Raw genomic sequence first — 57,671 nt, 5'->3', positions numbered from 1 at the left:
ATCATTGCCAATAAAAACTCTATTCATTTAATTGATATAAAAGAATATTTTGAGATATTTTATGAAATAATACGTTTACGAAAAATTTATGACAGTAATTATTCTTTTAATAATTATTCGGGCAATTTACTGGCATTAATGATCTATTTACGTCCAGCTATTACCAAACAGCTGAAAAATGAATTATTCCAATTTTCAAATGAATTATTTTTTAAACTGATACTGGCTGTAACAGTAAAAAATGAAAAACCTGTAAAGGCAAGCTTAGCGTTAGACTGGTTAGATTACACTCCTGAATATTATTTCAGAACAGCTGCACGACGCTGTAAAGAGGAGTTTCGACAGCTTTTTTTTCTGAAATTTAATAAACATTTTCCTGCGGGTATCCTGATTAAACCTAATAAGACAAGATTAAAAATCGACTATCAGGCTGCAAATCGCTCCATTGGTTTTTGCCAATGGGATAATCCCAATTTACCAGACCCAAGCATATTAACAAAACCTTTAAAAAGCTTGATTGCAATAGCGGAACTATGTACAAATTTACTGGGTGAATACAGCCGTTACTTAGCAAGAGAAAATTCTTCCCGTAACGATATTACTGCCCTAACTTTGTTGCCGGCAGAACTGTTTAATAAAAATGATTCTGCTGTAATTAAACAGTTCAGAGCATGGGTCAATCATGTCTTGCTGGAGCAGAGCGGTTTGGCTTCGGTAAAGGATTTTTGGAAAAATATCAATACCGAATTACCAAAAGCAATTAATAAAAAAGAAAATGAGCTGATGCAGCGGATGGCAAACAAATTTGGTTTAACTATAATACCTGACAGCCGCATTCAAACAATTAAAATCAATCCTGAAGATAAAATTGTACTACATGATTCTCCGGATTTAGTGAATTTTCAGCCCAGTGCAGAGTTTCGATATACTGAGCTATTAATAAGACTAGGCGTAATCGTAGCAAATATTGATGGTTTCATTCATGAGAAAGAAAAAGAATTACTAAAACGTTTTATAGATTCTAATCAAAATTTACAAGATACAGAAAAACAGTATTTACAACTTTTTTTATTATCGTGTTTGAATAATACTCATGGCATGCAAGGTTTAAGAGATAAAATAGCAAAACTTGATTCCAACCAAAGAAAAATTATTAGTCATCTGCTCATTTCCATTGCTCTGGCAGACGGTGATGCAGCACCTGCTGAAATCAAACAGATTGAAAAATTATACACTGCTTTAGGGTTAGACAAATTTACCGTAGTCAATGACATTCACACACTATCAGCATCCTCCAACAAAGCTCTGCAAAAACAACCATTAGCAGCATCAGAAAATAATAAAACTGATACAGATAAAAAAAGCAATATTATCCTTGACTCGGCTATTCTTAAACTGCATGAAAGCGAAACCAGTGATGTGCAATCGTTACTAAGCTCTATATTTACTGATATTGAAGAAGAACCGACAGTACCTCAGCCTGAATTGCCGGATAACCAGAATCTTGATAGCACTCATCAACAGTTCTTAAACATTTTGATTACAAGAGAACATTGGAAGCGTGATGAATATATTGAATTATGCAAAAAATTTAATTTATTGCCCGACGGTGCAATTGAAACCATAAACGAATGGGCCTATGAATGTGTAGATGCACCACTTATAGAAGAAAATAATGATATTTATATAGATTTTGAAATATTAACTGAATTACAAGGATAAAATGATGACAGAAAAAAAAATCAGAGCAAAAGAAAGAGATGCAATTATTCAATCCCTGAAAGCAGGTGTTACCCCGAAAATCGGTATTCAGTATATACAGGTGGGAAGAGTTAATGAATTAAAAGCCATGATACAAGATATCCAGCGTATAGAAGATGGAGGAGCTGCTTTCAGGCTGATTATTGGTGACTATGGTTCAGGCAAAACTTTTTTTATGAGTGTAGTAAGAGCAATTGCACTGGAACGGAAATTTGTAACATTACATGCAGATTTATCTCCAGACAGACGCCTGCATGCTACTGGTGGTCAGGCCAAAAATCTCTACTCAGAATTAATGAAAAATATGTCTACACGTAATAAACCTGATGGAAACGCCCTGACCAGTGTTGTAGAAAAATTCATTACCCAAGTTCAGAAAGAAGCAGAAAGCAACGACTACAGTGTAGAGAAAGTTATTCATAAAAGACTCACAGCCATATCTGAAATGGTTGGAGGTTATGATTTTGCCAAAGTTATTGAAATATATTGGAAAGCAAGCGAAGAGGATAATGAACATTTAAAAGCTTGTGCGATTAAATGGTTAAGAGCAGAATACAGCACCAAAACCGATGCCCGCAATGATTTAGGGGTGAGGACCATTATTTCCGACGCTTTTTTTTACGATGCTTTAAAAATAATGAGTCTATTTGTACGACAGGCTGGTTATAGCGGATTATTGGTTAATCTGGACGAAATGGTAAATTTATATAAGCTAAGCAATACACAGGCCAGAAAATCTAATTATGAGCAAATACTACGCATATTAAATGATTGCTTACAGGGAAATGCTGAATATATTGGCTTCTTATTAGGTGGAACACCTGAATTTCTGCTTGATCCTTACAAAGGCTTATATAGTTATGAAGCATTGCAAACAAGACTTGCAGAAAATAATTTTGCTAAACAAGCAGACGTAATCGATTACTCATCCCCAGCATTACATTTAGCCTGTCTTTCCCCTGAAGAATTATATATTTTACTAAAAAATCTTCGGCATATTTATGCCTCAGGAGACAGTACTAAATACCTTGTCCCAGATGATTCTTTAACGGCATTTCTGATTCATTGTAACCAAACCATCGGAGAAGCCTATTTCAAAACGCCACGTAACACTATTAAGGCATTTTTGGATATGCTTACCGTTATAGAACAACATCCAGAGATTTCATGGCAGCAACTACTTGAATCACTCAAAATAGAAGAAGAAAAAAACTCTGATATGGAAATAGAAATTGAAAATGATGATAATCTGACAGATTTCAGACTGTAATGCAAAGCTATCATTTACTAAACCAAAAAGTAAAGAAGTGGATTTACCAGCAAGGTTGGAATAGCCTGCGAGAAATTCAGCAACTTGCTATTGCTCCGATACTTGCTGGAAAAACCGATGTACTAATTAGTGCCTCAACAGCTGCAGGCAAAACAGAAGCTGCATTTTTGCCTGCCTGTAGTAAATGCATGGAAATACAAAATGGAGTAAGTATCTTATATATCAGTCCATTAAAGGCATTGATTAATGACCAGTATCGTCGCCTTTATAGTCTGACGAAAGTGCTGTCGATGCAACTTACCCCATGGCACGGAGATATTCCTGCAAACCAGAAAACTAAATTTAAAAAATCTCCCTCTGGTATTCTGCTAATTACACCAGAATCGTTAGAATCAATGCTTCTCAATGATTCTGGCTGGTTCCGAAAAGCTTTTCAGTCATTGCAATATATCATTATTGATGAATTTCATGCTTTTATCGGTCAAGAAAGAGGCATACAATTATTATCATTGCTAACTCGTACTGAACACCTTATAGGCAAGCTAAAAACACCAGTTCCACGCATTGCCTTAAGTGCTACATTAGGCGATTTAAACAGTGTTCCTCTGTCGCTACGACCAAATCAAAGACTCCATTGCCAGATAATTCGCGAAACCCATGCTCATTCTTCACTTAAATTACAAGTACGTGGCTATATTGATCAATCTAAACAGGATGAGATAGAAAATCGTTTTTCTAAAACTACTAATACTGTTACAGATCAAATTTGTCAGGACATATTTCGCTTTTGCCGCGGTAGTAACAATCTTGTTTTTGTTAATAGCCGACCAAAGTGTGAAAAAATTGCTGTTTGCCTGAGTGATATGTGTGAGCAAAAAAATCTGCCGAATGAATTTTTCCCGCATCATGGCTCTTTAGCAAAATCATTTCGGGAATCCTTAGAACAACGTTTACAGAAAAGTTCACTTCCTACTACTGCAATTTGCACCATGACTCTTGAATTAGGAATTGATATTGGTAAAGTTAATTCGGTTATACAAATAGGTAGCCCGCATTCAGTTTCTAGTTTGCGACAGCGGGTAGGACGAAGTGGCAGACGTGGCAATTCATCAATATTACGGATGTTAATAGCTGGAACAAAAAAAACAGAAACATCTAATTTTATCGATTTATTACATCTGGAATTAATTCAAGCTTTAGCGATGGTACGTCTGTTAATCAGCAGTAACTGGTTTGAACCAGTCGATAACGGCTTGCTTCATTTCTCAACACTTTTGCATCAAATTTTGTCTGTACTTGCTCAATGGGGTGGTATCCGGATAGAACAGCTTTACCAATTATTATGCAAGGAAGGACCTTTTCAAAACGTTACCACATCTCAGTTTAAAAGTTTACTCAGACATATGGGTTCAGAGCAATTAATTGGCCAGGCACACAACGATATTCTGATTTTAGGCGTAAATGGTGAAAAACTTGTTAACCATTATACTTTTTATAGTGTCTTCCAAACTCCGCTTGAGTATCGGGTAATAACCAAAAACAAAACGCTAGGATCTATACCTGTCACGAATATACTCATAAAAGGACAAAATATCATTTTTGCTGGCCAGCGCTGGCAAATAATCAGCATTGATATTTCAGATAAAATCATTTTAGTTGATAAAACAAAAGGAGGAGTTCCTCCGACATTTCAAAATAATAGTTTAAATATTCATGAAACTATCCGTAAGGAAATGTATCAAATATTATGTGATGAAGATTTCAGGATATCAGCTGCAAACGGGAAAGCAGATTTTACCGATAATAATGCTAAAAACCTGTTTATTGAAAGCTGTCGTTTTTTTAAATATTTTAAACTTTCTACAGAAAGATTAATCCAGTACGATAACACAGTGTATATATTAACGTGGGAAGGAGACAAACTTATTAATACTCTCTTTGCCCTTTTACATCGGAAAGATCTGACCCTAGCGATAAATAATGGAATAATTTTAGTATATGATAAATCAATTGAAGATGTAGAAAAAATATTAAAACAACTTGCTGAAGAAGATTTTGGTGAAGATTGGGCACTTGCACAACTTGTTCCAGAACAAAAACAGGAAAAATTTGACTCTTATCTTCCTAAACATTTGTTATTAATGAAATATGCCCGTCAGGCTTTTGATCTACAAGCAACAAAAAAATGGTTACAGCAATTTGCTCATACAAAACCAGAAATTACTAAAACATAATATTCATATAATAATTATTTTCAAATCAATAATTAAAGTTATTTTTCCGGCACGATGCGAATAAATCCAGCTGAGTTTGGTATTCACTGGTTTTCACATCCATTAGTCCCAATACTGAATGAAAAATATTATCATGTGAAAATTCTTGCTGATGCGCATGCCGGCGTAAGCAGTTCATATCCAGATTACTGATTTCGGCAAAATCATGGTTTGCCCAGAACAGCATAGGTACACGGGTTTGCTCTTCCGGTGCAATGGCATAGGGTGTTGCATGCAGATATATACCGTTTTCACCCAAAGATTCTCCATGATCAGAAAAATACCACATCGCACTGGCCAGACCGGATTCATTTTGTAATAACTTAATTATTTCTGCCAGTATATGGTCTGTATACAGCACCGTATTATCATATGTATTACGCAATTGCTCCCTTGTACATTGCTGAATCTGATTCGTATCACACGTCGGTGTAAAGCGCCGGAATGCCTCAGGATAACGCTGATAATAAGCGGGACCATGACTACCCATTGTATGCAATACCAGTACAGCATCATTAGGCATATTAGTAATCATACCGTGTAAATTAATTAACAGGCTTTCATCCAGACAACCATCACTATTACATTTCAAATTCGGAGCCCAGTCCCGCACATCCAGATGACGGATACGGTCACATACACCTTTACACCCGCCATCATTATCACGCCAGCTTACTGCAACTCCTGAACGTTGCAAAACATCCAGCAGCCCTTCCTGATGTTTTGCCAGATTAGCCTGATAATGCTGGCGTGGCATATTCGAGAAAAGGCAGGGTAAAGACACAGCAGTTGCTGTACCACACGAACTAACATGAGGGAAATTGACAACCTGATTAGCCATAGCAGCAAGCTCTGGCGTAGTCTGACGCTGATAACCATTCAATCCCCAATTCTGAGCGCGCGTGGTTTCACCTATCACCAGTATCAATAACCGTTTATTCCCATGACGCTGATGACTGGCATCCATTCCTATGCGTTGCAAAGGCTGATGAGCATCATATGTGTTATAAGCTGTTTTTACTGCTGCTCCGACAAAATTAGTGGGCACTATTAAATGATTCACAGTTTTATTATTTCGGAAAAAAGAAATATAACTGCCATACGCAAGCAGAATAACTGTAAAAACCGTAATCAAAGAAGCAATTATGACAACAATTCGTTTGCCGAATTCACGATACCATGGTTTTGTATAGTGAATATTAACACCCCAGCAATACCACTGCGCCGGCAATAAGCCGGTAATGCCCAGCCACATCCAGAATTGAGGTGTCAGCCAGGCACCGGCTTCACCTATATTAGTTTGCATAATGTTTTGCAGCATATTGGCATCAAAATAAATATGCTGCATCATCACTGCATAGCTTACAGCTGAACCCAGCAACAGAAGCAATGGCACCATCAACCAGTGTAAATATGGCCAGAATAACAACTGCATACAAAAATTCATTGCTGCCAGCATCAGAACAGGCACGGTAAACCAGAAAATAACATTATTTTTCAGGGTTACATGCTGAAACAGATAGCTCCAGAAACCTATATTAAAGATCAATAAGATATAAATACTGAGCAATAATATGGCCCGATTGCTGCTTAATACCCATTTCGACTGCATCATCAGCCTCTGTTAACTAAACAGCGGCAAGTGTAAAAAAACAGCCTTAAGTGAAGCTTAAGGTAAACCATGCCAATAAGCGGCGTCATTGTGGTACGGTAATTAATATGTCTGCAAAGTACTAATTTGTACTTATCAGGAGCCCGAAATGAGCCAGTCATGGCATGATGAACAACATTTTTCTAATCGTAACAATTGGTTACGCGCAAGCGTTCTTGGCGCTAACGATGGACTGATTTCCACTGCCAGCCTGCTAATGGGGATGGCAGCAGCCGATCCGGATCAGCATACCTTGCTTATATCCGGTATTGCAGCGCTTGTTTCAGGTGCCGCCTCTATGGCTGCGGGAGAATATGTTTCCGTTTCCAGCCAGCGCGATACAGAAGCAGCTGATTTACGCAAAGAACTGGACTCACTTATCCGATATCCGGAAATAGAACTGGAAGAACTGGCTAATATTTATCGTCAGCGTGGTTTAAACAAAACACTTGCACAACAGGTTGCCGAAGCGCTAACCAAACATAATGCCCTTGAAGCCCACGCCCGTGAGGAAATCGGTATCACCGAAGTCAGTAAAGCCAATCCGCTTCAGGCAGCTTTGGCTTCCGCACTGTCTTTTGCTTGCGGTGCTTTGTTACCAGTATTACTATCTCTGTTAAGTTCTACCGTATGGCTGATGAGCATACTGTCTGTTACCACTATAGCCGGTCTTGGTATTCTGGGCTGCATATCAGCACATCTGGGCGGAGCTCCCAAACGTCCGGCTGTAATCCGAATAGTCATATTAGGTGCACTTGCACTGGCCTTTACCAGCATGATAGGTCGGATTATTGGTATCATTATATGAAAAAATATGCGTATACTGATTCTTGAAGATGACAGAGACATTGCTGACGGCCTCACTGCCGGTCTGAGCCAGCATGGTATGGCTTGTGATATTTTTGCATCCGGCCGCCTTGGAGAACAGGCATTAAGTGTAGCACCATACGATGCTGTAATACTTGATTTAAGTCTGGCGGAAAGAGATGGTATGGACGTTTTAAGCCATTGGCGCAGCAAGAATCTCAGCACACCAGTTTTGATTCTCACCGCCCGCGATGCCCTGCCCGACAGACTTGCCGGTCTGAATGCCGGTGCTGATGATTATTTATGTAAACCTTTTGCGCTTGATGAAGTGATTGCACGTTTGCATGCGCTTATTCGTCGCAGTCAGGGCATCAGTCAGACCGAAATTAACTTCGGGCAGCTGAGTCTGAAACTTAACTCCTGTCATGCCTGCCTGTATGGCAAACCACTTAATCTTACCCAGCGTGAATGGCTGTTATTACAGCTACTCGTCACTCATCCGCAACATGTTTTCAGCCGTGCTCAAATCGAAGATAAACTGTATAGCTGGGAACAGGAAGTCGAGAGCAATGCCATAGAAGTACACGTGCATCATTTACGTAAAAAAATCAGCACAACCATTATTCGTACCCGGCGCGGACTGGGCTATCAGCTCGGAGAGGCACCTTGAAGCCAACCACTGCTATCAGCCGGCGCTTAATTATCTATCTTGGTATCACCCTGCCACTTCTGTGGATTCTGACAGCCATCATTAGCGCAGTGGCGGTAATGCATGAAATCAATGAAGCCGGTGATACACAGATGAGTCAGCTGGCACAGCGATTATTACACACACCGATCAACCTCAATTCCAGCCAATATTCCGCTTTGCCATCTATCCCAAAACCACAGCGCGGACTTATTGATGCCAAAGAATCCGGATACGCCATCTGGTATAAAGGTAAACTGATTAATGCCGATGAAACAGGCCAGTCTATTCCCTATCAACCGGATTATCAGGGATTTATTAATCAGGGATACTGGTGGCAAAGCCATGCATGGCGTATTTTTTATTTGAACAGTCCTCAGCAGCAACTCAAAGTAGCCGTATCATTCAGTATGCACGAACGTTTGCAAACTGTATTGCGTGCAGTATGGTCTCAACTGGCAGTATCTATACTTGCTCTGCCGCTTTTACTATGGCTGATTGCATGGAGCGTACGCCGTGGTACACAGCCACTTCAGACACTGGCACAAACTCTGTACCATAGAGAACCGCACAGTATTACACCTCTTTCTAATATTGCACCTACCGAAATTCTTCCTATTATCAATGCATTGAATGATTTATTTCAGCGTATAGAACAATCTCGTGCACGTGAACTGCGCTTCACAGCTGATGCAGCACATGAACTGCGCAGCCCGTTAGCCGCACTTAAAGTACAAACAGAAGTGCTGGCACTTACTAGTCTGAACGATGCTCAGCAACAGCGTGTACGCAGCATTGAACACAGCATCGACCGCACTACCCGTCTGGTCGATCAGCTTCTTACTCTTTCCCGTCTTGATCCACTTACCGAGTTACCCCATACCGAAGCAGTTAACTGGACAGATATTACCAATGACGCTATAGAGAGTGTCTGCTTGCTGGCACGTGAACGCCACTGTCGTATCCTGCGGCAATTTAATACTGATGCGGCGACAGTATTACCTATTTGCGGTGACCATACCCTGCTGACTATTCTTATCCGTAATCTGCTTGATAATGCCATTCGCTATAGCCCTGAACACAGTATTATTAATTTAACCCTAAACACAAACTCTATCAGCATTACTAATCCCTGTAATGATATTGCCTCGGAAAACCTGAAACGTCTGCGTGAACGCTTTTTCCGGCCGGCTGGGCAAGAAAGCAGTGGCAGTGGCTTGGGACTGTCTATTGTTGATGGTATTGCCCAGCTGCACTGGCTGCAAATGGAATTAGATATAGTAAAGATTAAAAAATATAAAAATGAAACTATTAATTTCCAGGTTAAACTGCAACAAAAAGCATCATAATACAATAATAATATTAACTGAGATTTGTTTGTGAGATGGTGGGGCTTTTAGCTAATGTTCGCACTATTCTCTCAGCAACAGGCTTGTTAATCGGCGCCCAAAATTTATATAAACGAACCAAATTTTATGTTAGGCGATTTTATTCACTCGACCAAAGAAAATATAGGCAATAACAGCAATAACACCAAATACAAGAGATACAAAAAACATTACATGGTAAGCATTGTTTACTGAAATTAATTGAGCTTGCGTCAGGTAGATAAGTATTCCTGATAATACTCCCCCAAATGCACCGCCAATCTGCTGTACAACACGCGTGACAGCACTCGTGTCCTTGATTTGATTTTTATCACAAAACTCGAATGGAGAAGAGAGAACAGCAATCGTGGCGATGCCTAATCCGGAGCCTCGGACAGTAAAACCGATGATTTCAGAGGCGTTCCCACCAACTTGAATAATTAATATACTGATTGCTGATATTATTAATCCTACACCAATAATTAGAAATGAATTTATCTCACTTAGAGATTTATAAATAAATTTTCTAGCCAACCAGGCACCTACACCTTGCAGGGCAAGCAGCATACCAATATATGTAATAGATACATTATCCTTTATTGCTTGTATTAAAGGAAAAAAAATCATAAAACCAAAAAAGATAAGCGATGTCAGAAACCCCATCATTATTGACATTGAGTATTTAGAGCTATTAAATGCACTTAAATCGATCAGTTTACTGTCTGACTTGTTATTAATAATAAGCGAAACCATCATCAAACCAATACCTAAAACCAGCATAATAATATTAGAAATATCAAAAAAATGCCCAGATGCGATATTTTTAATAGAGATAAAAAATAGAATTAAAGAAATTAAAAATGTCAAAAATACATAAATATTCATATTGTATTTAGACGTTTTAATATCAGGTATTTTCGTCCAGCCAAAGAAAAAAGCCAAAAGCACTAAAGGTATATTGATAAAAAAAGCTATTCTCCAATTTAACTGTTCTGATATGATTGCTCCAAAAACTGGTCCTAGTGCAGGGGCAAAGACTGACGGAATAGCAATCAATGCCATAACCGGCTTTAGTCCTTCCTTACCAAAATAAGTCGCTATTGTGGATTGAGTAATTGGAATTAATATTCCTGCACCAAAACCTTGCAGACATCTAAACAGAATCAAAGACACCAGATTATATGAAAATCCAACTAATATAGAACCTACAAGAAAAACAAAAATTGAGCATATCCATGCTTTCTTGAGTCCAAAATTTTCATGTATATAAGGAGATAGTAATATACCCGTAGAACAGGCCAGCATATATACAGTAACAGCCCATTGTATATAAGCATAAGAGGCATTAATGTCATTCGAAATTGAGGATAAAATAACATTAACAACGCTGCTATCCAGTAATGGCAATATACTAGATAGCGTCATAGCAAACACTAACTTTCTTTCTGCGACCGTCAGCTCAACTGAATGTGCCATGTCAAACTCTCTCTAGAGATTAATAAATTTGAAAATAACCAATAAATTTGTATAAAAAACTATTATTTTGCATATCTACAACTTATCTATTTATTGCTAACTTGTTATCTTCAATACAATTAAGAGGCTTCAGGATAGACAGTAGAATAGAGTTTTACTAACCAATTTAAGCCACAAAATATCCCATCGGGGCCATATAAATGAATACTCCGCTCATTTCTCCACAGATCGCTTCTTCTGATAGCGAACCAATGATCATATCGACAGTCAGCCACTCTTCACAAAGAGTGACACAACGCCATGGTCATGCGAGAGGACAATTACTCGGCACATTACAAGGTTTAATTTCAATTGAAGCAGAAAATTGTCAATGGGTAGTGCCCGCAACTCATGGTGTCTGGATACCTCCGAATGTACAGCATAGTCTTCTTGGATCACATGGACCATTCGAAGGATGGAGCATCTATATACAAAAAAACGCCTGTACTAAACTACCTGTCAAACCATGCGTTTTAGAATTATCTGACTTACTGCGTGAAGCAATTACACGAACCATGTCATGGCATAATTCAGAACTGGAACCGGAACAGAAGCGATTAATTGCCGTAATCCTTGATGAGATTAGAACAATGCCTCAAGTTGAGCTAGCACTTCCAATGCCAAAAGATATGCGTCTGTTAAAAATCGCTTTAGCTTTGTGTGATAATCCTGGTGATGATAGAAAAATTAACGACTGGGGCATATGGGCTGGCATTTCCCGACGCTCATTAACACGTCGGTTTACAAATGAAACCGGATTTAATTTCACAGAATGGCGTCAGAAACTGCGCATGTTAAAAGCATTAGAATTGCTTGCTGCCGGAAAACCTGTCACAGAAATATCTTTATATTTAGGTTATGACAATATTAGCGGGTTTATTTCTATTTTCCGACGAAATTTCGGGATCACACCGGGAAACTACCAAAAAGCCATGAGAAACCGTCTTTCATATCAAGACTTCACTCACACTACATTGCCTGGTTAAATACAACACAACATAAACCTTATTTTTTAACCATGTAGCGAGTTTTTCGCTAATATACTCGGGCTTATTATCACAGCGTAACAATTTAAGTTGCCCTCTCCATTCAACGACCTGATTTATCGACTATATGACCTGCTCTGTGGGCAAAGATAAGTTCGCTTCTATAGTTAAACCTTCTGGATTAAAATCATCAATCACATTAAATAATGGGCAGCGCCGGCCATCAGCTAACTCTTCTTGCATAAAATTCATTGACAAGATTCATAGATGTTTTGGAGAACAGCCAATAAATTGGGTTTCAATGGTCTAAGGCGTTTTTTTGTGGGACTTTATTCGTAAATTCAAAGTGTAAACTTGCTGGCACGTGAACGCCAGTGTCGTATCCCGCAGCAATTTAATACTGATGCGGCGGCAGTATTACCTATTTGCGGTGATCATACTTTGCAGACTATTTTTATTTGTAATCTGCCGGATAATGCCGTTCTCTATAGTCCTGAACGCAGTATTATTGATTTAACCCTAGACACAAACTCTATTAGCATTACTAATCCCTTTAATAATATTGTTTTAGAAAACCTGAAACGTCTGTGTGAACACTTTTCCGGCCGGCAGGGCAAAAAAGCTGTGACAGTAGCTTGGGACTGTCTATTGTTGATGGCATTGTCAAATTAACATATATTTACTATATGTAGTAAAATTATAAAATATGAAAATAATAAACTATCTATATTACGGATTAAACTAAAATATAAGGAAAAAAATTTTAATAACTATATTTATAATTTAAAAATATTTTAAAATTTATATATTTATTTTAATATTTTAGATCAATTTTAAACAAGCATATGTCCTTTTAATAATCATCAATGATGTCAACAATAAATTACTTATTAAAAAAATACATATTGGCATCACCACCCATTCTGAATACCATTTTGCATTATTTAAACATTGGTAAATTAAAGAAAACGTTAAAAGAAAAATAGAAATAATGATAATATATGTTATGTTAATAAATAATTCTTTCATAAATTCACGCCGCTCATCCAAAAGTTCTCGATATGTTTCGTCGTGTTCAGCTGGTAACGCTTTTAATTTATCAGTTAACTTCTGACATTGATCGGAAATCATTACCAGTACACTAATGAATAAAGCTGTAAAAATAGATCCTATATTAACAAATATATTTAGCATATCTCCTGATAATTTCCAACCTTTAAAAGACCATAAGAATGCACATAAGAAAGGAATTACTAAAAAGGAAAGGATATCCCATAGACTTTGTTTATTTTTACAGTCCACTAACGTTTTAACATGATCCTTTATAATACATCTCACATCCAATTTATTAGCCATAGTTATTTATAAATCCGCATTTTTATATCTTCAACAATATCTTCACAAAATTTTACTAGTTCATGATGATCAGGAACTCCATCCAGAAAGGATACATCATCTTCATCAATTAATAATTGACACCTAGTACTTTTTAAATTGCCCAAACGAAATATTTTCTTTTTTCCATTTAAGCTAAATTCTCCTGTTACCTTTGACCCAGATTCTTCCCATAATGCTACCATGTGATTTGGTGATGATTTGTTTATATCACTTGAAAATTTATTACCAAAAAGAAAATCCTTTAATGCAAATTTATTTTCTAATTTGATTTTCATAATTTGTTCATTATTACCCAAAAATTTCTGTATTTTATCAGCAACATCATCTTTAACATCCTGAAATTTTGTAATTGTAATAGAATTAGCAATAGCTTTTTCCCATACTCTATATATTTCACTGTATTGTAAAGATGCAAACTTTAATTTTCTATTTGATAGTAATTTTTGATAATGAAAATTAAAACTATCTGAAAATAGAGTTTTAATCCCTGAATTTCCGACATTTTCTAAAAGACAAATTCCTTCTTCTCTACCTTGAGGTATATAAAAATAAAAGAAATGAGCAACCATCGGAGCTTCAGTATGAGACATTTCATAAGGTTGTTTTACGCCTTTGGAATCCTTAACTTTGGCAGGTATTCCCCACTCTCCCTTATGAATATATCCATAAATAACCCGTTTTTCAGGAACAAGCACCAATTTGTCGATTCTGAATAATATTTTTTTATTTTCAATGACATAATCTTTTTTTAAAAATGAAGACAAAAATCTATTAAATAGCTTAAGAAGATCTTGTCCCATTAAATCATCTAAAGGCATGTATCTTTTGCAATCCTGTCCATTGCTAAAAAGATGACGTTTATTATTATTTTCATATTTCGAATTATAACAACTAATAAGATATGGAGATACAGAATGTTGCATAAATTTTCCTAAGAGATTTTAAAATTATTAAAAAATATGCATTATTTTAATATGAATAAGAAATTAGATGTAAATTTATCTTTTGAATATGCATTTATTTGATAAAATTTGATGCAAAAAAACACTTCGCAAACAAAAAATTTTTAAAAATTACTCTAAAAAAACACAATTATTAATTAATTAATATATTAAAATTCTAGAAAAATTCTAATTTAAAACATTATTATTATTTATACTTTAAAAATTAAAATTTTAACGAATGAATAAGCTATTTCTTTACTAGATTATTTCCATATTATATAAAAAAGCAATTACTCAAATTTTAAACTTCATCAAAATAAACAATCTTTCGATTTAGCTTATAGCAATATAAAATTCTTTAGCTTCCTTCGTAGCCTGATTGGCCTAATCAGGCTACATTTGTACTTACCTTTTCAGATAAAATTCATTTATTGTTCACGAATTACCCGGTAAGTAGGCTGATTTTCATCGATTTCGATTTTTTTCAGCTTATCACAACTAGGCGTACCAGCGAAGTCTTTAAATGGCGACTCCTGCTCATTTTTACAATTTTGTTTCAGGCGAATTTTATCAAATTGAGAAGGTTTATATGCAAAAGCATTGCTAAATGAAAAAGATAACAGTAATGTTAAAAGAATACATGTTAAATCAGTTTTCATTTTATGAATTCCTTCTCAAAGAAAATAAAATTTAACCTATACAACTTTTATTTACTATTTAAATAGTCCCAAATATAAGACAAACTTTCTCTAACTTGAAAGTTATTAGTATCACTTCCTTGATAAATGGCACGACAATTACCAAAATCAACTACTTTATTAACCATATTGCTGTTAATAAGCGCTTTAGATCCATTAGAGGCAGTAACAGTAAAAAAAGCCATATATTTCTCCTTTATAAATATATAATATTATTGTTTTGTTGTTTAAACAACAAAAATATTATAGCATAAAATATTTATTTATATAATATTTTAACTTAATTTAACATTTAATTAATTTATTATAGATATATCTTTAATCGATTCTAATTTTTATGAAATTTATTTAAATAAATTTTCATAATTTAGTTTTTCTTTTAAAAACCAAGGAGAGTAAGTTCGAAATTGACAATATAATAATTCTGATAAGGAGATATTTCTTGTAATAATTAAAACTGTTAGAATTACTTTCCAGACTTGTGAAAATGATATATGTTTATACAAGTTATAGTATCATATACACACTAACACATATTCATGCGCCTATCGTCTAGAGGCCGAGGACACTACCCTTTCACGGTAGCAACCGGGGTTCGAATCCCTGTAGGCGTGCCATTCGTTCTTACTATGAACCGCTTTTGCATTCACAATCCGTTCAGGTATATAGTTTATAACTTTTTCATCATCAAATACTTCAATACTCTCTATAAATGATTGTAATAAAATCCTTATTTTTCGTACATTCTTTATATTTGTTATGATATCCCGCAGAGCTTTAACAGCTGAATCAATTTCAATACCAGAAGGCTCGACAAAGACAGGCTCAGCAGATATTTTTCCTGTTCAATTAATAGAGCTCTTTCTCTTTCTTTTTAATTTGATATTTATTTCATAATTGAACTTACTTCATCTGAACTGTTCTCAATTGCATTTATTAACGTATCACGTTTACGCTTTACATCGTTCAGCTCATTCTTAACTAATTCAACTCGCTCTTTTTGTTCAAAATTTTTTTAAACATAAATGTTGAACATCTCTATTTGAAATTAATTAACTATATTTGACTCTATTTAATATAAAAAAATTTACTAAAACAAATTAAATTTATAATATACTTAAATAAACTACAGTTATTTAATAATTTGATTTATTTTTAGCTGTATAACCTCTATTTTGGTTCGCAAAATATTAAGGTTTTAGTTGATTAGAAATATATTGGTTTTCATTATTAACGCAATTCAATTAGACCAAACATGGATTTATAAGGTGTCAATTATGAATGAACAAACATCAAAGGATAAACCAATAGGTACTTGTCCGTATTGTGACCATGAAGTCAGAGCAAAAATTTTTGTTAAAAATAATTTAAGAAGAGATATGTGTAAATGTCCAAATTGTGAAGAAACCATTTATGTTTGCCGAAACTATGGATGTAGAAATTATGCAGTTGGAGGAGACTATTATGATGATGAGCTTTGTCCTACTTGTGCAAAAGCATTGATGGAATTTGTAGGAAAACGTGCAGGAAAATTCGCAGATATTTCAATCACTGCATTAGCAACAGCATTAGCAACAGCATTTATAAAGAAGAAGGCGTAAAAGATTAAGTAGTATATAAAAACTCAAACATGAGATTGCGTTAACACAACTCGGCTGACATATTGCTCATATTAATATTCATTGAGTTTTTTGACAACTCGACTTGTTAATTTGTGCCGGCAATTACAATCAGATAACGCAGACAAGAATCAGTCTCAAAGATCAGCATCTGGTAATGCAAACGCTGCAATGTTGTTATATGTAAATTACCGGCATAAATCAGTTTAATCTTCACAGTACCTAGCTGATTTTTTCTTTAGTATATAAAACCTACTAACTCACGGTACTTGTAACTTCTTTGCTCACCTGCTAGCCTCCTGTCAACGTGGCACCAGGTGCGGAATGCATCCGCTGTGCATTAACAATAGAAAATAAAAATTTCCCAGTCTCCAGACTGATAATGTGAATATCAAAATTTACTATAATAAAAGAGATATTATTACAACAAATATAATGAATTTAGAAATCAGAGTTAGTTGATATATTAATCTGCAATAACAGTTTATTGTGCAATGTGTTCAATTATTACTGTATTCATTTTTATAATATTCATTACATGAAAAATTATTCTCTATGAGGATATTTAAAAAAATACTAATAAAATATTTATACAATAATAACTTATATGTTTTCTATTAACATTAGATATTTTCGAGACAGCTAGTATTGAAGCTATTTTTTTTATTTTTTTAAGTATAATGGCATATAAGTATACTGTAGAATTATTTTATTTAAGTCTGTATAACTCAGAAGATATACAAAAAAAACAGCGCTTTTTATGCGCTGTTTTAATTAATTTAACTGTTATTTTTTTATTATTTGCCGTACCAAAATTGCCATAAATGAGATAAAGAGAAGTAAACCTAATAGTTCTCCAATTTTATCCCAGCCCTGCAAATTCAAAGCCAGCGGAGATTCGCCGCCACCCAGAGCAATAGATGCAACAATTACCATAGCCATTACTACACCTACGATACTTTCACCGACTATTAATCCAGCAGCCAGTAATGTACCACGACGATCTGTGGCTTTAACCTCTTTCTCCTGAATAGCTGGATCAGTATGGCGCTTTTTGATATAACGCAAACATAAATAGGATAATACTGTTCCGATAAAGATTGGCATATTGACGGAAGCCGGCAGATAAATACCCATACCCACTGCCAGCGGCGGTACACTCCAGCCCGGACGAAGATATTTGACCACCACATCAAGCACAATCAGGAATACACCCAGAAATACGCCTGCTCTGATGTATGCCCATTCCAGATTGTGAGAAAAAATCCCTTTGGCAATAGTGGTCATCAGAGTTGCCTGCGGTGCTGACAGTGCCTGAGCAGCATCCATTCCGGCACGTGGTAAGGCTCCGGTAAAACCATAAGCGTTATACAACAGTTCGAGTACTGGTGAGATTACTATCGCACCAACAATGCTGCCAATAATTAGTGCTACTTGCTGGCGCCACGGGGTAGCCTGAACCAGATGGCCGGTTTTCAAATCCTGCAGATTATCATTAGAAATAGTGGAAATGGCCATAACCACAGAAGCAGTAAATAATGCTAAAGCTGTCATAAACTGATTACCGCCAGCTTGTGCGAAAATACCGCTAGACTGACCAATCACCATGAATACCAGCGATATAATGATGATTGAAACAATACCGATACTGGATATCGGGCTGGAAGAAGAACCAATCAGACCAGCCATATAGCCACTGGCTGCAGCCACAAGAAAACCTATAATGAAGGCCATGATGGTGGCACACGCAACCAAAGCACAGGCCAGTCCGAAAGATATCGGCGCAGTGGCAATAAAGCTGTAAAAGGTAGCAACCAGAATGATCAGAGTAGCCACTACAATCAGCATCATGGTTTTAGGCGATAAATCCTGATTTACCCGCTCCTGTGTCTTGCTGGTTTGTGAATCCGATCCAAAGGCCTGAAAAGAAAGTTTCATGCCTTCAAGCATAGGTTTGAAAAGGGTAATTAATGTCCAGATTGCAGCAACAGCGATGGCTCCGGCGCCAATATAGCGGACTTTGGTTACCCAAAGTTTAATTGCAAAATCCATCATTGAAACATTTTCAGGCATTGCAGTGGTACTGGTGAAATATGGTACGGCTATTCCCCATGAAAAAAACATGCCTAGCAGTACAGCAATACCACCGGTAATACCTACCAGCCAACCGGCACCCAACAAAGCCAGTGAAAAGCCCATGGGCACCTGAAACACGGCTCCGCCTACTTTAAACCAGTAACTGGCACTTTCACTGATTACGCGTAAGCCGCCAGCCAGAAAACTGAAAATACCGGATAAAATACCACCGGTAACAATCTGTTTAACTCCGCTTTGCGGTGAATCTTCATCATTTTCCTGTGGTTGATTGTGGTCACCAGCCTTGAGTATTTCAGCAGCGGCTAAACCTTCCGGATAAGGTAAATCACTATTAACAACCAGTACATGGCGTAAAGGAATGGTGAAAATAACACCAAGAATACCGCCGGCAACGCATATCAAGGTTGTCTGCCAGAATGGAAAACCCTGCCAGTAACCAATCATTAACAAACCGGGCAGAACAAAGATAATTGAAGACAAGGTACCGGCCGCCGATGCCTGTGTTTGTACCATATTGTTTTCAAGAATATTTGAACCATTAAAGCATTTGAGTACAGCCATAGAGATTACGGCAGCAGGTATGGATGAAGCGAATGTCAGGCCAACTTTCAGCCCCAGATATACATTAGATGCAGTAAATATTACTGTGATTAATGCACCTAAGATCATGCCGCGAACGGTAAGTTCGCGATACTGATCGACCGCCGATGAGGTGGTTGAGGGGTGTTGCATGTAATAACTCCATAAAAATGCGACTTGGAATAATAGCAATAATACTAAAATTTCTGGATATTTATTTATCCTTTCACGACCGCAATTTTGGACAAAAAGTTGCATTGTACAAACTCATTTGTAATTTTTCTTTATGTTTAAAGAATTTAATGTAAATTAAGTTTTTTATTTTTATTCTTAGTTTAAATAAGATTAATTTTACTCAATTTCCGGATTCTGATTTCAGTACTTATTTTCTTTTTAATTGTTGGTTGTCAAGCCTATTGGCGATGTCTATACTGAATTTTTTTTCTGGCTGTATATTTGTTATGCTTCCTGTTCTGGTTTTACAACATTCGGATTTACATCTGTGTGATTTATCCCATTTAAACGCAATTATGCCGTCAAATCCGGAATATACATTTGATAATTCTGTGCTGCGGCTGCCGGTTAGTGTTGATTTCGAATTATCTGAATCAGCACAGACTCAGCTGATTGAGCAAAAAATTGATTTTGCTATTTTGCCTGATCAGAGTTTTGCAGACTTAGGATTAATTGTTAGTGATATGGATTCCACTTTGATTACAATTGAATGTGTGGATGAAATTGCTGCCGGAGTGGGATTACAGGCACAGGTTGCGGCCATCACCGAACGCTCAATGCGCGGTGAAATTGATTTTGAGCAATCGTTACGGGCGCGTGTAGCTTTATTGAAGGGTTTACCGGTTGAAGAATTAAAACAGGTTTATGAACATGTACTGAAACTTTCTCCGGGTGCAGAATGGCTGTTGCAGCAGTGTCAGAAACATGCAGTTAAATTCATGCTGGTTTCCGGTGGATTTACTTATTTTACTCAACGGCTACAGCAACAATACGGGCTTGATTATACTTTTGCTAATCAGCTGGTGATACAAGATAATGTTCTGAACGGAGAGCTGGCAGGCAGAATTATTGATGCTCAGGCTAAAGCTGATTTACTGGTTCAATTCAGAGAAAAACTTGGACTAAACCCAATGCAGGTACTGGCAATGGGTGACGGTGCAAATGATATTCCGATGCTACAGGCAGCCGGTTTTGGAGTTGCCTACCACGCCAAACCGAAAACACAGGCCGCAACGTCTATTAATATACGCTTTGGCGGTCTGGACGCCGTACGTAAGTGGTTTCGCTGATTGATAACCGCAGACAGCCGGCAAAACAGTGATAAAACCAGATACAAATTGAATTATAATTTAATAATAATCATTTAGTTAGTTTGCAGATGCTTTCAGGAACACATTTATGTATCCAATAACTGAACCATATCAGTCCGGATTATTGCAGGTTTCTGCAATTCATCAGATTTACTGGGAAGAAAGCGGCAATCCGGCCGGTAAACCAGTTATTTTTTTACATGGCGGGCCGGGAGCCGGAGCCTCGCCTGCATGCCGCGGTTTCTTCAATCCGCAAAAATACCGCATTATTATTATTGATCAGCGTGGATGCGGTCGTTCCCTGCCCTATGCCTGTATCGACGACAATACTACATGGGATCTGGTTGAAGATTTAGAAAAAGTTCGCAGGATGCTGCACATTGAACGCTGGCAGGTATTTGGTGGTTCATGGGGGAGCTCACTGGCACTTGCTTATGCTAAAACTTATCCGCAAAGAGTCAGTGAGCTGATACTGCGCGGTATTTTTCTGTGCCGGCCACATGAAATTACTTGGGTTTATCAGCAAGGCGCAAATCATATTTTTCCGGAAGCATGGGAGAATTATCTCGCACCGATTGCTGAAGATAAACGGCATAATTTAGTAGATGCCTATCATGAGTTGTTATGCCATCCTTATACGGATGAAACAACTCAGCTCAATGCAGCTAAAGCATGGGCCCAATGGGAAAGTAGTATTGTACATTTAGAGCATAATCAGGCTGGTATAGACGAATATAATGATCCGCAGCGTGCCTTGGCAATTGCAAGGATTGAAAATCATTATTTTGTCCATCGCTGCTGGCTGGCAAGCGAATTTGCCTTACTTGAAAATATTCAGATACTGGCTGATATTCCGATTGTCATTGTTCAGGGGCGCTATGATATGTGCACACCGATTGAAAGCGCATGGGAATTGCAGCGGGCTTTACCGCATGCCAGACTGGTAGTCACTATAGCCGGTCATTCTGGCTTTGAACCGGCAAATCAGGCTGCTCTGGTGGCTGCTACCGATGCTCTTGCCAGTTTATAACATTTATTCCGGACATTTCTTTCAGGTCTGAATATATTCAGACCTGTTTTATTATCAGAAATATGATTTTTCAATCAGCATAAATATTTAGAATTTTAATTTCTTCTCAAACAAAGTATCAATATCTTTTAAAGTTAAGCTATTAGCTCAGCTTTATTAACAACTTCAGTATTTTTACGGCTTGCATTATTTTTTCATTTTACTATCCGTGAGCTTGATTCCGGCCTGTTCTCAGAAAAACCGATAATTCCGAATTTCTTAATTATTCTGTGCTTATCGTATACAAACGCTCTGATTGGATGAATGTTATTAATAATCTGGAAATATCATCCGCAAAAATTAAAACAATTCGTTCGGTTCTGCTGCCAGGCAGCTGTAAACAGTCTGTATTTCCAGTGTTTTAACCAGTATTAATTTTAGAATCTTATGTATTTGTGATGGAATTTATTCTGACATAATTACTTGATTTATCCATGAATAAAGTTGACTAAAATTGTCGGGTATTAGATAATTCATACATTGTCAATCTGTTTCGGGTTTTGTCATGCGTTTAACCACCAAAGGGCGTTTTGCCGTCATTGCTATGCTGGATTTAGCCATGCATGCGCAATCTGGTGCAGTAAACCTGACTGCAATAAGTGAACGCCAGCGCATTTCCCTGTCTTATCTTGAGCAGCTGTTCGGAAAATTACGCCGTGCCGGGCTGGTAGAAAGTATTCGCGGGCCGGGGGGCGGCTATGTACTGAGTCATGATGCTGCTCAGATTAATATTGCAGATATTATCTCTGCAGCGGAAGACACGCTGGATGCTACCGTTTGTGGCGGTCATGCTGATTGTCAGGACGGTTCACCTTGTCTGACTCATGACTTATGGGCAAATCTGAATAAAACCATAGACAGCTATTTGCGCGGCATTACTTTGCAATGCATTCTGAATCAGCGAACTTACCATAACAACAGTAATGAAAAAAAAAGCAACCCGGAGCAGCCAGTTACCTTAATTAATCTGCATTAATACTCCGGCGCAGCCATAGATATTTAAAGAGAACACGACAATGACCGTAAAACTTCCTATCTACCTTGATTACTCAGCTACAACACCGGTTGATCCGCGTGTGGCTGAAAAAATGATTCCTTACCTGACGGAATTTTTTGGTAATCCGGCATCCAATAGCCATAGCTTTGGCTGGCAGGCAGAAGAAGCCGTAGAAAATGCACGCAATGAAATTGCTGCTTTGATTGGTGCGGATTCTAAAGAAATTATCTTCACTTCAGGAGCCACTGAATCTGACAATCTGGCATTGAAAGGTGCGGCACAGTTTTATGCCAGTAAAGGTAAGCATCTGATTACGGTCAAAACTGAACATAAAGCTATTCTGGATACCATGCGAGAGCTGGAAAGAGAAGGCTTCGAAGTTACCTATCTGGGTGTACAGGAAAATGGTTTGATTGATATGGCAGAGCTGGAAGCTGCTATCCGCCCAGATACAACCTTAGTCAGTGTGATGTGGGTAAATAATGAAATCGGTGTGATTCAGGATATTGCAGCTATTGGTGCACTTTGTGCTGAAAAAGGAGTCATTTTTCACGTCGATGCCGCTCAGGCTACCGGTAAAGTTCATATTGACGTAAAAGCCAATCAGATTGGTTTGTTGAGTATGTCTGCACACAAAACCTACGGCCCTAAAGGAATTGGAGCTTTGTATGTACGCCGCAAACCCCGTGTCCGCCTGAATGCACAGATGCATGGCGGCGGGCATGAGCGTGGTTTCCGTTCCGGTACACTGGCTACTCATCAGATTGTCGGCATGGGTGAGGCATTCCGTCTGGCGCGTCTGGAAATGGATAAAGACAATGCTCATGCTAAAGCACTGCGTGACCGTTTTCTCAATGCAATTAAAGGTGTTGAAGAAGTATATATCAATGGTGATTTACAACATCGCGTGTATCAGAATCTGAATATCAGCTTCAATTTTGTTGAGGGTGAGAGTCTGATTATGGCTGTTAAAGATATTGCTGTTTCCAGCGGATCTGCCTGTACTTCCGCAAGTCTGGAGCCAAGCTATGTACTGCGCGCACTGGGTCGCAATGATGAGCTGGCGCACAGCTCTCTGCGTATTACATTCGGACGTTTTACTACCGAAGCCGAGATTGATTATGCTGCTGAACTGATTAAATCCAAAATCGGTAAATTACGCGAATTGTCTCCATTGTGGGAAATGCATCAGGAAGGCATTGATTTGAGTAGTGTCGAATGGGCAGCACATTAATCAGCTCAGACTGAAACGATATATTCTGCCCTGCTATATCGCAGGGCTGCACACTAAAAACAGGTTATTTGCTGCGAATATAAAAGCAATTGTAGTTATTCTGGCATCAGAAGAATTGTAAAAGGAACTTATTATGGCCTACAGTGACAAAGTCATTGATCATTATGAAAATCCGCGCAATGTCGGCTCTTTTGAAAAGGGTGACCAGAGCGTGGGTACCGGTATGGTAGGCGCACCAGCCTGCGGCGATGTAATGAAATTACAAATCAAAGTAAGTGATAACGGTATTATTGAAGATGCCAAATTCAAAACTTATGGCTGCGGTTCTGCTATTGCTTCTTCAAGTCTGATTACAGAATGGGTTAAAGGTAAGAGTCTGGATGAGGCTTTGGCTATTAAAAACAGTGCCATTGCTGAAGAACTAGCATTACCGCCAGTAAAAATACATTGTTCTATTCTGGCAGAAGATGCTATTAAGGCTGCTGTAGCTGATTATCGAAAAAAACATAACGAGTAATATGATGATTTTTGGCAGTACCGCAAATAACAACGAACCCACTACTGAAAATAATGACAATCAATCGGTTAATGCAGTACGCCTAAACGATATCAGAATGTGTACCAGTCAATTTTGTCTGGAATGCGGTGAATCAATATCATCTGAACATCAGCTTCAGTTTCCTGGTACACGTTTTTGTATTAACTGTGAAGAAAATATTGCCATTAAGCGCTCATTTCTTTCATCTTACAAACGTCGTTTTAATCATAATTGTAAAAACCCTGAAGGTACTGCATAGTAAATTCAGGACAAATTTCCAACAGGTGAGAATATGATTTCTCTGACTGAAAAAGCCGCTAAGCATATTAGCAATTATCTGACCAAACGTGGTAAAGGCGAAGGTATTCGTCTCGGGGTTAAAAACAGTGGCTGTTCGGGTATGGCGTATACTCTTGAATTTGTTGATAACATCCAGCCGGAAGATCTATTGTTTGAACAACATGGTGTCAAAGTATTTGTTGATCCTAAAAGCCATGTTTATCTTGATGGTACTGAACTGGATTTTGTTAAAGAAGGATTACAGGAAGGTTTTAAATTTGCCAACCCCAATGCCAAAGATGAATGCGGTTGTGGTGAAAGCTTTCATGTTTAAATAAATAACCCTATTGCCGGAATGTCGTAATTCTGCTGGCCGATAAGCAAAATACAGCATTACAGCCAAATTTTGCGAAAAGCCTGTTTTTCATGTCCGGTATCTTTAGCTTTGACCCAATTTTCACCATAAAGGTGAGCCACATGAACCAATACTTTGCGCTTTTCCAATTACCTGAACAGTTCAATATTGATGATAAGCAACTGGAGCAGAATTATCGCTTGCTGGCAGCACAGTGCCATCCGGATAAATTTGCTGCCAGAAGTGCTTTTGAACAAAAGCAGGCCATGATGATGGCTGCTACCGTTAACGAAGCTTATCGTATTCTGAGCAATCCGCTTGACCGGGCTGCATATTTATTGAAACAACAGGGAGTAGATGCGGATGCACCAGAGCATACGCACTTTCCGGCTGAGTTTTTAATGCAGCAGATGCAATGGCGTGAAACACTCGAAGACGCCCGTGCAGAAGCTGATTGGACAACACTTAAAGAACTTGCAGCCACTATTGAGCTCGAACAAACCGGCTTATACCAGCAACTGGATGCGGCCTTTATACAGAATCAGCCGGAAAAAGCAGCAGAGCTGGTACGCCAGGGGCGTTTTTTACACAGATTACAAAGTGAAATTCAAGCTGCGCTTCCCTGACATCATCAGAATCAATGTATCAGAGATATGCTTTGATAAAAAATCGAAGTATTAAGTAATATTTAAGAAATCAGGACTAAATTCAGATTATGGCTTTATTGCAAATTGCCGAACCCGGCCTTTCCGCTGTACCGCATGAACATCGTCATGCTGTAGGCATTGATTTAGGCACAACTAATAGCTTAGTTGCAACCGTACGCAGTGGTTATGCCGAATGTCTCGCAGACGAACAGGGAAGGATTACCCTGCCCTCTGTTGTCCGCTACCAGCAGGATAGCGTACCGGAAGTAGGCACAGATGCATTAAAAGCACAGCGTATTGATCCGGCCAACACCATCAGTTCAGCTAAACGTCTGATTGGTCGTACTCTTGAAGATATCAAAAATCAGTCTGAAACCCGTTATCTGCCCTATCATTTTACTAATGATGAACGCATTATCAGCATTCACACCCGTGCAGGAAATAAAACCCCGATAGATGTCTCTGCAGATATTCTCCGTGTTTTGAAAACCCGTGCAGAAAACACACTCGGTGGTGAACTTGCCGGCGCAGTGATTACTGTACCGGCCTATTTTGACGATGCACAGCGCCAGGCAACTAAAGATGCTGCCCGTCTGGCCGGTCTGCATGTTTTACGCTTACTGAATGAACCCACCGCGGCTGCAATTGCTTATGGTCTGGACAATGCCGCTGAAGGAACATTTATCGTTTATGATCTTGGCGGCGGAACATTTGATGTTTCAGTTTTAACCTTAAGCCGCGGTCTGTTTGAAGTAAAAGCAACAAACGGTAACAGTGCTCTGGGTGGTGACGATTTCGACCAGCGTTTGTTTTGCTGGTTGCTGGAACAGAATAAATTATCACAGTTAAATGCACAGGATAGCGCATTATTACAATCACTTTCACGTGCAGCCAAAGAAGCTCTGACAAGTGAAACTTCAACCACCATTGCCGCCACTCTTTCTAACGGACAAAAAATCCTCACTGATATCAGCCGTGACACCTTTCATCAGCTAACTCAGCCTCTGGTAGCCAAAACACTAGAGCCGGTTAAACAGGCAATGCGCGATGCCGGCATCAGTAAAAGTGAGATAAAAGGGGTAATTATGGTAGGCGGAGCTACGCGCATGCTGCATGTACAGCAGGCTGTAGCCACTTTCTTTGGTCAGACTCCGCTGAATAACCTTAATCCGGATGAGGTTGTAGCATTGGGAGCTGCGATGCAGGCCAATGTACTGGCAGGCAATAAAAATGATGATGAATGGCTGTTACTGGATGTAACTCCGTTATCACTCGGGCTGGAAACTTATGGCGGACTGGTTGAAAAGGTTATCCCGCGCAACAGTACCCTACCTACAGCACGCGCTCAGGATTTTACAACCTTTAAAGACGGGCAAACAGCCATGATGATTCATGTTGTACAGGGTGAGCGTGAATTAGTCGCAGACTGCCGCAGTCTGGCACAATTCACACTCCGCGGCATCCCGCCGATGGCCGCCGGAGCAGCACGCATACGGGTGACATTTCAGGTTGATGCCGATGGTCTGCTTTCTGTTTCTGCCCGCGAACAAACTACAGGGGTACAGGCTCATATTGAAGTAAAACCTTCGTACGGACTTGACGATAGCGTTATTACCCAAATGCTGAAAGACAGTTTTACTCATGCACAAACCGATGCCAGACAACGTGCCCGTACAGAAGCCACAGTAGAAGCAGAAAGCATTATTGCGGCGGTCACCAATGCCCTGTCTATAGACGCAGACTTACTTAGCCATGATGAACAACAGGTTATTCAAACTGCACTGGAACACACCCAACAACAAATCCAGCAAGGAGATGCTCAGGATATTCGTGATGCTATTCATGCATTAAATCACGCAACTGATGAATTTGCTGCCAAACGCATGAACCGCAATATCCAACGAGCTTTGCAAGGTAAAAACGTCAGAGAAATCTGACATTTCAAATGCAGACAAATTGAACTGTCTGCCGATACGATGGAGATAACATCATGTTAAAGCTATATTACATACCAAACACCTGTGCATTTATACCGCATGTGGCACTAGAATGGAGCGGACTTGAATATACCGCTGAAGAGGTAGGTCGCGACACAATCAAATCGCCGGAATATCTGGCACTGAACCCTCAGGGGCAAGTACCATTACTGACTGACGGCAACTGGGCACTGCGTCAGAATGTGGCAATCATTGATTACATCAATGATCTTGCACCGGATAAAGGTATCTATGGCGTTACAGCACAACATGATCCCAAAGCACGAGCCCTGGCCCGCCAATGGCTGGCCTTTGCCAATTCTGATTTACACATGAGCTTTAAACCTTATTTCTATGCAGCTCGCATGGTAGATGATGAAAAAGCACAGGAGAATCTGAAGGCCTATGCTAGTTCTGCTCTGAAAAATTTATTTTCCTTAGTTGATAATATTCTTGCTCAGCAGGATTACCTGACTGGCGATAATATCACTATTGCAGATGTTTACATTTTTATAGAAGCACATTGGACAAAAAGATGTAACATTGATCTGAGCGCATATCATAATCTGAGTAAATTCTATCAGCGCGTAAGTGCTGATACCGGTGTATCCACCGTACTGAAAGTACAAGGTATAATTTAATAACATATTCGGCGTGAATGGTTTTATTTTAAAACCGGACACGCCTGCTTTATTTAGAAACACGGAATTACCATGCCCAAAATTACTGTACTGCCCCATCCTCAACTCTGTCCTGAAGGTAAAGTTTTAAGTGACATTCCCACAGGAACCAGTATTTGTGATGCATTACTTGAGCATGATATTGAAATTGAACACGCCTGCGAAAAATCCTGCGCCTGCACAACCTGTCACGTTCTTATTCGCAAAGGATATGATAGCCTGCCTGAACCGACTGAACAGGAAGAAGATTTACTTGATCAGGCATGGGGGCTGGAAGCCGATTCACGCCTGAGCTGTCAGGCGCGTCTAGCTGATAGTGATGTTACCATCGAAATTCCAAAATATACCATCAATCATGCACGTGAAGAGCATTAACCTTACTTAATAAGAATACTCTCTAAACCGATTGATTTAATAATATTTTTTAATTATCTAATTAAGTGCAGGCTTAAACCATGAAATGGACTGATATACACCGAATCGCCGAAGAACTGGCCGACCGCTACGAAGACATCAACCCTACTAACATCCGCTTTACCCAGCTGCGTGATCTGATACTGGCTTTACCAGAATTTGATGACAACCCTGAGCACTGCGGCGAGCGCATACTCGAAGCGGTTCAGCAGGCATGGATTGATGAAATTGCCTGAATTTAGTCATCTAAACTTATCAGAATATCCGAACAGATGATGTCCGGCTTATAACTGAAACAAACCGGTTGCCGACTTCTATAGGCAACCGGTTTGTTTAATATATAAATTAAATCACTAAATCTTATCAGTTTTTCTGCGTCGCAAGCGCCAGCTGCAAAATTGCCAGCAGCGATTAAATACATGCCGGTAAACAAAAACCGCACATAATAAGCAACCACCGGCAGAACCGGCACAAATCAGAAACATAGTGAATAGCTGAAATCTGATTGCCTGATCAGGAGAGGCACCAGCCAGAATCTGCCCGGTAATCATACCCGGCAAGCTTACCAACCCCACTACACTCAACTGATTAATTGTTGGTAACATCCCTGCTACTACCGCTGCTCGCGCAGTATCCCGATAAGCCTCCCAGCCAGTAGCGCCCATAGACAGCATCACTTCTACACGAGCCTGCTGCTGACGTAAATCCTGTGTTAAACGGTCCAGACACAATGCTACAGCTGTCAGACAATTACCCAATACCATCCCCAGAAGGGGAATCACATACTGCGGTGAATACCATGGGCGGATATGCAGTACCGCATATAATCCCACAGCAGCACTTAACCACGAAGCCAGCCATACAGATGATAAAGCATCACGGGTCAGACCACGATATACATAACTGCCCCGTGAACGCGCAGAAAAACCGGCAATCACAGTCATAACAACAATAATCAACAGTACCCAGTACCATTGATTAGAGGCAAATATCCATTTTAATAACAAACCCACAACGGACAGCTGCACAATAGCCCGAACTGCTGAAATCAGAATACGTTTTGTCAATCCAAGCTTCAGCCATAATGAAACACCGGCACTCACCAGAATCAGCAATGAAGCCAGAGCCAGTTCTGCAACACTAATATAATTAGTTCCCTGCATTATTGCCTCCCGCCCGTGTTGATTTTCTGGTGTGAGTAATCCGGCCGGCATCTAGATACCAGATTTCATCACCTACCTGATTAATCTGCTGCTCACTATGTGAAATCCAAATGTAGGCAGCCTGAGGATTATCTTCCTGCCATTGACCGACCAGCTTTTGTACGGCCTGTGCCGAATCTTCATCCAGAGAAGCCGTTGGCTCATCCAGCAGCAAAACCGGCGGATTTAATTGCAATATACGCAACAGACACACCAGCTGAGCCTCTCCTCCGGATAAATCCGTTGCATCCCGTTCCAGAAAATTACCATCTTTACCCATACTTTCTAACACCCGCTGTACATTATCTGGCTGAAATTTTTTATGCTGATAATGATGCAAAGTAAAAGGTAAAAACAGATTATCACGCACTGTACCCGGAACAAGCACCGCCTGCTGCCGTACGTAAGCGATCTGGCTGCGATGCTGTGCAATACAGTGTGCATTCAGACGAACCGGCTGATTATGACAATACAGCGTGCCCGAAGCTGGTAAATCCAGCAGAGAAATCGTACGTAAAAAAACCGATTTTCCTGCCCCGGATGCACCGCTGATTGCCACACGCGCACCAGCCCAGAGCTGAAAATCGATATCCTGTAATAACATCCTGCCATCATCATGGGCACGCTGACACACACCCTCACCGGATAAAATCGGCGTATTCATGATGAGCCACGCAGTTCTTTCGGTAGAACAAACATAATATTTTCCTCCACACCAGCACCTTCGGTAACTGTCGGGTATCCCCAGGAAACAATAGTTTGTACAACATCATTCACCAGTACCTCAGGTGCTGAAGCACCGGCTGTAATACCAACCTGATGCTTACCACTGAACCACCGTGTTTGCAGACAGCCGGCATTGTCAACCATATAGGCATCAACACCCAATAATGCTGCCACTTCACGCAAACGATTACTGTTCGAACTATTAGGAGATCCCACCACAATCACCACATCACAGGTAGCAGCCAGTTTTTTCACTGCATCCTGACGATTGGTGGTTGCATAACAAATATCCTCTTTATGCGGACTTTTAATGTGAGGAAAACGCTGTTTTAAAGCGGCAATAATACCGCTGGTTTCATCAACCGAAAGCGTTGTCTGGCTCACATGCGCCAGCTTTTCTTCATTGCGGACCTGTAAACTTGCCACATCAGCAACTGTTTCCACCAGCAACATCACACCCGGTGGCAATTGCCCCATCGTTCCTTCAACTTCAGGATGGCCTTTATGACCAATCATAATAATCTGATAACCCTGTTCATCCAGCCGAGATACCTGTCGGTGAACCTTAGTTACCAGAGGACACGTAGCATCAAAAATACGAAAGCCGCGTGCAACTGCTTCCTGCTGTACAGCCTGAGATACACCATGAGCAGAATAAATCAGCGTCGCATCAGGAGGCACATCATCTAGATTTTCGATAAATACCGCACCCTTATTGCGCAAATTATCAACCACAAACTTATTGTGTACTACTTCATGCCGTACATAAATCGGAGCACCATACTCTTCCAGTGCCCGTTCTACAATACTGATAGCACGGTCTACACCGGCACAGAATCCACGCGGATTGGCCAGTAAAATCTTTTTGTCACTCATTAAACATCCCGTTACCTGGCTGAATTCATCACAGACGAATCAATCAGACCGCCTTTTTCTTCTGATGGAAAATACTTTCCAGCACCAGCAACACCGCACCGACACAAATCAGGCTATCAGCAACATTAAATGCCGGATAAAACCAATTATGGTAGTAGAACAATAGAAAATCAACCACATGCCCGTGCACCAGCCGGTCTATTACATTACCTGCGGCCCCTCCTATAATCATGGCTGCAGCAACTTTACCCAGCTTTGCGAATTCATCACGGATAATTGCACGTAACAGATAAACACAAATCACCAGAGCCAGTCCCATAAAAAAGAATTTTTGCCAGCCTCCGGCATCTGCAAGAAAACTGAACGCCGCGCCGGGGTTATATGTCAGTGTGAGATCAAAAAAACCCGGTATTACCGTAATTCTTTCCAGATATTGAATATGGCATAAAACCAGATATTTCGTTAACTGATCAGCTATCAGCCCCGCAATAATAATTGCACCATATAAAAACAATTTTTTACTCAGCATAACCTTCCCTAAAAAACAAACAGGCGTAACCGGCCAAACCAATTACGCCTGAATCATTCAAATCATGCCAAAATAACCGGCAATATTAAAATCATTAACCCGCATCAAGCATATAACCGCTGTTCACCGGCACCGTCGATATTAAGTGCACAACGACCGCAGATTGTCGGGTGTAACGAGTCAGAACCCACATCATTTGTATAATGCCAGCAACGTTCACACTTAGTACCCTGATCAACAGTGACCGTAGCCGACAGCTCATCACCCTGCTCAACAGTAACCTTGGCAACCATCAGCACGAAGCGCAACTCATCACCAATTGCCGTAACAAAAGGCAGAATATCCGCCGGTACTCGAATAGCCACATCTGCCTGCAATGACGAACCAACATTCTTATCAGCACGCAAAGGCTCAATCGCCGCATTAACAGTATCTCTTACTGCACGGATTGCCTGCCATTTCTGTGCCAGACCGGCTAATTCCACCTCAGCCATAGACGGGAACACATGTGCAGTATGATACAGCACACTATCCTCATCATTACCTGTTAAAACAGCCCAGGCTTCTTCAGCCGTAAAGCACAGAATCGGACTCAGCAGCAACACCAGATTACGCGTAATATGATAAAGCGCAGTTTGTGCACTCCGACGGCCATGGCTGTCTGCCTGCATTGTATACAGACGGTCTTTCAGAATATCCAGATAGAAAGCACCCATATCTTCCGAACAGAAATGCACAATATCCTGTACCGCAAAATGGAATGCATAACGGGTAAAGTGATCATTGGCTACGCGCTCCTGCAACTGCTGAGCCAATACCAGAGCATAGCGATCCAGCTCAAGCATATCTGAAATCGCCACTGCATCCGTTTCCGGATTAAAATCACTCAGATTGGCCAGCAAAAAACGCAGCGTATTGCGCAAACGACGGTAGCTTTCAGAAACCCGTTTCAGAATTTCATCAGAAATGGCCAGTTCACCGGAGTAATCGGTAGAAGCCACCCACAGGCGCAGAATATCAGCACCCAGACTGTCATTGACCTTTTGTGGTGCAACCACATTCCCAACAGATTTGGACATCTTCTGTCCATTACCGTCCACCACAAAACCATGCGTCAGCAACTGTTTATAAGGAGCACTGCCAACCGTTGCACAAGCTGTCAGCAATGAAGACTGAAACCAGCCGCGATGCTGATCCGAACCTTCCAGATACAAATCAGCCGGCCATGCCAGTTCAGGGCGCTGACGCAATACTGCATAATGCGTACTGCCCGAATCAAACCAGACATCCAGCGTATCCGGCAGCTTTTCATATTCATCTGCATCAGCCCCTAACAGCTCATGCTTATCCAATGCAAACCAGGCTTCAATTCCGTGCTGCTCAATCCGCTTAGCTACCTCTTCCAGTAACTCAGCCGAACGCGGATGCAACTGACCGGTTTCCTTATGCGCAAAAAACGCCATCGGAGTACCCCAGTAACGCTGGCGGGAAACCACCCAGTCCGGACGCCCTTCAATCATTGCCTCCAGACGCGCACGTCCCCATGCAGGGAAAAATTCAGTAACATCAACAGCATTCATAGCCTTATTGCGCAATGTTTTACCATCGGTACCTTCCTTATCCATACCGATAAACCACTGACCGGTTGCCCGGTAAATCAATGGTGTTTTATGGCGCCAGCAATGTGCATAACTATGGGTAATTTTGCCATTAGAGAGTAACTTACCTTCTTCCGCAACCCAGTCGATTACCACCGGGTTACCTTCCCAGACTGTCATACCGGCTAACCGTGGCACATCACTGATATAGCGCCCTTCAGCATTTACCGGGTTATACAACTTAATCCCATAGCGCAGACAGGCAAAATAATCATCCAGACCATGTGCCGGAGCAGTATGTACCATACCAGTACCAGCTTCGGTAGTAACATGGTCACCCAGTAATACCAGAATATCTCTATCCAGAAACGGATGATTTAAATGCAGATTTTCCAGTTGCCGGCCAGCTGTTTCAGCCAGTACCGCCGTATCATCCGCACCAAAACCAAACCGGGCTAAAGCCGCCTCAGCCAGCTCTTTAGCCAGCACCAGCTTACCTTTAGGCGTATCAATCAACTGATAAACCACTTCAGGTCCAACACAAATTGCCTGACTGGCCGGCAAAGTCCACGGAGTTGTTGTCCAGATAACACCATATACCTCACCCGGCAGCTCATTCAATCCGAAAGCTTTCGCCACAGCAGCATTATCTTTAAACTGATAAGCCACATCAATCGCATAAGAAACCTTATCCTTATACTCTACCTCTGCTTCTGCCAGCGAAGAGCCGCAATCCAGACAGAACTGTACCGGCTTCTCACCACGATACAAATAACCGCCCTGCTGAATTCGTCCCAGCGTACGCACAATATCTGCCTCAGTTTGATAGTCCATAGTCAGATATGGATGTTCCCAGTCACCCAGTACACCCAGACGCATAAAATCTTTTTTCTGCCGTTCAATCTGTTCCCGTGCATATTCCCGGCATAACTCGCGGAATTTTGCAGCCGGAATATTCTTGCCGTGCTTTTTCTCCACCATCAGCTCAATCGGCAAACCGTGACAATCCCAGCCCGGAACATATGGTGCATCAAAACCAGCCAGCGTCTTACTCCGGATAATAATATCCTTCAATACCTTATTTACAGCATGGCCGATATGAATATCACCATTTGCATATGGAGGACCATCATGCAGAATAAACTTAGGTCTTCCCGCTGCCAATTTACGCAGTTTCTGATAACGCTTCTGTTCATACCAAGATTTCAGCCAGCCGCCTTCACGCTTGGCCAGATTACCGCGCATTGGAAACGGCGTATCCAATAAATTTACTGTTTTACTATAGTCAGTCATGACTTTCTCTTTAAAATATATTTAACTTTTAATATTCAGAATAAATTCAGTTCAATAAATTTTACGGCCACCCGAACATAATCCTGCTATTCAGGCAGCCTGCCATATTCGGGCAGCTTCCATATCAGCAAAAATCTGCGTCTGTAACGCAGCCAGCGATTCAAACTTCAGCTCATCGCGCAGCTTATGCAAAAAATGCACCTGTAAACGCTGCCCGTATAAATCATCTTCACAATCAAAAATATGCACTTCAAGCTTTTGTAAACTGCCCGAAGACACAGTCGGGTTTTTACCAAAACTGGCTACCCCGCGCTTACGCCCGAAAGCTCCGGATACATCGACCACAAATACCCCGTTCAGAGCATAGTGCAAAGCCGGTAAATGCACATTAGCAGTAGGACAACCCAGTTCACGCCCCAGTTTAGCCCCGTGCTTCACACGACCACTCAGCGTATACTCGTGCCCCAGCAACAACTGTGCATAAGCCAGATTACCTGAAGCCAGTGCCATCCGCACCGCAGTACTGGATGCGCGCACATCTTCAACCACAATTGAAGGCGTGTGCTCAGTAACAAACTCATTCTGCGCCTGCAATAAAGTAAAATCACCGCTGCGCCGTGTACCGAAGCGGAAATCATCACCTACCAGCAAATAGCGCGTGTGCAAATGCCTGACCAACATCTGACTGATAAAATCCATCGGTTGCATAGCTGCAAACTGCTGATTAAACCGCACAACATAAACCGCATCAACACAGCCGCTTGCAGCAAGCAGATCCAGCTTATCGCGTAGCGGAGTCAGACGAAACGGCAAAGTTTTCCCTGCCTGCTGCGCAAAAAATTCCTGTGGTTGCGGCTCGAACATCATCACCACCGAACTAAGCCCGCGCTGTCCGGCTTCCTGACGCAAACGCATCAAAATATGCCGGTGCCCGCAATGAACCCCGTCAAAATTACCGATAGTCACCGCAGTACCATCCGGCCAATCCGGCTGCTGCCCGCTCCCCAACCAAACTCGCATACAATTCTTGAATAAATCAAATAATAAAACGTATCATTGTAAACATTTCAGCTAACCTTAGCCAGCGCAATTGCTCAGGATTTTCCAGCCGTTTCAACCATCAAATCCACTTTATTCTCAAGAACAAACAAATTTTAATACAGTTATCCCCCTATTTCTTGCTAAAATAGCCGCCAACCTGACGCTAAGGCTATCAATAGCCAGCAACACCTCAGAAAATTTATTAGGTAACACAATGGCCTTTCGTTTTGACATCATCTACGAATACCGTGAAATGTTTTATTACGGTGCGCTTACAACACTCGGCGTCACCCTGATTTCCACATTTATGGGCACACTTCTCGGTCTGATTTTTGCCCTTGCACGCATTATCCGCATTGAAAAAGGCGGGCTGCCCATGCGTGCTTTCGTATGGTCATTGCGCCAGATTTCCCTGCTCTATGTAACCATTTTCCGCGGCACCCCCCTGTTTGTACAGATTTTCATCTGGTATTTTGTCTGGTTTCCACTGCTTATCAACCCTGCTGACGGTCTGATTATCAGCGGCGATCTGGCTGTCGAACTGCGCCGCAGCTACGGTGCACTGATTGCCGGCGTACTTGCACTTTCAGTTAATTCAGGAGCCTACATTACCGAGATTTTCCGTGCAGGCATCCAATCAATAGACCGCGGACAATTCGAGGCCTCCCGCTCTCTTGGTCTGAGTTATACACAAGCCATGCGCTATGTCATTCTGCCACAGGCTATCCGCCGTATGCTGCCGCCAATTGGTAACGAATTTATTACCTTACTTAAAGACAGCTCACTTTTATCCGCCATCGCCGTAGTCGAACTAGCTTTTGCTGCCCGCGCAGCAGCCGGACGTTATCTTAACTACGAGACACCGCTATACACCATTGCCATAATCTATCTGATAATGACCATCGCCTTAAGCTGGTTCTTCTCATGGCTGGAGAAAAAATACAATAAAGGTTATCAGCACTGAGCTTAGACATAAATCAACAACATGAGAACAGGACGGTTAAAAATCAACCGTCCTGTTTCATTTTATAAAATAGCAGAATTCAACCTCATAACACCAATGTACAAACTGATTTATAGCTTTACTGACACCAGAGTCAAATCAATTACATTTATTACATATGGTTTTCCGACCCAATCAATATTATTGCAAACCAGCTATTTCAAATTGCAAATCCAACACTGAAAAAATCTATTTGAATCAGCTATCAAATATTAATCATCATAAATAACACCAGTCAGTTATCGATTAGTATCAATGATGAAACTCATCAGGAGACATATATCAAAAATATCTTAATTGATACAGCTTTATTTACATTTTAAAAATTTGTACTATAGATTTAAACAAAATCCAGAATAAAAAAATCAGATAAATCAGCAGAAAAATACAAATTTAATTTAAAAATAACATAAAAAAACAGAACTATTAAAATAAACAAAATATATAATAAAAACTAGTAACTTGACACAAATTAAACAAATTGATTAACTATTAACTTATATATTTATCTTATCAACAGAAAAAGAGAAAAACATGAAAGCTGTCAGATTACATGCACAACACGATATCCGCATAGATGAAATCGAAAAACCAAAACCCAAAGCCGGTGAAATGCTGATTAAAATCGGCGCAGCCGGCGTGTGCCACTCAGATATACACCTGATCGAAAGTGGTATCCCTGCAGGTGCTCCTGCATTTACCCTGGGACATGAAAATGCCGGATGGGTTGAAGAACTGGGCGAAGGAGTAACCGATTTTAAAGTAGGCGATGCAGTCATGGTATACGGACCATGGGGCTGCGGACATTGCCAGCCTTGTCAGCAATCTATGGAAAACTACTGTGAGCATCAATCGGAATCTCCGATCCTCGGCGGTGGACTGGGTACCAATGGTGGCATGGCTGAATACATGATTGTTCCATCCAGCCGTTTACTCGTACCTTTGCATGACCTGCACCCGGAAGAAGTGGCTCCTCTTTCCGATGCAGCCTTAACTCCCTATCATGCAATTAAACGTTCTGCCGGCAAAATAACACCGTCTGCTTTTGTTCTCGTAATCGGCATAGGTGGTTTAGGACATATGGCTGTACAAATCCTGAAAAAGCTATATTCAGCCACCATTATTGCCGGTGATATCAATGATGAAAAACTGGAACTGGCCAAAAAATATGGTGCAGATTATGTAATACGTACCGACCGCGATACCGATAGCATTGTCGAAGAAATTACCCGTATTACCGGTGTGAAGAAATGTGCAGTCGTACTTGATTTTGTTGGCAATAAGCCAACTCTCACTTTGGGCGCACAAACAGTCGGATTAAACGGCGACTGGACAGTAGTTGGTCTGGGTGGCGGCAAACTCGACTGGCACTGCATGAATCAGCCATGGGGAGCATCGCTTTGTACACCCTATTGGGGTTCACGGGTTGAACTGATGGAAGTACTGGACATGAAAAGAAAAGGTATTATAAATATCGAATACACCACCTACCCCCTTTCACAGGCTCTGGAAGTATACGATAAATTGATTAAAGGGCAGATTAATGGCCGTGCAGTACTAATACCTTAATCTTTCCTAATAGAATCAGGCTGAGCAATATTATAACCACAGCCTGATTCTATAAAATCCACGTGCTTTGAAGCGATAAACAATTAATTACTATCATCAATAAAAAACCATCCAGTAGCTGTTGTGTCAACGCAGACCAAGCTTAAAAAGAAAATTTGTTTCGCAATAACTCATTTTCATTAACAATTTTACTGACCTCATATATTTTTTACCGCATCATTACCCATCAATACTTTAAGTTAACCTCATAGTAAAAATTAATGCCCTGAATTTTCATAAATTTTTCAGCATAACTAACTATATTTCAACCAATCTTATATTTTTAACATATACTATTCCTCATTTTTAATATACATTCACTATATTAAAATCAGCCAACACAACACCAATGAACTAATACTTAACTTAATAAGCTATGGTTTCAAATTAATACAATATAGAACATATGAATACAAAATTAACGTCAGAGAAAATTATCAAAACCAGTAAATTTCTAAGCTATATTTTAAGACATAAGCCGGAAACAATAGATATCACCTTAGATCAGCAGGGATGGGTAAATATAGAATATTTAATCAAACAGGCAAACCTGCATGGAGAACAATTCACCAGAGATATTATCGAGGTGGTTGTTAAAACAAGTGATAAAAAACGATTTACCATATCTGAAGATGGCTTAAAAATTCGTGCAGCACAAGGATATTCAACTGATCAGGTCCATATCAGTCATAATGCGCAAAAACCGCCAGAGTTTTTATATCACGGTACAGCCACAAGATTTATGGATTCAATCAAACAGCAAGGATTAATCGCAGGGAGCCGCCATTATGTACATCTGTCAGCAGATGTGAATACTGCGATAAAAGTCGGCACACGTCATGGCAGCCCTATTGTGCTGCAAATACACGCCTTAATAATGTATCAGGCAGGATATCAATTCTATCTGGCGGAAAATGGAGTATGGCTGGTTCAAACCGTACCAAAACAATATTTACAACCATATGAATGAGCAAATAAATTATAAATATTTAAAAACAATATTTTATTAAAAACGAAGAGTTTACAAAATTTGTCTTTTCAATAGAGTTAACTCCTCATCAGATAGTTTATTTACTAACTTATTACTATTGATAATCGACGAAATATACTGAATAACTTCTTTATAGTCATTATAAAATAAGATCGAGAAAAATGATGTAATAAAATCAGAATTAATTCTATTTAATTTTTCAATTAGATCTGCAATATAATCCATCAAATCTTGCTTACTAAATAAATGATTTAATAAAGTGTTCATATTATAAGGGTCAACGGAATTTCTGCATAGAATCTCCATTTTTTCCATTACTATATTTTTCAATTTATATTTTTGAGCACTATTAAAATCTCTCATCGATACAAAATAATAAGCAAAATTATCAAAAGTAACTTGGGATATTATTTTATCATCAGAAAACATATAAACTATAAATTTAAACATTTCTTCTGATGAAACATCCATATGATAATAGTGTCTTGATAAAATATATATAGCTCTTCTTAATTGTTTTTCTGGAAGATTATCTAAATATTGTTTTAAATCATATCCAAAATTATTACTTTTTTTGATTATCTCATCAATTTCAATTTCAATCTCTTCATCAAAGGCACTCATTACTATATTACTCCTCATCAGATAGTTTATTCACTAACTTATTACTATAGATAATTGACGAAATATACTGAATGATTTCTTTATTATCACTATCTAACAGAATAGAATAAAATGATACAATAAAAACTGAATTAATTCTATTAATTTTTCAATCATATCTGCAATCTAATTCATTAAATCTTGCCTATTAAATAACTGATTTAATAATCTGTTCATACGATAAAAGTTGTCACAACTTACACATAAAATCTCCATTTTTTCAATTTAAAATTTGAAGACTATTAAAATTTATCTTTAAAGCAACATAGAAAGTAAAATCAAAAAACTAACCTTGAATATTATTTCATCATCAGAAAGCATATAAACTATAAACTTAAACATTTCTTCTGAAGAAATCTCTGCATAAATATAATAGTTTTCTGAGACTATATATTGCTCTCCTGAGTTGTTTTTCTGGAAGAATATCTAAATATTGTTTTGAATCATATTCAAATTTATTACTTTTTTGAGTATTTCTTTAACTCTTTTATCAACCTCGCTATCAATGGCACTGACTCCCCTTTACTCCAAGTAAAAACATAATGAAATTTATGAACATAATACCAATTTTAATTATTTCCAATATAGACGAATCTTTATAAATTCGATGATTAACAAAATTTCTAATATAATTAATAAACTATTTTTTTCTACTAACTAATTCAAATTCTAAATCTGGCTCAGAATAATAAATTAAACCTATTTGATCCGAATCTACCATCAGCCCGGTCTTAAATAAATCAATCCAATTATCATAATCAAACTCAGGAGTATATTCACTCGAATCAAAACAGCACAGGACAACACCAGTCATTCCTCCGTCAAGAAGAATCTCATCTCCTGCCCTTATTTCACTACCATCTTGATATTTCATCGTAACTCCCTATTTAATAAAAGCATCTACTTTCACCTTACTTTTTTTGATACTACTCCTCTTCTTTCTCTACTTTCAACTTTTATCCTAAAAATTTTTAGTTTCTGTTGTACTATATATAATCTTCATTTCATTAAGGCTATATATATTGTTAGCCTATCTTAATTATTATTAACTATGACTAAATTAAATGACTCTAATTGAATATAAATTTTATTCTATTTATTTGTAATATTTTAATAAATTTATTAACAAAAAACTTCAATTTCGCAATTGAGATATTTAAATAATTAATCATCTGTATCAGATAGACTCAATCTATATTTTTCAGAAATAACAGAAGGATCAAATTTATAACCTGGTTCCCAGGGACTAATTACTAAAAAATATCTATCATAATTCCATAAACACATTCTGCAAACAACAAATATTTCCTTTAACTGATTACATATCTTATTATAATTATTTAAACACGCTTCCTTCAATACTTTCCAATATCCTTCATTAATAATTGGAGGTCTTCAACTGTTTCATATATTGTTGGTGAGCAGTCATCTACATTACATAATCTGTTGAATTCTTCGAATTTATCTTCTCTGTCTAAGTATTTATCATTATTATTGTGTACAGTGGTATAAAGCTATATCTGGAATTTTGTAATCATCTATTTTTCATATAATGTAACTATACTCATAATTATTCCTTTAAAAATTAACAAAACACCCCAGATTAATCAAATTTTTCCAAATATGTATTAATTAGGTAGGCCCCTTGTTTCATTAATAAAATTGTTGGTAATCTAAAATTACTTATCAAATATTAAAAATATACAAATTAATATAAATATTATAAAATAATTAACTGTCACTGTACAATAAACTAATTATGAAAACTATAATCAGTTTCTGTAATTAGAAATAATTAGTTTAGATTTTTGAAAGTAAATCAATAATAATTGTTAAGGAGTATTCGATGATAGACGACCAAATAATTGCTCAGAAAATTAGTGATTTGCATTTAAAAACAATAGGAGAATTAAATGAATTATTATTTGAAATACAAGAGAAATGTTCTGAAGAGGAATTTCATGCTTATCGAAGAATTGTAGGGCAACTCATGTATACATTCTGGGAAGCGTTGGATGCTATATATGTTAAGCACCCAAGTATCAAGCCTGAACAATTTGATTAAAAATTTACTGATTACCGTCTATCTGAAATATTGTTTCCGGCGTTATCTGCACCAACAACTCTTCCATAAATAGCTAAGAAAACAATACCCAACTGATTAATTAAATTTACTCTGTACTGGCTCTATCACACTAATAGTTTTTAAATGTAACTGTATATTCGTTAAACAGGTACATCTATACGCTTCATTTCTTGCATTTTCTTTTATCTAAATCATTTTTTAAAATATTTAAAGATCCTAAATAGTATTCCAACAAGTAACCAGGGTATACATCCAAAATCAATAAACAGACCTAAATAAAAATAATGATTATATGGAGCAGGCATACCCATAATACCGCCACATAACAGTAATCCACCAACAAACAGACCATAAGAAGAACTATGTCTTTTTAAAATATCATTGTTGATAAATATCAGCCAGTTCATGCATGAAATATACAGACCAAATATAATAAGACACGTAATATACCAAGTCATAATTTTAAATCCAGAGTTTCTTATCTAAATCCTAATTTCCAGTAACATAATCAAAAAATCTTAATTATATCTGTAATATAAACTTTATTTCCAAAACATAACTATCAATTTCTAATTAACTTAATCATCAAATTTACTGAATCTCTTTTTTTTAAATTTCGTATTTCTTTAATGATAAACACCTTTTTTTGTTGATAACATCATTTACTATATACATTTAATTTTCAATAATTTATATTTTGCTTGGTTATCAAATATTACTTTTACATTCTCCTTTTATAATCTGAATAAAGCCTTATAAACAAATAAAAACCGTTTTAATCTACTAATGTTTAAAATTCCATTTTATCAATCGACAATTCATATTTTTCATATTTTTCATATTTTTCATATTTGCAACTTTTTCAAGCTTTTCTATCTTTTTCACTATAAATTTACATTATCATCTCCTTAATCACATATTCTACGAACTAAGTATATCCGCTTATTTCAAATACTATATAGTTTATATATATTTTGGTATATCTATTTACCAAAATTCAATATCTATCGTTAATTTACCACCTAAATCAGCTATGAAATCTAACGTATTTTTTTTCAAATATATGTCTGATCGCTTTTCATTCTTATATACATGACCATAAATTGTGAATACAAAATCTATATCATTCTCTTCTTTAAATGTTAATAATATATTTAGTTTGTTTTCAATTCTATCAATTATCTGACGTACTTGATGATCCAGATCATTTAGTGAATTTATACAATGCTGTAAACACCAGGTGGTTTCTATAGCCGGGCTGTATTTGCAATTTTTCATACTTCCCCTGATAGTATATTTTGTAGGCGAAATTCCTAGTAATTTGGTTACACTATCTGGATTAAAATTAGGGCCGCATATGATAAATTCTATAGTTACTTCAGTTTGTAACATTTTACTCTCTTATAAATAGTACTTTATTTTCCAGATTAAATTTTATTTCTGTAAGAAACAGTTTTTAAAAATTTATGGAATCACCTTTTGCTGGTTTTCCTAGGTTATATTAATTTTTTCAATCTTCTTTTTAAATCTGTTTTTAAAATCCACTACAACTTTTTTAAGAATATATAATATTTAAAATTCAATTAAATAATACTTTTACTCTTTATATATTCTTTTCTACTATCAATTTTATAGTTTATCTAAATCTAATGCAGCTTCATTATTATCTTTTTATTGCTTAAAGTTAAAAGATTTTTTGAAGCTGCATATTACTATCATTTTATAGGATAAATTTTTGCCTACAGATATATGATTTCTTGACAAATATCTTTATCAATTACAAATACCTCTACTCTGAATCCTTCAGGATAATCTTTAAAACCTAAGACATTCTCCCGTTTCTTTTTTTCCTCAATTGCTCTTTCTAAGGAAGAAAAAAAACCAATTACAAATTCTTGTATACCGCTCTGTTTTGTTTCCTTAGCATGGATTAAAACATATACTTTTTTTTCCGTCATAATAACTCCCATTTTAATTTTTTTGTTTTGTTTATTTTATATAGTGACAAATCCTTCACGCCACTCATCCACATCTAAATAAGTCTCATCAATATCTAATCTTTTCAAATTACTTACATAATAAATTTTTGAAAAATTTTTTTTTCTTTCTAAAGCTATTTCATAAGTACTATAAATACCTAAAGTTTGAAATGCCTCACCATCAAAATCGTCAGAATTCGGTGATTCCTGTGAGATTTTCTTGTTTCCATGATATGAATAAGTTACATAACTTAAACGAAATAAAGTCTGCATTTTTTATATCCTTTTTTATATTTTATATGTTTAATGTATAAAATATAAGTAAACATATCAACATCAATCTATAATTTTTAATTTAATTACTTTCTGTTTATTTCTTTTGGGGTTTAACCCTCCACCCTCTAAAAGATTTTTTAATTGACTAAGCTCACTATGACATCCTCTATTTCTTTTATAAGAACAAAAATTTTATCATAATATTCCAAAAATATACGCAAAACAATCTGCTCAAGTGCATCATATACAGATGAAGTTTTCCTCCAGACCAACTAAGTACATCATCAGTTATGTCCTAAGTAACAATTTATCATTAATCCTTACCTCCCAATAGGTTCATATTTATTTCTATCTTCACAATATGGATTCTGAGGATTACTAATCTCAATTAGTAAGTAAAAATTTTTGTTCAATGCTTTTATTTTTATACGCTTTCTTTTACTTTTTAGCTTACAAAAGCATCATCGGGATATGACTCTGACAAACTTATCTATTTTTATTATAAATTTTCACCATAATCTTTTTAAGTATATTTTATAGAATAAAGGTATATCTAATAATCATTTCGAATACCTTGTCATCTATGTTAAATACAATGAATTTTAAGATTTTCCAATAATATTGTCTTTGTTTTCAGCAATAAAATTTTTTAATTCATTGTTATATTTCTCATAATAATCTTTAAATTTATTTCTATAATATATGCGTTTATACAGATATTTTCGACCATAAAGCGCACTATGTAATATCCTGATAGGAAAACGCCTGTTTCTCCCACTCTTTAAGTATAAATAACTGCTTTGTCTCTTCAGCTGATAATAAATTTAAATTTCTAATCAATATAACTTCCTGTGAACGGGAGTCCATATATATAATGCCATATATATCTGGTTATATTATCTACCTCTCTAAAATAAGCTAAATTTTTATGAAAAATACTATCAGCTAACACTTGTCTTGCATAGCGGGCTAAACAGAATCGATGTGGTTTTTTCCAGTCTTCAGGTTTTTCTAACTGAGCAATAAATTTTTCCGCAGTCTCAAACCATTGCTTCTGCCCTAAATCAGAAAACGTATTTTGAATACTAAAGGTGTAAATACCCCATTGTTAGCACACAAACCAAGTAGAAAATCATGCTATTTGTTTCATGTTTCTATATTCAATTGGTGTCATATTATTTAATGCTTCATGCGGTCTTTCTGTGTTATATATTTCTAACCATTCTTCGGTTATTTTTCTTGCTTGTTCCAGATTTTTAAATATATACAAATCTAATACCTCCGTTCGATATGTGCGGTTAAATCGTTCTATGTAGCCGTTTTGATAAGGACTACCAGGTTTAATGTAATCTATGCTTATTCCATGTGATTTTGCCCAGCTTGTGAATCTGTTTGAGGTAAATTCTGTGCCATTATCAACTCGTATTTTTAATGGATAACCGTAATATTGAGCCAGTCTATCTAAATACCGGGTAATTCTACCTGCCGATAAACTGACCGCAATATCAATGCCTAATGCCTCACGATTAAAGTCATCAATAACATTAAAGGTTCTAAATCTACGATGATTTTCAGAACGATCACTCATAAAATCCATTGACCAACATTCTCCCAGACGACTTGGTACTGATAATGGTTGTGGATAACGCTGGGGTAATCGTTTATTTCGTTTCGAACGAATGTTGAGTTTTAATTGACAATGAACCCGATAAACCCGTTTATGATTCCACTTATATCCTAGTTTCCTGATTCGATGAAAACACTTAGGAAATCCCCAACGTAAATGCTTGTCTGTTATTGACTTAAGTAACGAAATAATCATAGAGTCATCTGCCGATTTAGGTTGGTAGTAGTAAGCACAGCGACTTAAATTCACAATAGTGCAACTCATTTTAATTGTTACACAGTATTGTGACTGAAGTGTTTGTGCCCAACACTTACGAACTGCCGTTGGCACTATAGCTTTTTTATTATTTCTTGCTGAAGCTGAGAGGTTAAGCTTAATTCGGCATACATTTGTTTGAGTTTACGATTTTCAGCTTCCAGCTGTTTTAAGCGCTTAATATCCGAAGATTGCATACCGCCATATTTATCCCGCCATTTATAAAAAGTAGAAACGGCCATACCATATTTACGGCAAAGCTCTTTGACAGAGATGCCAACTTCAGCTTCATTTAAAATAGATACAATTTGATGCTCTGAAAATTTTTTCATATTGAAATTCTCCTTAAAAATATCATAGAGAATTTTCTACTTTCTTGCTGTACTATTTTAGGGGATAGTTACACCCCGTTTAACCGGGACTTTTTTAGTTATTAAAGCAAATAAAACACGACAATCCCTGATAATTAAACCGCTATAAAAGCGCTCCTTTTATCTTTTGAATATATTGATAAAATTTTAATAAAAAACTAGTGAAAATAAAAAGTCAAAACTAGAATTGTGTTTTGGAAATTATTTAGGATAAGTTATGAAAATTACATCTAAAATAAGACTTGAAAATTTAAACCTATTAGTCAAAGAAGCTGGAGGTGTAACGCAACTAGCTAAAAGAGCAGGATATAAACAGTCTAGTTACTTATATCAAATCATTAATCGCACACCTGTTCAAAATGGCAAAGCAAAAAATATCGGATCAAATATGGCTTCAAAATTAGAAGAAGCCATGAATAAACCTAAGGGATGGATGGATCAAGAACACCAAAAAAATTCAAAATCAAATTCTGTGTATCTCGGCACTCTAGAAATCTGGGGCTATTCTAAACCTTCAGGTGACATTGAAATAGAAGTACCGTTTTATAAGGAAATTAGTTTTTCGGCAAGTAATGATTTTGCAGAATACATCAAAGATTACAATATATATAAACTTTGTTTTGCGCGTTCTATTTTTGCAAAGCACGGCATTAATCCAGAATCCGTTGTGTGCGTTACAGCAAATGGCAATAGTATGTATCCTGTTATTCCAGATAGCAGTACTATCGGGATCAATACAGATGATAAAGATATTCGAGATGGCAAAATATATGCAATAAATCATAATGGATTACTGCGTATAAATATTTTAAAAAGACGCCCAGGAAACAAATTATTGATCCAAAGTTTTAATTCTTCAGAATATAAGGACGAAGAAGTCAATCGGGAAGAAATACATATAATTGGTAGGGTGTTTTGGTGGTCTGTTTTAGCTTAATGCGTAGATCTATTTAAGAATAAATTATAATAAAACTTTCTATCGATATTTATTACAAATAAAATGCCTAGTACACTAAGAGATCGTTTAATAGAATTAATGGCTGAGTGTGGGCTCAGCAAACAAATCGAACTAGCCAATCTTGCTAAGTTTAGTAAAGAATTGGTTAATCAATGGTTTAATGGTAATACAGGCTTGGTAAAAAACCTTTGTTAGAACTGTCAAAAAATACAGCTTTTTCAGCTCAATGGTTAGCAGATGGAACAGGTCCAAAATATAAAACAAATGACACTGATTCATTAGCTCAAAAATCAAGCACATTGGAAACAGTAAATAGCAATTCTACAATCCTGAAATTATATGATAGGAGTGCTTTTTGCGGTCAAGGAACCATAATTTCTGAATTTCCAGTACAGTACTTCTTAGGACAGTTGAGATTCCTAACGATGCTATTATAAAGCTATTGGGCACAACAAATTTACAAAGTGTTTAGCTTATGCCTCCTGACGGGGATTTAATGGAATCTACTATACCCAGACTCTCCATAACATTCATTAAAACTGATATAGATAAATTTCAAGATAACGGAGTTTATCTTATAACATTTGATGGTTATACCTATATTAAAAGACTAGCAAGAGGGAAATCGGGGGTAATCAATGTAATATCTGATAATAAACTTTATTCATATACAGATTTTGATATTGCACCAGATGATTTAGATCGATTAATAATTCACGGTAAATTTTGGAAAGCATTACCTTTAGATTTTTTTGATATATAATTTAAATTAACAGTTTATTTTCATTATTTAAATGATTTCAGCCGTATTAACACAGTATTTTTGCATGTAAATACCGGCAGCTGTTTACCGGTGTTTTTTGTTTGAAGGACATCTAAATCTCTATAGTATACATTCCAAGCAACCATAATAAACTTGGCAGAAAAACTAATTAATTCTAAATGTTACACAGCTGATCAATTTCTAGGTAAACAATAGATTTTACAATTAACTATAATTCACAACTCTAATATTAGGATTTAAAAATGGATAGACGAGATAAAATATTGTATTTAATAAATAATTCATTCAACGGAAGCCAAGTAAAATTTGCAGAGGCAATTAAAAGATCTCCGGCTCAAGTTAATCAATGGGTAACTAATCGCAGGGCTGTTGGCGACGTTTTGGCTTTACATATAGAACGAACTTTAAATCTACCATCAGGTTGGTTAGCTAAAGAAGAAGACAATAAAATCAAAATTAATCAATCAAATGCCTTTCATCTAGGAGCACCCAGATATATATATGACGAATCATGCCCATTGGGGAATGATGAGATTGAAGTTCCTTTTTATACGGATAATATTTTAAGCGCAGGTAACGGATTTGTATCAGATATACAAAATTTTAATAATATGAAAATGCGCTTTTCACGAACAATGTTAAATCAAAAAGGTATTGATCTAAGATGTTTAGTATGTATTGTGGCTGATAATGATAGTATGGAACCAGCTATTCCAGATGGAGCAATTGTTGGAATCAATACGAGTAATACTCAGATTAAAGATGGTAAATTATACGCAATTAATCATGACGGTTTATTATGTATCAAAATCCTAAAAAGACGACCTGGCAACAAAATTCTGATACAAAGTTATAATTTTAACTCATATCCTGATGAAGAGGTTGATACAGGAGCAATTACTGTTATTGGAAAAATATTTTGGTGGTCAGTTTTGCTATAACATAAATTTATGTTTTAAATTGCAAGAAAAGAAAAAGAGAGAGATTATTACATTAAATTGCTATTTTATCTAAATAGCCGAAAACCTAGTCATTTATAGTGTGGAGGACATCAAAATTCGCACATATTAAATGGCAATACCTTGATAAATGTTGCCGCCCCAGTTGATTTTTTTCGCCCAGCTCCTTGGCTGCCTGTTGCATGGCTTCATTAATTGCAGCGAATCTTCGGGTCGTTATCTTTCCTATTGATAGGGTACGGATAAATATCCACTGCGCGCCCTGTTGCATGCTTACTCGCCAGCGGTGTACTTACCCAAGTCACTTTTTTTTCATTCGGCCGCGCGTATTTCGGATCAACTCCCTTTTTCACGCATTCATTAGGTGTACGCCCTTTACCGTAATTGATGAAACACTGTTCCTTACTTCTTTTCTCCTCAATAACGGTAAAATCCTGCTTAGAGATTTCAATGGCTCGCTTAACGACCTTAACCAGATTGGCATCAACGTCGCGTAAATTGTTCAGAGAACGACTGCCTAATTTGTACATATCAAACCTTTCATAAATAAAAAAAGCAGTCAGAACGGCTGCTATGTATAGACTATTTACATTTATTAATGTATTATTAAATTTAATCCCCTTTAATTAATTTAAAGCCCTCAAAAACTCCTCCGTCTTGAGGGTATTTTTTTTGACATAAAAAAAGCTGCCTACTGGCAGCTTATTCAATTCACAAAAACTCACTTAGTCCATTTAATATCAAGCTTACGCTTATTTTCGGCGCAATCTTTTAAATACATATTCATTAAAACCTGATACGGTAATCCGGTTTCATCAGCCATATCTTTGAAATAAGTAATACTATCTTCATCAATCCGAATAGTGATTGTTTTCTTTAACTGTCCGGAATACGGATTGCGTTTTGCTTGACTAAAATCGTACTCTTTTTTCATAAATGTGCCTCGTATTGTTTGCGTTCTTGCTTGGTGGCTGTCCTTGCTGAAATCAAACGGATTGTATTACCTCTTTCACAATGAATAACCACTAATACACGTAAATTCTCACTCATCCCTAGCAATATGAAACGGTCTTCATCTTCGGAATGATCCGGATCATTAATTATTAAAGCATTTTCGTCCCAAAATACCGTAACAGCTTCATCAAATGATACACCGTGCTTTTGGATATTGCTTGCTGCTTTTTCCTGATTCCATTCAAAACCATTAATCATTTTATCCCCTTAGTTGTAAATATATTATATTTATATTTTAAATATACAACAAGTAGTTAATTTTCATATAGATGATTTTTTCACATCATCTATAGTTACAACTGTATCAATGGCACCAGCGCTCCAAATAGAAAAGCTGGCATTTAGCTGGCTTAAATCAGTTAAATAATCAAAAAACTACAATCAAATCACTATTTATGCTTATCATCTGTATCACCGATTATCTTTTCTGCCCTGTTACACACAGCATTAATCAGTTTTTTAGCCAGCTTCGGCGCAGTTGCTTTGAATGCGTCTAACAGAGATTTTGAGGCCATACCGGCAAACACACCAGCACCGGCAAACAGCCACGGGTGATCCTGTGTAAAGAAATACTCTGTTACTGCGGCTGAAAAAACCATGCCTATAATGATGAATGTCACAGTGAGCATGACGCCATAGCGTCGGTAATCAGACACTACCAGTGAGCCGAGAAAGCCACCAGCAAGGGCGAAACAGTTGGACAGTGTAAAAACTTCATTCATTATTTCCCGCCTTTTTTATCTTCTGCCTGTTGCGTGTTTTTAATCAGATTCCTGCCAACCAGTGCGCATATGATGGCAATCAGCGGATAGGTAGTCATGCCTGTGGACAGTGGCGGATAGGCGGCGATAAATGTTCCGGATATCACAAACCAGATCAGTGCCGACCATAACAGGCAGCAACCGGAAAGAATATTGCTGCGGCTGGAATGACAAAAGGCAGTAAATAGCTGCCCGATGGCAACCACAATTAAAATGGTCACAAACACCTTAGGGTATAAATGCGGGAATTTGCCGTATAGATCCTCCTTAATTATCTCGTCACCATGCAGGCCGAACACCAGCGCAAAACCCAGCATAGCGAATCCGTTCAGTACTTCGATTATTCGCGTACCGGTACCGAACAGCCAGTTTTGCAGTCTGTCCGGTAAAAACCGGAAGTCCAGTAACCAGTAAAACCATTTAATCACTTTTGTCATGACATATTTACTCCGTAAAAAAACCGCTTTTCAGCGGTTATCAGTTAATAGTTGCTTTTAGCTTCTTCCCATAGCCGGAACAGCCTGTCCTGATCAATATCCAAGGTATCAGTAAAAAACTGCCAGATATCATCATTTTCCAGTGTGAATGTCTGTGCTTCCATGATGGCATTACGCACTTTAATCAGATGAATACCAGTTAATTCTCGCTCAGCGATTTCCACCAGTTTTTCCTTATTTTTCCCGTACTCCAGCTCAATCTGAGTTAATATCTGGCTGCGATTCAGCATACCGGCATTTTTTCTTTTATCGAGCTGACGCAATTCATCGGCATTAGACACTTCTATCCATGTTTCTGCCTTTTCTAACCATTCGCTATAGGGTAATGGCGCCTGCGTTGTTACATCATCCGGTAGCACTCCCAGTTCAGATATGCGAATGCGTTCGCCGGTTTGTTTGCTGTAAACGGTTTCGCCGCGATGATCTTCAATATATTTCCAGACGTTGCCCAACCATTGCGGAATATAGCCTGCTTTTAATTCAGGCTCATCAGCGATGATGCACAGCCAAGGTATCAGGTAATTACCATCCGTGTTAAGAGGGTCTAAATCCGCTATAGTCATACCGATAAAATAGTTATTTTCGTCCAGCTGGCAGACGGGAATAGTTGGTGAATATTCTTTCATTCATTACTCCTTAAATTTTAATACAGGCAAGCAGTGCAACATTGCGTGGTCGTGTTTCTGCTGATGTTCTTGCTACTTCCGCATTGTCAAATTTAACTTTAAAGTTTAGTGTTAATGGTGTGACCGTTCCGATTTTTGCTGTACTCACATTCTCTCTGCTAAAAACACCATTGGAATAATCCTTACCCACGAAAGTGATATCACCAATTTCACCAGTCATACGCTGTACTGTATCTGACTGGGTGGTACCCAACTGCCTGCCATCATCAACGCCTCTACCCTCATCATATGCGCGTAAAAACTCACCTCTTAAATCCGGCAGGTTAAAGGTAGTTTTCCCGTCCCCTGCACCGAAGCGTGTACCAATAGCCGCATACAGACTGGCATATGATATGCGTGATACTGCTACGCCATTAGCCTTTAACCAGCCGACAGGTGCGGTATCCATAGCGAAAAACTGCACAGCTCCGGCAGGCGTGGCATTAATATCTTTGCTACCGTCAAACGGTATGCCATTAATACAGACTGCATTCTGTAGCCTTGTGGCAGTTGCGGCATTGCCTGTTGTATCTTGGTTACCTCTGGTATTCACGCCGGGCAGATCTATGTCCTGTGTACCATCAAAGAAAACCCCGCCGATATTGCGCCCATCAAGTAATTTTGAGGCTGTAACAGCGTTAAGTCCTATGCCGGCAATAACCTCCCAGTACTGGGGATTCTGATTAGGGTTATTGGTGTTCTTATCTGCAACTGAGATAAAAACTTTCGTGCCATCATCAGCCAGCAATACCGCACCTTTCTGATACCCGCCAAAAGCATCACAGTAGGCTTTATCAAAATAGAACAGATTGCCTTTCTGCATATGTACAATAGTGGCGGATAAGGCGTTAAGAATGCCGTTAAAGTCCATACCCTTTGGAGGCAGGCCGCCCGATTCTACCGGCTGCATGGTTACGTTCGGAAAACCGTCGCTCCATGTTGCATCCTCCGGATCTTGTCCGGGCTGCCGGGTGTTCTGAATATTGTTTTTACTGCCGTTAGCCGCAAATGCCTGCGGGATTAATACTGGATTTTTACTCATGCGAAACTTCCCTGGTTAAATGGTTGAAAACCTGTTCCGGAAAAACCAAAAATCCCCGCAGGCGGGGATTCACGATAATCAATTAAAACGCCGGACGGGCGCGGTAATAATTGCAGGTTATAGATAATATGCCTTTAAAATTTATTGGGCGTAAATTCAAAAAAATACCGCCCTTTCATGTGGCCGGTAATTAAAAAATACACGCGCTTCTCAGGAAATATCATGCGCAGGTATTTATTAATATTCGGTGCTGTTGCATGAAGAATATTGGCAGCCGCCTTAATCATAATAAGCAGGCGGAAACGCTCATCCGATAAATGATAGGAACTGAACCGTGCACCTGCCGAACTGAACGGATAGCTGTTAAATGGCTGGAAAGCCTGCGGACTGGTTTTAAAGCCGAAAGTATCGATATCATCAGGCGGAATACTGATATTGCGATTCACCCCCACAATCCGCCCCCAGATATCCAGCCCGAAACTCTGTGCAGTTTTCACATTGAAAGCCAGCCGGTAAAAATCATCAATTGATCCGGCAGGGTCTATGCATTCATTCATGCTGTCAATCAGATTGCAGATAACCGGACTGTTTGCATACTGTGACATTAAAGTGTCTTGAATATTTTTCATGATATTTTAATCTGATAAATTGAGGCTGCCGGGTATTCATCCACGCCGATTTCGAGCATGTCTGCCCATTTTTTACCGTCCTTACTTACCCGCAGGGACACTACACTTAAATGAGGAATAGCAGCAGCAACCGGACAGATGAATTTAGAAGCAATAACCGGCTGTCCGATTGCGGCCTTTGCGGGTCCGGTTGTAAAACCGGTAATAATGGCCGCTTTTACAGCTTCGCTATCCTGATATGACAGCAAATCAGGATCATCAACCATAACCTGAAAAAAAACCGGCACAAAAGCCGGTCGTAAAAATTTTACGGTGTATGTCGGCGGTCTGACGGGGAAATTTTCTGTATCCGCTATCACGCATTCTGTATTGCCATTAAAAGAACAGCCCGAGCCGGCTTTGTTCAAAATGGTACGGGCAATAGTTTCATCATCTCCGCCTACTACGGAAACCAGAATACTGTTACGGATAACCGGATAATTGGTGGCACCAACCTGTATAGTCTCATCTGTCGGGTTGTCGATAACATACACATCTTTAACATCGGCTAAATCAGCCACTGCACCATAAGTTGAGGCATTGGTATTTTTGCTGTTAATCGCTACCGATGCCCGCCGGCGTTTTTCAAAATCCAGACGACTTTCTTCTTCAACACCGGCAACAGCTGCATATGGGTTGGTTACCCGATCTAAGCCGGTAATTGCTTTAGGGATACTGGTAATCGTATCGGGTGCGGCATTGATACTGCCCGCAGATACACACTGCGCCTGCACGCTTACTTTACCGTCTTGGGTAATGGTTGCTTCGTTAGTTAACTGCCATTTATTGCCGTTATCGTCATTAAATATCGTACCGGCTGGAATGGTCACCCCAGCCAACCCGTTCAGCACCAGCATTACACTGGAATGCGTAGCCTGCTTACGGGTCATAAAATAAATATATCCCAGCCCGTCCTGCCAGATACCCTGCGCATAACGCGGGTCGAACTGATTTAACAGGGTTATCATCTGATTGCGCTCATCGGTAATAATGGCGGCCAGAGAAGTTACTAACTGCCCTTGCGGTGTGTTCATGGCCGTATTCAAGTCCTGCCCGAAAGCATTTCTAAACAGTTCCCATAAGCCGTTGATTACCTCATCTGTGGATGGTGCAATAATCCCCTTATCAGTCACCTGTAATTGTGGAATGCTCATAAACCAATCACCCCCGTTTTATGATTGCTGTTAGTAAATTTAATCTGCCCGCGGATAATCCGGTCACCGTCAAGCATTAACTCTGCCTGAGCTGTAACAACTCCGGGGACGCTTAGCGCGGCATCGTGAAGATGTTTGCGGTATAAAGCCAGCAGATAGCGTCCGTTACCTAGAATGCGCGTTAAATACGGTATTCCCTCCTGCTGGTTAAAATACATATCTTCTTTCATGGTACGGCAGGCACTGGCAATGTCCTGCGCTTGCTGATAGGTGCTTTCAGCAACAGCAATGTTGCCCTCTGCATCAAGCGTCAAATCCCATGTATCAGGCATTAAAAATAATGTTTTCATGAATTGGGCTTCCCTGTATTGCCGTTGCCGGTAGTCACGCCTTTGTGAGTGTGATTTTGCAGACTGACTGAACCGGCTTTAACATCTCCATCAGCACTGATACCGCCGCCACCGGTAAACTGCGCTGTCTGTAAAGCATTGACCGCATAGCTGCCTGTCGTAGTGGTTACCGCTGAAGCTTGCATGCTGATAGATGGTGCCTCCAGCGTGATACTGGTCGGTGAGTGAATCACTATGCCGCTGTCTGAAAAACTAATGTACTGCTGCGGTGTACCGTTTAAAAATCCGCCGATATACAGCCCGTCATTCCAGTCATGCTGGCGGCGACTGCCGGGTGCGGATTCGGCTTTATTGCGCTTAACTGCGGATATGTCGCGTGAGGCAAAAGCACATAAACCGATATCGCCTGCGACCGGATCGCAGATAACCGCATTGCTGCCGCCCTGTAAGCGGAAATACGGAACGCTGAATATTCTGCCGGGTGAGTAGACATTGCCGGCACCGTCAAGCATCTGTACCAGCGGCTGTACGTTTACTTCACCCACCGGACTGACGCCGGTACCTGAAACCGCCAGCACTTTGACAAGGGTCACGGTCTGAACCCGAGATATCAGATTGGAAATAACCGCGTTAAATTCTGCTGCTCCGCCCAGTGAATGATTGATATTCAGGTTGTCCAGATTTTCATATTCTGCTGATTGCTGCATCTTTGCTGTCTCTCCATGTTGCGGCTATATCACAAAACCAGTTTCCGTCCGGCTGATTGGATTCAAGGCTTTTATGCATGCCGTATATGCGCCATTCGCCGTTACATACTTCAATCTGGCTGTCCTGTATCTTGCAGATACCGCCGAAACGCAATAACGGGTCGTACAGACATTTAAAGGTTACGCCGCGTATATCAGGTACCGGATAGCTGATCAATCCTGAGGTGGGCGTAATGACCGGAATTTTGATGTTGCGTGAGCCGCCTTTCGGCGTAACTGCAATCAGGTTATTCTCAATGTACATATCAAACTCAAAATCATGTTCAAGCGTTTTAAGCTTATCCAGATTAGAGCCGTTTAAAGTCAGGTTTTTGGTGATTGCAGATACGCCGTTATTCTCAAGCTGATAACCCATACTGTCGCAGATATCCTTGATTGCATCGGCAATATCCACCTCTCCCTCTTTTTCATACGGCGGCTGCGGTTTTTTGTACTCCAGCATGGCCGCCTGAGATTCAATAACCAGACAGACATCGGGAGCCACAGAAAAATCCATTGTCGCAAAAGTAATATTGCCTTCAAATTCAGTAATCAGCTGGTCACCCTCTTCTCCGACTTCAACTTTTACCCTGTTCATCAGTGCGCCAAGTGTATTCCAGTGTACACGGAATAGTTTGGCCATTTTCTCTAATGCCAGCCCGTAGATTCGTATTTGCGCTACCGGCATTACTGAGCCGTAACCGAACATGATGTTACACATCACACGAAAGCCGGTTGCGCTGATCTGGTTATAGTTGCCGGTAAAAACAATCTGCTCACCC

The 57,671-nt window shown here is 38.6% G+C and carries 59 protein-coding genes and 1 tRNA gene (2 of these 60 only partly in view); 29 read left to right on the top strand and 31 right to left on the bottom strand.

Annotated features, from left to right (window positions below; translation table 11 throughout):
• The 3 genes in view from SALWKB2_RS02940 to SALWKB2_RS02930 are tightly spaced (at most 4 nt apart) and all read left to right on the top strand, a layout consistent with a single transcriptional unit that may run on beyond the window.
• Nucleotides 1–1,722 carry the 3' portion of a tellurite resistance TerB family protein gene (locus tag SALWKB2_RS02940; protein WP_051506391.1) on the top strand. The gene continues 708 nt to the left of window position 1, outside the view, so only the last 1,722 of its 2,430 coding nucleotides appear in the window; its start codon lies off the left edge, out of view; its stop codon occupies nucleotides 1,720–1,722.
• 4 nt (nucleotides 1,723–1,726) lie between these two features.
• Nucleotides 1,727–3,031 carry an ATP-binding protein gene (locus SALWKB2_RS02935; RefSeq protein WP_025330193.1) on the top strand — a complete coding sequence of 435 codons (1,305 nt, stop codon included), beginning with the start codon at nucleotides 1,727–1,729 and terminating at the stop codon, nucleotides 3,029–3,031.
• Entirely contained in the window at nucleotides 3,031–5,265 is a 2,235-nt protein-coding gene (locus SALWKB2_RS02930) for a DEAD/DEAH box helicase (protein ID WP_025330192.1), read from the top strand. Before SALWKB2_RS02935 ends, SALWKB2_RS02930 begins: the two co-directional genes overlap by 1 nt.
• A 25-nt stretch (nucleotides 5,266–5,290) precedes the next feature.
• Here SALWKB2_RS02930 and SALWKB2_RS02925 read toward each other — a convergent pair whose 3' ends face one another.
• Complete coding sequence (locus SALWKB2_RS02925; RefSeq protein WP_038648701.1) at nucleotides 5,291–6,919, bottom strand: phosphoethanolamine transferase; 1,629 nt, start codon at nucleotides 6,917–6,919, stop codon at nucleotides 5,291–5,293.
• 145 nt (nucleotides 6,920–7,064) lie between these two features.
• On the opposite strand from SALWKB2_RS02925, the gene SALWKB2_RS02920 reads away from it, so the two are divergent.
• From SALWKB2_RS02920 to SALWKB2_RS02910, 3 genes are read left to right on the top strand one after another with little or no spacing between them, the layout of a single operon-like run.
• Entirely contained in the window at nucleotides 7,065–7,763 is a 699-nt protein-coding gene (locus SALWKB2_RS02920; protein WP_025330190.1) for a VIT1/CCC1 transporter family protein, read from the top strand.
• Between the two features lie 6 nt (nucleotides 7,764–7,769).
• The gene (locus SALWKB2_RS02915; protein ID WP_025330189.1) at nucleotides 7,770–8,432 is read left to right on the top strand and encodes a response regulator; all 663 of its coding nucleotides are present in this window, start codon (nucleotides 7,770–7,772) and stop codon (nucleotides 8,430–8,432) included.
• On the top strand, nucleotides 8,429–9,799 hold the full coding sequence (locus SALWKB2_RS02910) for a histidine kinase dimerization/phospho-acceptor domain-containing protein (RefSeq protein ID WP_025330188.1): 1,371 nt from the start codon (nucleotides 8,429–8,431) through the stop codon (nucleotides 9,797–9,799). The genes SALWKB2_RS02915 and SALWKB2_RS02910 overlap by 4 nt, the downstream gene beginning before the upstream one ends.
• A gap of 129 nt (nucleotides 9,800–9,928) precedes the next feature.
• Here SALWKB2_RS02910 and SALWKB2_RS02905 read toward each other — a convergent pair whose 3' ends face one another.
• Nucleotides 9,929–11,293, bottom strand: coding sequence for an MFS transporter (locus tag SALWKB2_RS02905; RefSeq protein WP_025330187.1), 1,365 nt, complete (start codon nucleotides 11,291–11,293; stop codon nucleotides 9,929–9,931).
• Nucleotides 11,294–11,493: 200 nt separating this feature from the next.
• Between SALWKB2_RS02905 and SALWKB2_RS02900 the strand changes: the two genes are divergently transcribed.
• Both SALWKB2_RS02900 and SALWKB2_RS02890 read left to right on the top strand, forming a co-directional pair.
• On the top strand, nucleotides 11,494–12,318 hold the full coding sequence (locus SALWKB2_RS02900) for an AraC family transcriptional regulator (RefSeq protein ID WP_025330186.1): 825 nt from the start codon (nucleotides 11,494–11,496) through the stop codon (nucleotides 12,316–12,318).
• 354 nt (nucleotides 12,319–12,672) lie between these two features.
• Nucleotides 12,673–12,990: a hypothetical protein gene (locus SALWKB2_RS02890; protein ID WP_025330185.1), complete on the top strand. Its 318-nt coding sequence runs from the start codon at nucleotides 12,673–12,675 to the stop codon at nucleotides 12,988–12,990.
• A 150-nt stretch (nucleotides 12,991–13,140) separates the two neighbouring features.
• Here the strand turns inward: SALWKB2_RS02890 and SALWKB2_RS02885 are convergent, their stop codons facing one another.
• The 4 genes from SALWKB2_RS02885 to SALWKB2_RS12245 form a co-directional block, all read right to left on the bottom strand.
• On the bottom strand, nucleotides 13,141–13,674 hold the full coding sequence (locus tag SALWKB2_RS02885; protein ID WP_025330184.1) for a hypothetical protein: 534 nt from the start codon (nucleotides 13,672–13,674) through the stop codon (nucleotides 13,141–13,143).
• Nucleotides 13,675–13,676: 2 nt separating this feature from the next.
• Complete coding sequence (locus tag SALWKB2_RS02880; protein WP_144353282.1) at nucleotides 13,677–14,639, bottom strand: hypothetical protein; 963 nt, start codon at nucleotides 14,637–14,639, stop codon at nucleotides 13,677–13,679.
• A gap of 449 nt (nucleotides 14,640–15,088) precedes the next feature.
• Nucleotides 15,089–15,319 (bottom strand): hypothetical protein, encoded by a 231-nt coding sequence (locus tag SALWKB2_RS02875; RefSeq protein ID WP_025330182.1) that lies wholly within the window; start codon nucleotides 15,317–15,319, stop codon nucleotides 15,089–15,091.
• 47 nt (nucleotides 15,320–15,366) lie between these two features.
• Complete coding sequence (locus tag SALWKB2_RS12245) at nucleotides 15,367–15,543, bottom strand: hypothetical protein (RefSeq protein ID WP_157784989.1); 177 nt, start codon at nucleotides 15,541–15,543, stop codon at nucleotides 15,367–15,369.
• A 356-nt stretch (nucleotides 15,544–15,899) separates the two neighbouring features.
• On the opposite strand from SALWKB2_RS12245, the gene SALWKB2_RS02870 reads away from it, so the two are divergent.
• Together SALWKB2_RS02870 and SALWKB2_RS02865 are read left to right on the top strand one after the other, a co-directional pair.
• Nucleotides 15,900–15,975: transfer RNA gene (locus SALWKB2_RS02870), tRNA-Glu, on the top strand.
• Nucleotides 15,976–16,635: 660 nt separating this feature from the next.
• Nucleotides 16,636–16,959, top strand: a complete 324-nt coding sequence (locus tag SALWKB2_RS02865) for a hypothetical protein (protein ID WP_025330181.1) — start codon at nucleotides 16,636–16,638, stop codon at nucleotides 16,957–16,959.
• Nucleotides 16,960–17,763: 804 nt separating this feature from the next.
• On the opposite strand, the gene SALWKB2_RS02860 is transcribed toward SALWKB2_RS02865, so the two are convergent.
• Nucleotides 17,764–19,806 (bottom strand): OPT family oligopeptide transporter, encoded by a 2,043-nt coding sequence (locus SALWKB2_RS02860; protein ID WP_025330180.1) that lies wholly within the window; start codon nucleotides 19,804–19,806, stop codon nucleotides 17,764–17,766.
• 308 nt (nucleotides 19,807–20,114) lie between these two features.
• Here SALWKB2_RS02860 and serB point away from each other — a divergent pair, with 308 nt between their 5' ends.
• From serB to iscX, 12 genes are all read left to right on the top strand, one after another.
• A complete protein-coding gene (gene serB / locus SALWKB2_RS02855) occupies nucleotides 20,115–20,957 on the top strand; it encodes a phosphoserine phosphatase SerB (RefSeq protein WP_025330179.1) in 843 nt (280 codons plus the stop codon).
• Nucleotides 20,958–21,066: 109 nt separating this feature from the next.
• Nucleotides 21,067–22,008 (top strand): prolyl aminopeptidase, encoded by a 942-nt coding sequence (gene pip / locus SALWKB2_RS02850; protein WP_025330178.1) that lies wholly within the window; start codon nucleotides 21,067–21,069, stop codon nucleotides 22,006–22,008.
• Between the two features lie 544 nt (nucleotides 22,009–22,552).
• Nucleotides 22,553–23,023, top strand: coding sequence for a Fe-S cluster assembly transcription factor (locus SALWKB2_RS02845; RefSeq protein ID WP_025330177.1), 471 nt, complete (start codon nucleotides 22,553–22,555; stop codon nucleotides 23,021–23,023).
• Between the two features lie 40 nt (nucleotides 23,024–23,063).
• On the top strand, nucleotides 23,064–24,278 hold the full coding sequence (locus SALWKB2_RS02840) for an IscS subfamily cysteine desulfurase (RefSeq protein WP_025330176.1): 1,215 nt from the start codon (nucleotides 23,064–23,066) through the stop codon (nucleotides 24,276–24,278).
• Nucleotides 24,279–24,411: 133 nt separating this feature from the next.
• Nucleotides 24,412–24,795, top strand: a complete 384-nt coding sequence (iscU, locus tag SALWKB2_RS02835; RefSeq protein WP_025330175.1) for a Fe-S cluster assembly scaffold IscU — start codon at nucleotides 24,412–24,414, stop codon at nucleotides 24,793–24,795.
• A 1-nt stretch (nucleotide 24,796) separates the two neighbouring features.
• A complete protein-coding gene (locus SALWKB2_RS02830) occupies nucleotides 24,797–25,075 on the top strand; it encodes a TraR/DksA C4-type zinc finger protein (protein ID WP_037475645.1) in 279 nt (92 codons plus the stop codon).
• A 33-nt stretch (nucleotides 25,076–25,108) separates the two neighbouring features.
• The gene (iscA, locus tag SALWKB2_RS02825) at nucleotides 25,109–25,429 is read left to right on the top strand and encodes an iron-sulfur cluster assembly protein IscA (RefSeq protein ID WP_025330173.1); all 321 of its coding nucleotides are present in this window, start codon (nucleotides 25,109–25,111) and stop codon (nucleotides 25,427–25,429) included.
• 143 nt (nucleotides 25,430–25,572) lie between these two features.
• Nucleotides 25,573–26,076, top strand: coding sequence for a Fe-S protein assembly co-chaperone HscB (hscB, locus tag SALWKB2_RS02820; protein WP_025330172.1), 504 nt, complete (start codon nucleotides 25,573–25,575; stop codon nucleotides 26,074–26,076).
• 89 nt (nucleotides 26,077–26,165) lie between these two features.
• On the top strand, nucleotides 26,166–28,034 hold the full coding sequence (gene hscA, locus SALWKB2_RS02815) for a Fe-S protein assembly chaperone HscA (RefSeq protein WP_025330171.1): 1,869 nt from the start codon (nucleotides 26,166–26,168) through the stop codon (nucleotides 28,032–28,034).
• A gap of 53 nt (nucleotides 28,035–28,087) precedes the next feature.
• Nucleotides 28,088–28,714 carry a glutathione S-transferase family protein gene (locus SALWKB2_RS02810; RefSeq protein ID WP_025330170.1) on the top strand — a complete coding sequence of 209 codons (627 nt, stop codon included), beginning with the start codon at nucleotides 28,088–28,090 and terminating at the stop codon, nucleotides 28,712–28,714.
• A 72-nt stretch (nucleotides 28,715–28,786) separates the two neighbouring features.
• Entirely contained in the window at nucleotides 28,787–29,128 is a 342-nt protein-coding gene (fdx, locus tag SALWKB2_RS02805) for an ISC system 2Fe-2S type ferredoxin (protein ID WP_025330169.1), read from the top strand.
• 80 nt (nucleotides 29,129–29,208) lie between these two features.
• Nucleotides 29,209–29,403, top strand: a complete 195-nt coding sequence (gene iscX / locus SALWKB2_RS02800) for a Fe-S cluster assembly protein IscX (protein ID WP_025330168.1) — start codon at nucleotides 29,209–29,211, stop codon at nucleotides 29,401–29,403.
• A 117-nt stretch (nucleotides 29,404–29,520) separates the two neighbouring features.
• On the opposite strand, the gene SALWKB2_RS02795 is transcribed toward iscX, so the two are convergent.
• The 6 genes from SALWKB2_RS02795 to ribF all read right to left on the bottom strand — a co-directional run bounded on the left by SALWKB2_RS02795 (nucleotide 29,521) and on the right by ribF (nucleotide 36,411).
• Complete coding sequence (locus SALWKB2_RS02795) at nucleotides 29,521–30,330, bottom strand: ABC transporter permease (RefSeq protein WP_025330167.1); 810 nt, start codon at nucleotides 30,328–30,330, stop codon at nucleotides 29,521–29,523.
• Nucleotides 30,317–31,033: an ABC transporter ATP-binding protein gene (locus SALWKB2_RS02790; protein ID WP_025330166.1), complete on the bottom strand. Its 717-nt coding sequence runs from the start codon at nucleotides 31,031–31,033 to the stop codon at nucleotides 30,317–30,319. Before SALWKB2_RS02790 ends, SALWKB2_RS02795 begins: the two co-directional genes overlap by 14 nt.
• A complete protein-coding gene (gene ispH / locus SALWKB2_RS02785; RefSeq protein WP_025330165.1) occupies nucleotides 31,030–31,971 on the bottom strand; it encodes a 4-hydroxy-3-methylbut-2-enyl diphosphate reductase in 942 nt (313 codons plus the stop codon). Before ispH ends, SALWKB2_RS02790 begins: the two co-directional genes overlap by 4 nt.
• 43 nt (nucleotides 31,972–32,014) lie before the next feature.
• The gene (gene lspA, locus SALWKB2_RS02780) at nucleotides 32,015–32,500 is read right to left on the bottom strand and encodes a signal peptidase II (RefSeq protein WP_038648696.1); all 486 of its coding nucleotides are present in this window, start codon (nucleotides 32,498–32,500) and stop codon (nucleotides 32,015–32,017) included.
• A 104-nt stretch (nucleotides 32,501–32,604) separates the two neighbouring features.
• The gene (gene ileS, locus SALWKB2_RS02775) at nucleotides 32,605–35,391 is read right to left on the bottom strand and encodes an isoleucine--tRNA ligase (protein WP_025330163.1); all 2,787 of its coding nucleotides are present in this window, start codon (nucleotides 35,389–35,391) and stop codon (nucleotides 32,605–32,607) included.
• 90 nt (nucleotides 35,392–35,481) lie between these two features.
• Nucleotides 35,482–36,411, bottom strand: a complete 930-nt coding sequence (gene ribF, locus SALWKB2_RS02770; protein ID WP_025330162.1) for a bifunctional riboflavin kinase/FAD synthetase — start codon at nucleotides 36,409–36,411, stop codon at nucleotides 35,482–35,484.
• A 235-nt stretch (nucleotides 36,412–36,646) separates the two neighbouring features.
• Here ribF and SALWKB2_RS02765 point away from each other — a divergent pair, with 235 nt between their 5' ends.
• The 3 genes from SALWKB2_RS02765 to SALWKB2_RS02755 all read left to right on the top strand — a co-directional run bounded on the left by SALWKB2_RS02765 (nucleotide 36,647) and on the right by SALWKB2_RS02755 (nucleotide 40,013).
• Nucleotides 36,647–37,396 carry an amino acid ABC transporter permease gene (locus SALWKB2_RS02765; RefSeq protein WP_025330161.1) on the top strand — a complete coding sequence of 250 codons (750 nt, stop codon included), beginning with the start codon at nucleotides 36,647–36,649 and terminating at the stop codon, nucleotides 37,394–37,396.
• Between the two features lie 573 nt (nucleotides 37,397–37,969).
• Nucleotides 37,970–39,004: an NAD(P)-dependent alcohol dehydrogenase gene (locus tag SALWKB2_RS02760; RefSeq protein WP_025330160.1), complete on the top strand. Its 1,035-nt coding sequence runs from the start codon at nucleotides 37,970–37,972 to the stop codon at nucleotides 39,002–39,004.
• A gap of 445 nt (nucleotides 39,005–39,449) precedes the next feature.
• Nucleotides 39,450–40,013, top strand: a complete 564-nt coding sequence (locus SALWKB2_RS02755) for an RNA 2'-phosphotransferase (protein WP_025330159.1) — start codon at nucleotides 39,450–39,452, stop codon at nucleotides 40,011–40,013.
• A gap of 51 nt (nucleotides 40,014–40,064) precedes the next feature.
• On the opposite strand, the gene SALWKB2_RS02750 is transcribed toward SALWKB2_RS02755, so the two are convergent.
• Together SALWKB2_RS02750 and SALWKB2_RS02745 are read right to left on the bottom strand one after the other, a co-directional pair.
• Entirely contained in the window at nucleotides 40,065–40,658 is a 594-nt protein-coding gene (locus SALWKB2_RS02750; protein ID WP_025330158.1) for a hypothetical protein, read from the bottom strand.
• Nucleotides 40,659–41,337: 679 nt separating this feature from the next.
• Nucleotides 41,338–41,571, bottom strand: coding sequence for a hypothetical protein (locus SALWKB2_RS02745; protein WP_025330157.1), 234 nt, complete (start codon nucleotides 41,569–41,571; stop codon nucleotides 41,338–41,340).
• A 972-nt stretch (nucleotides 41,572–42,543) separates the two neighbouring features.
• Between SALWKB2_RS02745 and SALWKB2_RS02740 the strand changes: the two genes are divergently transcribed.
• Nucleotides 42,544–42,762 carry a hypothetical protein gene (locus SALWKB2_RS02740; RefSeq protein ID WP_025330156.1) on the top strand — a complete coding sequence of 73 codons (219 nt, stop codon included), beginning with the start codon at nucleotides 42,544–42,546 and terminating at the stop codon, nucleotides 42,760–42,762.
• A gap of 1,008 nt (nucleotides 42,763–43,770) precedes the next feature.
• Here SALWKB2_RS02740 and SALWKB2_RS02730 read toward each other — a convergent pair.
• The 4 genes from SALWKB2_RS02730 to SALWKB2_RS02715 form a co-directional block, all read right to left on the bottom strand.
• Nucleotides 43,771–44,175 carry a DUF4279 domain-containing protein gene (locus tag SALWKB2_RS02730; protein WP_025330154.1) on the bottom strand — a complete coding sequence of 135 codons (405 nt, stop codon included), beginning with the start codon at nucleotides 44,173–44,175 and terminating at the stop codon, nucleotides 43,771–43,773.
• Nucleotides 44,176–44,522: 347 nt separating this feature from the next.
• Entirely contained in the window at nucleotides 44,523–44,741 is a 219-nt protein-coding gene (locus SALWKB2_RS02725) for a hypothetical protein (RefSeq protein WP_025330153.1), read from the bottom strand.
• A 36-nt stretch (nucleotides 44,742–44,777) separates the two neighbouring features.
• Nucleotides 44,778–45,035, bottom strand: a complete 258-nt coding sequence (locus SALWKB2_RS02720; protein ID WP_025330152.1) for a hypothetical protein — start codon at nucleotides 45,033–45,035, stop codon at nucleotides 44,778–44,780.
• 1,135 nt (nucleotides 45,036–46,170) lie between these two features.
• Nucleotides 46,171–47,252, bottom strand: a protein-coding gene (locus SALWKB2_RS02715; protein WP_370530642.1) for an IS3 family transposase whose coding sequence is annotated in 2 segments (ribosomal slippage) — nucleotides 46,171–47,009 and nucleotides 47,009–47,252 — 1,083 coding nt in all. Because the reading frame shifts where the segments join, the coding sequence is not laid out codon by codon here.
• Between the two features lie 256 nt (nucleotides 47,253–47,508).
• On the opposite strand from SALWKB2_RS02715, the gene SALWKB2_RS02705 reads away from it, so the two are divergent.
• From SALWKB2_RS02705 to SALWKB2_RS02690, 3 genes are all read left to right on the top strand, one after another.
• Nucleotides 47,509–48,228 (top strand): S24 family peptidase, encoded by a 720-nt coding sequence (locus tag SALWKB2_RS02705; protein ID WP_025330151.1) that lies wholly within the window; start codon nucleotides 47,509–47,511, stop codon nucleotides 48,226–48,228.
• Nucleotides 48,229–48,745: 517 nt separating this feature from the next.
• Complete coding sequence (locus SALWKB2_RS02695) at nucleotides 48,746–49,012, top strand: S24 family peptidase (protein WP_100115245.1); 267 nt, start codon at nucleotides 48,746–48,748, stop codon at nucleotides 49,010–49,012.
• 263 nt (nucleotides 49,013–49,275) lie between these two features.
• The gene (locus SALWKB2_RS02690; RefSeq protein ID WP_025330150.1) at nucleotides 49,276–49,974 is read left to right on the top strand and encodes a S24 family peptidase; all 699 of its coding nucleotides are present in this window, start codon (nucleotides 49,276–49,278) and stop codon (nucleotides 49,972–49,974) included.
• A gap of 209 nt (nucleotides 49,975–50,183) precedes the next feature.
• On the opposite strand, the gene SALWKB2_RS02685 is transcribed toward SALWKB2_RS02690, so the two are convergent.
• From SALWKB2_RS02685 to SALWKB2_RS02625, 12 genes are all read right to left on the bottom strand, one after another.
• Entirely contained in the window at nucleotides 50,184–50,522 is a 339-nt protein-coding gene (locus SALWKB2_RS02685; protein ID WP_051506385.1) for a M15 family metallopeptidase domain-containing protein, read from the bottom strand.
• A gap of 191 nt (nucleotides 50,523–50,713) precedes the next feature.
• Nucleotides 50,714–50,926, bottom strand: coding sequence for a CopG family antitoxin (locus SALWKB2_RS02680; RefSeq protein WP_025330149.1), 213 nt, complete (start codon nucleotides 50,924–50,926; stop codon nucleotides 50,714–50,716).
• On the bottom strand, nucleotides 50,923–51,204 hold the full coding sequence (locus SALWKB2_RS02675; protein WP_025330148.1) for a BrnT family toxin: 282 nt from the start codon (nucleotides 51,202–51,204) through the stop codon (nucleotides 50,923–50,925). Before SALWKB2_RS02675 ends, SALWKB2_RS02680 begins: the two co-directional genes overlap by 4 nt.
• A 191-nt stretch (nucleotides 51,205–51,395) precedes the next feature.
• On the bottom strand, nucleotides 51,396–51,728 hold the full coding sequence (locus SALWKB2_RS02670; protein ID WP_025330147.1) for a hypothetical protein: 333 nt from the start codon (nucleotides 51,726–51,728) through the stop codon (nucleotides 51,396–51,398).
• A complete protein-coding gene (locus tag SALWKB2_RS02665) occupies nucleotides 51,728–52,204 on the bottom strand; it encodes a hypothetical protein (RefSeq protein WP_025330146.1) in 477 nt (158 codons plus the stop codon). The genes SALWKB2_RS02670 and SALWKB2_RS02665 overlap by 1 nt, the downstream gene beginning before the upstream one ends.
• Before the next feature lie 44 nt (nucleotides 52,205–52,248).
• On the bottom strand, nucleotides 52,249–52,890 hold the full coding sequence (locus SALWKB2_RS11560) for a hypothetical protein (protein WP_025330145.1): 642 nt from the start codon (nucleotides 52,888–52,890) through the stop codon (nucleotides 52,249–52,251).
• A 10-nt stretch (nucleotides 52,891–52,900) separates the two neighbouring features.
• Nucleotides 52,901–53,971, bottom strand: a complete 1,071-nt coding sequence (locus SALWKB2_RS12385; protein WP_051506383.1) for a phage tail protein — start codon at nucleotides 53,969–53,971, stop codon at nucleotides 52,901–52,903.
• A gap of 134 nt (nucleotides 53,972–54,105) precedes the next feature.
• The gene (locus tag SALWKB2_RS02645; protein ID WP_157785035.1) at nucleotides 54,106–54,576 is read right to left on the bottom strand and encodes a DUF2612 domain-containing protein; all 471 of its coding nucleotides are present in this window, start codon (nucleotides 54,574–54,576) and stop codon (nucleotides 54,106–54,108) included.
• 20 nt (nucleotides 54,577–54,596) lie between these two features.
• Entirely contained in the window at nucleotides 54,597–55,793 is a 1,197-nt protein-coding gene (locus SALWKB2_RS02640) for a baseplate J/gp47 family protein (RefSeq protein WP_025330144.1), read from the bottom strand.
• Nucleotides 55,790–56,143: a hypothetical protein gene (locus SALWKB2_RS02635; protein ID WP_025330143.1), complete on the bottom strand. Its 354-nt coding sequence runs from the start codon at nucleotides 56,141–56,143 to the stop codon at nucleotides 55,790–55,792. Before SALWKB2_RS02635 ends, SALWKB2_RS02640 begins: the two co-directional genes overlap by 4 nt.
• Complete coding sequence (locus SALWKB2_RS02630) at nucleotides 56,140–56,850, bottom strand: Gp138 family membrane-puncturing spike protein (RefSeq protein WP_025330142.1); 711 nt, start codon at nucleotides 56,848–56,850, stop codon at nucleotides 56,140–56,142. Before SALWKB2_RS02630 ends, SALWKB2_RS02635 begins: the two co-directional genes overlap by 4 nt.
• Nucleotides 56,828–57,671: the 3' portion of a baseplate hub protein gene (locus tag SALWKB2_RS02625; protein WP_051506381.1), read on the bottom strand. Its footprint extends 53 nt past the window's final position; 844 of the gene's 897 nt are visible here — the last part of the coding sequence; its start codon lies off the right edge, out of view; the stop codon is at nucleotides 56,828–56,830. Before SALWKB2_RS02625 ends, SALWKB2_RS02630 begins: the two co-directional genes overlap by 23 nt.

This window comes from Snodgrassella alvi wkB2 (assembly GCF_000600005.1).
Taxonomy (GTDB): Bacteria; Pseudomonadota; Gammaproteobacteria; order Burkholderiales; family Neisseriaceae; genus Snodgrassella; species Snodgrassella alvi.
Note: the sequence above shows the minus strand (reverse complement) of the source record. Positions and strands in the feature narration are given on the sequence as shown.

Bases quoted from the DNA above. Each gene is read 5' to 3' on its own strand.
- SALWKB2_RS02935 (WP_025330193.1), top strand. From the start codon at position 1,727: ATGACAGAAAAAAAAATCAGAGCAAAAGAAAGAGATGCAATTATTCAA.
- SALWKB2_RS02930 (WP_025330192.1), top strand. From the start codon at position 3,031: ATGCAAAGCTATCATTTACTAAACCAAAAAGTAAAGAAGTGGATTTAC.
- SALWKB2_RS02925 (WP_038648701.1), bottom strand. From the start codon at position 6,919: ATGATGCAGTCGAAATGGGTATTAAGCAGCAATCGGGCCATATTATTG.
- SALWKB2_RS02920 (WP_025330190.1), top strand. From the start codon at position 7,065: ATGAGCCAGTCATGGCATGATGAACAACATTTTTCTAATCGTAACAAT.
- SALWKB2_RS02915 (WP_025330189.1), top strand. From the start codon at position 7,770: ATGCGTATACTGATTCTTGAAGATGACAGAGACATTGCTGACGGCCTC.
- SALWKB2_RS02905 (WP_025330187.1), bottom strand. From the start codon at position 11,293: ATGGCACATTCAGTTGAGCTGACGGTCGCAGAAAGAAAGTTAGTGTTT.
- SALWKB2_RS02900 (WP_025330186.1), top strand. From the start codon at position 11,494: ATGAATACTCCGCTCATTTCTCCACAGATCGCTTCTTCTGATAGCGAA.
- SALWKB2_RS02885 (WP_025330184.1), bottom strand. From the start codon at position 13,674: ATGGCTAATAAATTGGATGTGAGATGTATTATAAAGGATCATGTTAAA.
- SALWKB2_RS02880 (WP_144353282.1), bottom strand. From the start codon at position 14,639: ATGCAACATTCTGTATCTCCATATCTTATTAGTTGTTATAATTCGAAA.
- SALWKB2_RS02875 (WP_025330182.1), bottom strand. From the start codon at position 15,319: ATGAAAACTGATTTAACATGTATTCTTTTAACATTACTGTTATCTTTT.
- SALWKB2_RS12245 (WP_157784989.1), bottom strand. From the start codon at position 15,543: ATGGCTTTTTTTACTGTTACTGCCTCTAATGGATCTAAAGCGCTTATT.
- SALWKB2_RS02865 (WP_025330181.1), top strand. From the start codon at position 16,636: ATGAATGAACAAACATCAAAGGATAAACCAATAGGTACTTGTCCGTAT.
- SALWKB2_RS02860 (WP_025330180.1), bottom strand. From the start codon at position 19,806: ATGCAACACCCCTCAACCACCTCATCGGCGGTCGATCAGTATCGCGAA.
- serB (WP_025330179.1), top strand. From the start codon at position 20,115: ATGCTTCCTGTTCTGGTTTTACAACATTCGGATTTACATCTGTGTGAT.
- pip (WP_025330178.1), top strand. From the start codon at position 21,067: ATGTATCCAATAACTGAACCATATCAGTCCGGATTATTGCAGGTTTCT.
- SALWKB2_RS02845 (WP_025330177.1), top strand. From the start codon at position 22,553: ATGCGTTTAACCACCAAAGGGCGTTTTGCCGTCATTGCTATGCTGGAT.
- SALWKB2_RS02840 (WP_025330176.1), top strand. From the start codon at position 23,064: ATGACCGTAAAACTTCCTATCTACCTTGATTACTCAGCTACAACACCG.
- iscU (WP_025330175.1), top strand. From the start codon at position 24,412: ATGGCCTACAGTGACAAAGTCATTGATCATTATGAAAATCCGCGCAAT.
- SALWKB2_RS02830 (WP_037475645.1), top strand. From the start codon at position 24,797: ATGATGATTTTTGGCAGTACCGCAAATAACAACGAACCCACTACTGAA.
- iscA (WP_025330173.1), top strand. From the start codon at position 25,109: ATGATTTCTCTGACTGAAAAAGCCGCTAAGCATATTAGCAATTATCTG.
- hscB (WP_025330172.1), top strand. From the start codon at position 25,573: ATGAACCAATACTTTGCGCTTTTCCAATTACCTGAACAGTTCAATATT.
- hscA (WP_025330171.1), top strand. From the start codon at position 26,166: ATGGCTTTATTGCAAATTGCCGAACCCGGCCTTTCCGCTGTACCGCAT.
- SALWKB2_RS02810 (WP_025330170.1), top strand. From the start codon at position 28,088: ATGTTAAAGCTATATTACATACCAAACACCTGTGCATTTATACCGCAT.
- fdx (WP_025330169.1), top strand. From the start codon at position 28,787: ATGCCCAAAATTACTGTACTGCCCCATCCTCAACTCTGTCCTGAAGGT.
- iscX (WP_025330168.1), top strand. From the start codon at position 29,209: ATGAAATGGACTGATATACACCGAATCGCCGAAGAACTGGCCGACCGC.
- SALWKB2_RS02795 (WP_025330167.1), bottom strand. From the start codon at position 30,330: ATGCAGGGAACTAATTATATTAGTGTTGCAGAACTGGCTCTGGCTTCA.
- SALWKB2_RS02790 (WP_025330166.1), bottom strand. From the start codon at position 31,033: ATGAATACGCCGATTTTATCCGGTGAGGGTGTGTGTCAGCGTGCCCAT.
- ispH (WP_025330165.1), bottom strand. From the start codon at position 31,971: ATGAGTGACAAAAAGATTTTACTGGCCAATCCGCGTGGATTCTGTGCC.
- lspA (WP_038648696.1), bottom strand. From the start codon at position 32,500: ATGCTGAGTAAAAAATTGTTTTTATATGGTGCAATTATTATTGCGGGG.
- ileS (WP_025330163.1), bottom strand. From the start codon at position 35,391: ATGACTGACTATAGTAAAACAGTAAATTTATTGGATACGCCGTTTCCA.
- ribF (WP_025330162.1), bottom strand. From the start codon at position 36,411: ATGCGAGTTTGGTTGGGGAGCGGGCAGCAGCCGGATTGGCCGGATGGT.
- SALWKB2_RS02765 (WP_025330161.1), top strand. From the start codon at position 36,647: ATGGCCTTTCGTTTTGACATCATCTACGAATACCGTGAAATGTTTTAT.
- SALWKB2_RS02760 (WP_025330160.1), top strand. From the start codon at position 37,970: ATGAAAGCTGTCAGATTACATGCACAACACGATATCCGCATAGATGAA.
- SALWKB2_RS02755 (WP_025330159.1), top strand. From the start codon at position 39,450: ATGAATACAAAATTAACGTCAGAGAAAATTATCAAAACCAGTAAATTT.
- SALWKB2_RS02750 (WP_025330158.1), bottom strand. From the start codon at position 40,658: ATGAGTGCCTTTGATGAAGAGATTGAAATTGAAATTGATGAGATAATC.
- SALWKB2_RS02745 (WP_025330157.1), bottom strand. From the start codon at position 41,571: ATGAAATATCAAGATGGTAGTGAAATAAGGGCAGGAGATGAGATTCTT.
- SALWKB2_RS02740 (WP_025330156.1), top strand. From the start codon at position 42,544: ATGATAGACGACCAAATAATTGCTCAGAAAATTAGTGATTTGCATTTA.
- SALWKB2_RS02730 (WP_025330154.1), bottom strand. From the start codon at position 44,175: ATGTTACAAACTGAAGTAACTATAGAATTTATCATATGCGGCCCTAAT.
- SALWKB2_RS02725 (WP_025330153.1), bottom strand. From the start codon at position 44,741: ATGACGGAAAAAAAAGTATATGTTTTAATCCATGCTAAGGAAACAAAA.
- SALWKB2_RS02720 (WP_025330152.1), bottom strand. From the start codon at position 45,035: ATGCAGACTTTATTTCGTTTAAGTTATGTAACTTATTCATATCATGGA.
- SALWKB2_RS02705 (WP_025330151.1), top strand. From the start codon at position 47,509: ATGAAAATTACATCTAAAATAAGACTTGAAAATTTAAACCTATTAGTC.
- SALWKB2_RS02695 (WP_100115245.1), top strand. From the start codon at position 48,746: ATGGAATCTACTATACCCAGACTCTCCATAACATTCATTAAAACTGAT.
- SALWKB2_RS02690 (WP_025330150.1), top strand. From the start codon at position 49,276: ATGGATAGACGAGATAAAATATTGTATTTAATAAATAATTCATTCAAC.
- SALWKB2_RS02685 (WP_051506385.1), bottom strand. From the start codon at position 50,522: ATGTACAAATTAGGCAGTCGTTCTCTGAACAATTTACGCGACGTTGAT.
- SALWKB2_RS02680 (WP_025330149.1), bottom strand. From the start codon at position 50,926: ATGAAAAAAGAGTACGATTTTAGTCAAGCAAAACGCAATCCGTATTCC.
- SALWKB2_RS02675 (WP_025330148.1), bottom strand. From the start codon at position 51,204: ATGATTAATGGTTTTGAATGGAATCAGGAAAAAGCAGCAAGCAATATC.
- SALWKB2_RS02670 (WP_025330147.1), bottom strand. From the start codon at position 51,728: ATGAATGAAGTTTTTACACTGTCCAACTGTTTCGCCCTTGCTGGTGGC.
- SALWKB2_RS02665 (WP_025330146.1), bottom strand. From the start codon at position 52,204: ATGACAAAAGTGATTAAATGGTTTTACTGGTTACTGGACTTCCGGTTT.
- SALWKB2_RS11560 (WP_025330145.1), bottom strand. From the start codon at position 52,890: ATGAAAGAATATTCACCAACTATTCCCGTCTGCCAGCTGGACGAAAAT.
- SALWKB2_RS12385 (WP_051506383.1), bottom strand. From the start codon at position 53,971: ATGAGTAAAAATCCAGTATTAATCCCGCAGGCATTTGCGGCTAACGGC.
- SALWKB2_RS02645 (WP_157785035.1), bottom strand. From the start codon at position 54,576: ATGTCACAGTATGCAAACAGTCCGGTTATCTGCAATCTGATTGACAGC.
- SALWKB2_RS02640 (WP_025330144.1), bottom strand. From the start codon at position 55,793: ATGAGCATTCCACAATTACAGGTGACTGATAAGGGGATTATTGCACCA.
- SALWKB2_RS02635 (WP_025330143.1), bottom strand. From the start codon at position 56,143: ATGAAAACATTATTTTTAATGCCTGATACATGGGATTTGACGCTTGAT.
- SALWKB2_RS02630 (WP_025330142.1), bottom strand. From the start codon at position 56,850: ATGCAGCAATCAGCAGAATATGAAAATCTGGACAACCTGAATATCAAT.